58 protein-coding genes and 2 tRNA genes (2 of these 60 cut by a window edge) are annotated in these 57,671 nt (G+C 50.2%); 12 read left to right on the top strand and 48 right to left on the bottom strand.

The window, feature by feature from the left end:
- Both L1285_RS08730 and L1285_RS08725 read left to right on the top strand, forming a co-directional pair.
- Positions 1-85 carry the 3' end of a thioesterase II family protein gene (locus L1285_RS08730; RefSeq protein ID WP_235411977.1) on the top strand. The gene continues 656 nt to the left of window position 1, outside the view, so 85 of the gene's 741 nt are visible here — the last part of the coding sequence; its start codon lies off the left edge, out of view; it ends in the stop codon at positions 83-85.
- A gap of 66 nt (positions 86-151) precedes the next feature.
- Positions 152-1,111, top strand: a complete 960-nt coding sequence (locus tag L1285_RS08725; protein WP_235411975.1) for a zinc transporter ZntB — start codon at positions 152-154, stop codon at positions 1,109-1,111.
- A 35-nt stretch (positions 1,112-1,146) separates the two neighbouring features.
- On the opposite strand, the gene L1285_RS08720 is transcribed toward L1285_RS08725, so the two are convergent.
- Positions 1,147-1,221 (bottom strand) — tRNA-Arg (locus L1285_RS08720).
- A gap of 221 nt (positions 1,222-1,442) precedes the next feature.
- On the opposite strand from L1285_RS08720, the gene L1285_RS08715 reads away from it, so the two are divergent.
- On the top strand, positions 1,443-1,625 hold the full coding sequence (locus L1285_RS08715; protein ID WP_046003648.1) for a helix-turn-helix domain-containing protein: 183 nt from the start codon (positions 1,443-1,445) through the stop codon (positions 1,623-1,625).
- An 86-nt stretch (positions 1,626-1,711) separates the two neighbouring features.
- On the opposite strand, the gene L1285_RS08710 is transcribed toward L1285_RS08715, so the two are convergent.
- From L1285_RS08710 to trmJ, 16 genes are all read right to left on the bottom strand, one after another.
- Entirely contained in the window at positions 1,712-2,500 is a 789-nt protein-coding gene (locus L1285_RS08710; RefSeq protein ID WP_235411973.1) for a phosphotransferase, read from the bottom strand.
- Positions 2,487-3,107, bottom strand: coding sequence for a nicotinamide riboside transporter PnuC (gene pnuC / locus L1285_RS08705; protein ID WP_235412204.1), 621 nt, complete (start codon positions 3,105-3,107; stop codon positions 2,487-2,489). Before pnuC ends, L1285_RS08710 begins: the two co-directional genes overlap by 14 nt.
- Entirely contained in the window at positions 3,107-3,361 is a 255-nt protein-coding gene (locus L1285_RS08700) for a hypothetical protein (RefSeq protein ID WP_046003650.1), read from the bottom strand. The genes pnuC and L1285_RS08700 overlap by 1 nt, the downstream gene beginning before the upstream one ends.
- A 29-nt stretch (positions 3,362-3,390) precedes the next feature.
- A complete protein-coding gene (locus tag L1285_RS08695) occupies positions 3,391-3,927 on the bottom strand; it encodes a nuclear transport factor 2 family protein (protein ID WP_235411971.1) in 537 nt (178 codons plus the stop codon).
- Positions 3,928-4,024: 97 nt separating this feature from the next.
- Positions 4,025-5,401, bottom strand: coding sequence for a Gfo/Idh/MocA family protein (locus tag L1285_RS08690; RefSeq protein WP_235411969.1), 1,377 nt, complete (start codon positions 5,399-5,401; stop codon positions 4,025-4,027).
- 191 nt (positions 5,402-5,592) lie between these two features.
- Positions 5,593-6,666: a phosphotransferase enzyme family protein gene (locus L1285_RS08685; protein WP_235412203.1), complete on the bottom strand. Its 1,074-nt coding sequence runs from the start codon at positions 6,664-6,666 to the stop codon at positions 5,593-5,595.
- A gap of 43 nt (positions 6,667-6,709) precedes the next feature.
- A complete protein-coding gene (locus L1285_RS08680; protein WP_235411968.1) occupies positions 6,710-7,594 on the bottom strand; it encodes a nucleotidyltransferase family protein in 885 nt (294 codons plus the stop codon).
- A gap of 239 nt (positions 7,595-7,833) precedes the next feature.
- Complete coding sequence (locus L1285_RS08675; RefSeq protein ID WP_235411966.1) at positions 7,834-9,270, bottom strand: NAD-dependent succinate-semialdehyde dehydrogenase; 1,437 nt, start codon at positions 9,268-9,270, stop codon at positions 7,834-7,836.
- 60 nt (positions 9,271-9,330) lie between these two features.
- Positions 9,331-9,669, bottom strand: coding sequence for an ISC system 2Fe-2S type ferredoxin (gene fdx, locus L1285_RS08670; RefSeq protein WP_010384025.1), 339 nt, complete (start codon positions 9,667-9,669; stop codon positions 9,331-9,333).
- Position 9,670: 1 nt separating this feature from the next.
- The gene (gene hscA, locus L1285_RS08665) at positions 9,671-11,533 is read right to left on the bottom strand and encodes a Fe-S protein assembly chaperone HscA (protein WP_235411964.1); all 1,863 of its coding nucleotides are present in this window, start codon (positions 11,531-11,533) and stop codon (positions 9,671-9,673) included.
- A gap of 60 nt (positions 11,534-11,593) precedes the next feature.
- Complete coding sequence (hscB, locus tag L1285_RS08660) at positions 11,594-12,118, bottom strand: co-chaperone HscB (RefSeq protein WP_046003655.1); 525 nt, start codon at positions 12,116-12,118, stop codon at positions 11,594-11,596.
- 63 nt (positions 12,119-12,181) lie between these two features.
- The gene (iscA, locus tag L1285_RS08655) at positions 12,182-12,505 is read right to left on the bottom strand and encodes an iron-sulfur cluster assembly protein IscA (RefSeq protein WP_046003656.1); all 324 of its coding nucleotides are present in this window, start codon (positions 12,503-12,505) and stop codon (positions 12,182-12,184) included.
- 9 nt (positions 12,506-12,514) lie between these two features.
- Entirely contained in the window at positions 12,515-12,898 is a 384-nt protein-coding gene (gene iscU, locus L1285_RS08650) for a Fe-S cluster assembly scaffold IscU (RefSeq protein ID WP_010384017.1), read from the bottom strand.
- Positions 12,899-12,951: 53 nt separating this feature from the next.
- On the bottom strand, positions 12,952-14,166 hold the full coding sequence (locus L1285_RS08645; RefSeq protein WP_125779489.1) for an IscS subfamily cysteine desulfurase: 1,215 nt from the start codon (positions 14,164-14,166) through the stop codon (positions 12,952-12,954).
- A 23-nt stretch (positions 14,167-14,189) separates the two neighbouring features.
- On the bottom strand, positions 14,190-14,681 hold the full coding sequence (gene iscR / locus L1285_RS08640; protein WP_010384014.1) for a Fe-S cluster assembly transcriptional regulator IscR: 492 nt from the start codon (positions 14,679-14,681) through the stop codon (positions 14,190-14,192).
- A gap of 267 nt (positions 14,682-14,948) precedes the next feature.
- Positions 14,949-15,671 carry a tRNA (cytosine(32)/uridine(32)-2'-O)-methyltransferase TrmJ gene (gene trmJ / locus L1285_RS08635; protein ID WP_010384012.1) on the bottom strand — a complete coding sequence of 241 codons (723 nt, stop codon included), beginning with the start codon at positions 15,669-15,671 and terminating at the stop codon, positions 14,949-14,951.
- 282 nt (positions 15,672-15,953) lie between these two features.
- On the opposite strand from trmJ, the gene suhB reads away from it, so the two are divergent.
- Positions 15,954-16,757 carry an inositol-1-monophosphatase gene (gene suhB, locus L1285_RS08630; RefSeq protein ID WP_130246414.1) on the top strand — a complete coding sequence of 268 codons (804 nt, stop codon included), beginning with the start codon at positions 15,954-15,956 and terminating at the stop codon, positions 16,755-16,757.
- A gap of 231 nt (positions 16,758-16,988) precedes the next feature.
- On the opposite strand, the gene L1285_RS08625 is transcribed toward suhB, so the two are convergent.
- From L1285_RS08625 to L1285_RS08610, 4 genes are all read right to left on the bottom strand, one after another.
- Positions 16,989-18,164, bottom strand: coding sequence for a mandelate racemase/muconate lactonizing enzyme family protein (locus tag L1285_RS08625; protein WP_046003660.1), 1,176 nt, complete (start codon positions 18,162-18,164; stop codon positions 16,989-16,991).
- An 8-nt stretch (positions 18,165-18,172) separates the two neighbouring features.
- Positions 18,173-18,940, bottom strand: coding sequence for a class II aldolase/adducin family protein (locus L1285_RS08620; protein ID WP_235411962.1), 768 nt, complete (start codon positions 18,938-18,940; stop codon positions 18,173-18,175).
- Between the two features lie 159 nt (positions 18,941-19,099).
- Entirely contained in the window at positions 19,100-19,423 is a 324-nt protein-coding gene (locus L1285_RS08615) for a c-type cytochrome (protein WP_054015968.1), read from the bottom strand.
- 101 nt (positions 19,424-19,524) lie between these two features.
- Positions 19,525-20,067: a DUF2058 domain-containing protein gene (locus tag L1285_RS08610; protein WP_046003663.1), complete on the bottom strand. Its 543-nt coding sequence runs from the start codon at positions 20,065-20,067 to the stop codon at positions 19,525-19,527.
- A 217-nt stretch (positions 20,068-20,284) separates the two neighbouring features.
- On the opposite strand from L1285_RS08610, the gene L1285_RS08605 reads away from it, so the two are divergent.
- Positions 20,285-21,445 carry an MFS transporter gene (locus tag L1285_RS08605; RefSeq protein ID WP_235411961.1) on the top strand — a complete coding sequence of 387 codons (1,161 nt, stop codon included), beginning with the start codon at positions 20,285-20,287 and terminating at the stop codon, positions 21,443-21,445.
- Positions 21,446-21,454: 9 nt separating this feature from the next.
- Here the strand turns inward: L1285_RS08605 and L1285_RS08600 are convergent, their stop codons facing one another.
- Together L1285_RS08600 and L1285_RS08595 are read right to left on the bottom strand one after the other, a co-directional pair.
- The gene (locus L1285_RS08600) at positions 21,455-21,970 is read right to left on the bottom strand and encodes a prolyl-tRNA synthetase associated domain-containing protein (RefSeq protein ID WP_235411959.1); all 516 of its coding nucleotides are present in this window, start codon (positions 21,968-21,970) and stop codon (positions 21,455-21,457) included.
- Positions 21,967-22,359 carry a hypothetical protein gene (locus L1285_RS08595; RefSeq protein ID WP_046003713.1) on the bottom strand — a complete coding sequence of 131 codons (393 nt, stop codon included), beginning with the start codon at positions 22,357-22,359 and terminating at the stop codon, positions 21,967-21,969. The genes L1285_RS08600 and L1285_RS08595 overlap by 4 nt, the downstream gene beginning before the upstream one ends.
- A 128-nt stretch (positions 22,360-22,487) precedes the next feature.
- On the opposite strand from L1285_RS08595, the gene L1285_RS08590 reads away from it, so the two are divergent.
- Positions 22,488-22,563, top strand: a tRNA-Ala gene (locus tag L1285_RS08590).
- Positions 22,564-22,876: 313 nt separating this feature from the next.
- Here the strand turns inward: L1285_RS08590 and L1285_RS08585 are convergent.
- Both L1285_RS08585 and proB read right to left on the bottom strand, forming a co-directional pair.
- Positions 22,877-24,124 carry a glutamate-5-semialdehyde dehydrogenase gene (locus L1285_RS08585; protein ID WP_235411958.1) on the bottom strand — a complete coding sequence of 416 codons (1,248 nt, stop codon included), beginning with the start codon at positions 24,122-24,124 and terminating at the stop codon, positions 22,877-22,879.
- Positions 24,121-25,212, bottom strand: a complete 1,092-nt coding sequence (gene proB, locus L1285_RS08580; RefSeq protein ID WP_235411956.1) for a glutamate 5-kinase — start codon at positions 25,210-25,212, stop codon at positions 24,121-24,123. The genes L1285_RS08585 and proB overlap by 4 nt, the downstream gene beginning before the upstream one ends.
- A gap of 641 nt (positions 25,213-25,853) precedes the next feature.
- Here proB and L1285_RS08575 point away from each other — a divergent pair.
- Positions 25,854-27,710 (top strand): cation:proton antiporter, encoded by a 1,857-nt coding sequence (locus L1285_RS08575; protein WP_235411954.1) that lies wholly within the window; start codon positions 25,854-25,856, stop codon positions 27,708-27,710.
- Positions 27,711-27,722: 12 nt separating this feature from the next.
- On the opposite strand, the gene L1285_RS08570 is transcribed toward L1285_RS08575, so the two are convergent.
- The 11 genes from L1285_RS08570 to L1285_RS08520 form a co-directional block, all read right to left on the bottom strand.
- A complete protein-coding gene (locus tag L1285_RS08570; protein ID WP_442960487.1) occupies positions 27,723-28,337 on the bottom strand; it encodes a tetratricopeptide repeat protein in 615 nt (204 codons plus the stop codon).
- Positions 28,338-28,533: 196 nt separating this feature from the next.
- Positions 28,534-29,850, bottom strand: a complete 1,317-nt coding sequence (locus L1285_RS08565) for an adenylosuccinate synthase (protein WP_046003670.1) — start codon at positions 29,848-29,850, stop codon at positions 28,534-28,536.
- 248 nt (positions 29,851-30,098) lie between these two features.
- Positions 30,099-30,977 carry a protease modulator HflC gene (gene hflC / locus L1285_RS08560; RefSeq protein ID WP_130245270.1) on the bottom strand — a complete coding sequence of 293 codons (879 nt, stop codon included), beginning with the start codon at positions 30,975-30,977 and terminating at the stop codon, positions 30,099-30,101.
- A 5-nt stretch (positions 30,978-30,982) separates the two neighbouring features.
- Positions 30,983-32,146 carry an FtsH protease activity modulator HflK gene (gene hflK / locus L1285_RS08555; RefSeq protein WP_125720986.1) on the bottom strand — a complete coding sequence of 388 codons (1,164 nt, stop codon included), beginning with the start codon at positions 32,144-32,146 and terminating at the stop codon, positions 30,983-30,985.
- A gap of 91 nt (positions 32,147-32,237) precedes the next feature.
- Complete coding sequence (gene hflX / locus L1285_RS08550; protein WP_235411950.1) at positions 32,238-33,527, bottom strand: ribosome rescue GTPase HflX; 1,290 nt, start codon at positions 33,525-33,527, stop codon at positions 32,238-32,240.
- 31 nt (positions 33,528-33,558) lie between these two features.
- Entirely contained in the window at positions 33,559-33,822 is a 264-nt protein-coding gene (gene hfq / locus L1285_RS08545; RefSeq protein WP_125720990.1) for an RNA chaperone Hfq, read from the bottom strand.
- A 77-nt stretch (positions 33,823-33,899) separates the two neighbouring features.
- On the bottom strand, positions 33,900-34,817 hold the full coding sequence (gene miaA / locus L1285_RS08540; protein WP_235411948.1) for a tRNA (adenosine(37)-N6)-dimethylallyltransferase MiaA: 918 nt from the start codon (positions 34,815-34,817) through the stop codon (positions 33,900-33,902).
- Between the two features lie 59 nt (positions 34,818-34,876).
- The gene (mutL, locus tag L1285_RS08535; RefSeq protein WP_235411946.1) at positions 34,877-36,778 is read right to left on the bottom strand and encodes a DNA mismatch repair endonuclease MutL; all 1,902 of its coding nucleotides are present in this window, start codon (positions 36,776-36,778) and stop codon (positions 34,877-34,879) included.
- 3 nt (positions 36,779-36,781) lie between these two features.
- Positions 36,782-38,128 (bottom strand): N-acetylmuramoyl-L-alanine amidase, encoded by a 1,347-nt coding sequence (locus tag L1285_RS08530; protein ID WP_046003676.1) that lies wholly within the window; start codon positions 38,126-38,128, stop codon positions 36,782-36,784.
- Entirely contained in the window at positions 38,121-38,597 is a 477-nt protein-coding gene (gene tsaE / locus L1285_RS08525) for a tRNA (adenosine(37)-N6)-threonylcarbamoyltransferase complex ATPase subunit type 1 TsaE (RefSeq protein ID WP_046003677.1), read from the bottom strand. Before tsaE ends, L1285_RS08530 begins: the two co-directional genes overlap by 8 nt.
- Positions 38,594-40,087, bottom strand: coding sequence for an NAD(P)H-hydrate dehydratase (locus L1285_RS08520; RefSeq protein ID WP_235411944.1), 1,494 nt, complete (start codon positions 40,085-40,087; stop codon positions 38,594-38,596). Before L1285_RS08520 ends, tsaE begins: the two co-directional genes overlap by 4 nt.
- Positions 40,088-40,090: 3 nt before the next feature.
- Between L1285_RS08520 and queG the strand changes: the two genes are divergently transcribed.
- Positions 40,091-41,239 carry a tRNA epoxyqueuosine(34) reductase QueG gene (gene queG, locus L1285_RS08515; protein ID WP_235411942.1) on the top strand — a complete coding sequence of 383 codons (1,149 nt, stop codon included), beginning with the start codon at positions 40,091-40,093 and terminating at the stop codon, positions 41,237-41,239.
- A 55-nt stretch (positions 41,240-41,294) separates the two neighbouring features.
- Here the strand turns inward: queG and L1285_RS08510 are convergent, their stop codons facing one another.
- Positions 41,295-42,434, bottom strand: a complete 1,140-nt coding sequence (locus L1285_RS08510; protein ID WP_235411941.1) for a response regulator — start codon at positions 42,432-42,434, stop codon at positions 41,295-41,297.
- Between the two features lie 111 nt (positions 42,435-42,545).
- Positions 42,546-44,501, bottom strand: coding sequence for a sensor histidine kinase (locus tag L1285_RS08505; protein ID WP_235411939.1), 1,956 nt, complete (start codon positions 44,499-44,501; stop codon positions 42,546-42,548).
- A gap of 195 nt (positions 44,502-44,696) precedes the next feature.
- Between L1285_RS08505 and L1285_RS08500 the strand changes: the two genes are divergently transcribed.
- The 4 genes from L1285_RS08500 (at position 44,697) to L1285_RS08485 (ending at position 46,868) form a co-directional block, all read left to right on the top strand.
- Positions 44,697-45,263, top strand: coding sequence for a glutathione peroxidase (locus L1285_RS08500; protein ID WP_235411937.1), 567 nt, complete (start codon positions 44,697-44,699; stop codon positions 45,261-45,263).
- Between the two features lie 65 nt (positions 45,264-45,328).
- Positions 45,329-45,610, top strand: coding sequence for a peptidylprolyl isomerase (locus L1285_RS08495; RefSeq protein WP_046003683.1), 282 nt, complete (start codon positions 45,329-45,331; stop codon positions 45,608-45,610).
- A 141-nt stretch (positions 45,611-45,751) separates the two neighbouring features.
- Positions 45,752-46,330, top strand: coding sequence for a glutathione S-transferase family protein (locus tag L1285_RS08490; RefSeq protein WP_235411936.1), 579 nt, complete (start codon positions 45,752-45,754; stop codon positions 46,328-46,330).
- A 187-nt stretch (positions 46,331-46,517) separates the two neighbouring features.
- Positions 46,518-46,868, top strand: coding sequence for a DUF2750 domain-containing protein (locus L1285_RS08485; protein WP_046007492.1), 351 nt, complete (start codon positions 46,518-46,520; stop codon positions 46,866-46,868).
- Between the two features lie 165 nt (positions 46,869-47,033).
- On the opposite strand, the gene L1285_RS08480 is transcribed toward L1285_RS08485, so the two are convergent.
- The 10 genes from L1285_RS08480 to ndk all read right to left on the bottom strand — a co-directional run.
- The gene (locus tag L1285_RS08480) at positions 47,034-47,417 is read right to left on the bottom strand and encodes a VOC family protein (RefSeq protein ID WP_046005067.1); all 384 of its coding nucleotides are present in this window, start codon (positions 47,415-47,417) and stop codon (positions 47,034-47,036) included.
- A gap of 126 nt (positions 47,418-47,543) precedes the next feature.
- Positions 47,544-49,016: a ribosome biogenesis GTPase Der gene (gene der / locus L1285_RS08475; RefSeq protein WP_125721006.1), complete on the bottom strand. Its 1,473-nt coding sequence runs from the start codon at positions 49,014-49,016 to the stop codon at positions 47,544-47,546.
- Positions 49,017-49,090: 74 nt separating this feature from the next.
- Positions 49,091-50,266 carry an outer membrane protein assembly factor BamB gene (gene bamB, locus L1285_RS08470; protein WP_235411934.1) on the bottom strand — a complete coding sequence of 392 codons (1,176 nt, stop codon included), beginning with the start codon at positions 50,264-50,266 and terminating at the stop codon, positions 49,091-49,093.
- A gap of 9 nt (positions 50,267-50,275) precedes the next feature.
- Complete coding sequence (locus L1285_RS08465) at positions 50,276-50,893, bottom strand: YfgM family protein (RefSeq protein WP_235411932.1); 618 nt, start codon at positions 50,891-50,893, stop codon at positions 50,276-50,278.
- Between the two features lie 72 nt (positions 50,894-50,965).
- A complete protein-coding gene (hisS, locus tag L1285_RS08460; protein WP_235411930.1) occupies positions 50,966-52,243 on the bottom strand; it encodes a histidine--tRNA ligase in 1,278 nt (425 codons plus the stop codon).
- 133 nt (positions 52,244-52,376) lie between these two features.
- Positions 52,377-53,495 carry a flavodoxin-dependent (E)-4-hydroxy-3-methylbut-2-enyl-diphosphate synthase gene (gene ispG / locus L1285_RS08455; RefSeq protein ID WP_046005072.1) on the bottom strand — a complete coding sequence of 373 codons (1,119 nt, stop codon included), beginning with the start codon at positions 53,493-53,495 and terminating at the stop codon, positions 52,377-52,379.
- A gap of 5 nt (positions 53,496-53,500) precedes the next feature.
- Complete coding sequence (locus L1285_RS08450) at positions 53,501-54,511, bottom strand: RodZ domain-containing protein (RefSeq protein WP_235411928.1); 1,011 nt, start codon at positions 54,509-54,511, stop codon at positions 53,501-53,503.
- Positions 54,508-56,160: a type IV pilus biogenesis/stability protein PilW gene (gene pilW, locus L1285_RS08445; protein WP_235411926.1), complete on the bottom strand. Its 1,653-nt coding sequence runs from the start codon at positions 56,158-56,160 to the stop codon at positions 54,508-54,510. The genes L1285_RS08450 and pilW overlap by 4 nt, the downstream gene beginning before the upstream one ends.
- 135 nt (positions 56,161-56,295) lie before the next feature.
- Entirely contained in the window at positions 56,296-57,426 is a 1,131-nt protein-coding gene (locus tag L1285_RS08440; protein ID WP_010383939.1) for a bifunctional tRNA (adenosine(37)-C2)-methyltransferase TrmG/ribosomal RNA large subunit methyltransferase RlmN, read from the bottom strand.
- A 188-nt stretch (positions 57,427-57,614) separates the two neighbouring features.
- On the bottom strand, positions 57,615-57,671 hold the final stretch of the coding sequence (gene ndk, locus L1285_RS08435; protein WP_010383936.1) for a nucleoside-diphosphate kinase. It continues 375 nt past the right edge of the window; the window shows 57 of its 432 coding nt (coding positions 376-432); the start codon falls outside the window, past its right edge; its stop codon occupies positions 57,615-57,617.

The raw sequence follows: 57,671 nt of genomic DNA, 5'->3' as shown, positions 1-57,671 counted from the left end.
CTTCAATGGCGGGCATTTCTTTATCAACCAATGTCGCGATGAAGTGTTAAAGACGGTCAACCAGGTGCTCAGCAAAATAGTATAATACTGATTGCCAAAACGCCTAAGTTGACCAATGATAAACACACAGGTTTATGTCTAGGTAATTAAAATGGAAGGCTTACTTCATGCGCTCGTGCTCGACGGTCAGGGTGGTGCAACCCAGGTCACAGACTTAACACAGGCACTCAAAGATGAGGCGCCTGTGTGGCTGCACTTTGACTACACCAGCGAAGCAGTTCAACACTTTCTGAGTCAGCTGGAGTTTCTGCAAGAATGGGAGTGGCAGGCCCTGCTTGCAGAAGAAACCCGTCCTCGCGTGACTCGCGCCAATCACGGGTTGTTGCTGTTTTTACGTGGTGTTAACCTCAATCCCAGACAAAACCCCGAAGACATGGTCTCGGTGCGCTGTTTTGTCAGTAAAAACGTGCTGATCACCTGTCGTAAGCGCGTGCTGATCTCTATTGAAGATCTGCGCAACGCGCTGTTGGATGGCAGCTCAGTCACGACCATCAGTGATCTGATCTGTGCTTTGATTGATCGCCTCACCCATCGTATGCAAGACACCCTGTGGCAGGTCGAAGAACAACTGGATGATTTTGAAGAGCAGCTGGACAAAGAAGAGAGCCAGCCCGATTATCATCAGATAACCTTGCTGAGGCGTCAGGTGATCTCCTTAAAGCGCTACATAAAGCCTCAGCGTCAGGCCATCTATGACTTGATTGATACTAAGGTAAGCTGGCTGAACCTTGAACAGCGCCGCTTGCTCGGTGAAGCAAATAACACCCTGAGCCGCTATATCGAGGAGCTTGAGGCCAGCATAGAGCGCGCCCAGGTACTTCAGCAAAGTATTGCTAATCAGCTGAATGAGCAGCTTAACCAGCGCATGTATATTATGTCGGTAGTCGCAGCCCTGTTCTTGCCGCTGGGGTTTTTAACCGGTCTGCTGGGCGTCAACATTGGTGGCATTCCGGGTACAGAAAGCCCTTGGTCATTCAGTATCTTTGTGATTGCCCTGGTGGTATTAACGGTTGCCGTGGCTGTGTTGTTTAAACGAAGAAAATGGATATAACGGGAAACTTTGCCGATGTGGCGCATGACGTAAAATGGCGCTCTCGCTAGGGATCGAACCTAGAACTTGGCCTCCGGAGGGCCACGTGATATCCATTTCACCACGAGAGCAACATCTTAGTGGTGCCAATAATAATCATATCCAGTGGCAAATACCAGTCATTGTTGTCTATATGCTTAATTTATGGTCTAAAACTCGAAAAAAGACTTCACACAGAGCGAAATTCGCGATATTTAACTATGCTTAGAACAATAACAATAATGACGACCTGCAGATACGCGGAAAATTGGTCTTCCCGTATCGGCATGACATCATCTGAGAGGACCGTATTATGACTCTAATGACCACTGAACAAGTTGCTGAATTTTTAGATGTTAAAGTGGAGCGTGTCAGACGACTGGCACGAGAGAACCTGCTGGTTGCCAAACAGCAGGATGACCAGGGTGAACCCATTTTTGATAAAGACGACGTTGAAAAATACAAAGAGCTGGCACAACGTTTGGGAGGTATTTAATAAGGTACTGGCCACTCCCCCCTGTTTCTTCACCTGATTAGCTTAATGCCCGAATAACACTCGGGCCTTAACGCTACATCAAGCAACTAACTCTGCCACAGGGCAAGCATGGCCTGTAAAGGGCCTAAGTACGTGTGCAATTTTCGCTGCTGATACCAGGCAATACACAACCACAGATAAACCTGTACATAACAGCTGAGCTTATTCAGAGCAAACGCCGGGCAAGGCAGCTTTGCCTGACGATAATAACGCTTCAGCATGTGCTCTGCCTCACTGGCTGACAGCGAAAAAGACACGCACAAAGCCGCCAGATCAAAATACCGGTCGTTGTATTGAGCATACTCGAAGTCGATAAACACCGGCCCCTGTAGCGTTACCAGCATATTGTCCTTAACCAGATCGTTGTGACAAAAACAGATATCGGCCTCAAACTGAGCCAGCTGCTGAGCTAACAGTGTGAGCTGTGGTGCGCAGTCCAGTACTCGGCCTGCTTCAAGAAGCGCGCCAGATAAATCGAGTTGACCAATTTGGGGCTGATCAAAGCCATGTAATGTGTGCAGCTGCGCCAGCAGTTGATCGCCCAGAGCGATGGCCTCATCGCTCTCGGTTACAAACTCAAATAACGCCAGCCGGGTCTTTGTATCAAAGCCAACCACAGGCTGCGCGACGCCAAGCTTAGCCAGCTGTGACTGCGCTTGCAGTGCCTGGACCGGTAGCGTGCTACTGTAATGCTTGAGTAAATACCCCTGCTGCGCCTGCTCAAGGTAGTAATTTTTGTTACTTAACCCTTTGTTGAGCGGACACAGCGTGCTAATCGTCAGGTAGGGAAAAGCGTGTTTGATCAACTCCCTCAGCGGCGCATCACAAAGCGGCAAGGGGTTTACCCTCTTTTTGTTGATACACTTCGTACCAGCGCACATAACCCCAGCAGACCATGACGGTATAAAAGCCGAATAAAACCAGCGTCGGGTAATAACCTTTGAGATAGTAGAGGTACATAGAAGCGGCGTCGATCACTATCCAGTACAACCAGTTTTCGAGCACTTTACGGGCTACCAGGTAGGTGGTCACCACGGCAAAGCATGTTGTCAGGCTATCCAGATAGGCCAGTTCAGCATGGGTGTAGTTGTCCATCACGTAACCGATGACCAGCGCCACCACTAAAGTGCTCAGAATGATGATGCTATGTCGAGATAGCGACCAGGAGACAATCGCCAGCGACGTATCTTGAGCGCCGCTGCGCCACATCCACCATCCCACTACCGCCATAAACATGTAGTAAAAGTTCAGTAAGGACTCCATTAGCAATGCACCATTCCAGTACATCACGGTATAGATAAAGGTGCTGGCAAAAGCCGCGGGCCAGCACCAGGAGTTTTCCCGGATCGCCAGCAACAAATACGCTGCGGATAAAATCACGGCCAGGTATTCCCACACCGACATCGCGGTAAACCCGGCCAGGGTTTCAATAAGCCACTGCATCATGACTGGGGCGACAGGTCGCCACTGATGAACTTGCAGACAAACACGATTTTACCGAACTGCTCAAACGAGCGCTTCATTTCTGCCGATAAGGTGCTCATCAACAGATCATACTCACCAAACACTTGAGTAGACATGGTATTGGTCAGTACTTTGAGCTGCGGATGCTGATTGAGGCGCTCAATAAAGTCTTTAATAAAAGGAATATAGTCAGAATGTAATGGATATTTGCTGATCTCAACAGAGAGTTGCATCTCAGTGTCCTCGCCAGAGTAATAAAGGATTAGTTTGCAGTATGATTTAAATTGCGACCACCGTCGGTCAAAGAGCGGGGCCAATAATTGATCCAGTCCTGCTGATAGGTGATCTTGTTATCAGCGTTAAAGTGTAACACGGTTGTGAAGCGCCAGGGCCCCATTTCTCGCCCTTCATACTCAAAGCGAACGTAGGTGCCACGGATCACTGCACGACGTTGTTGCTCATCAAGGATCACTTCATTGAGTGTAAAGGTTTGATCACCGTCCAGGATTTTCACGTTCCCCGCTGACCAGTTAAAAAACTCAGCCAGTGCCTGCTTGTTTTCTACCGCAAAACCATAGTGCATGTCTTCCAGCTGCATGTCGTCGGCGTAAAAAGATAAAAATTGCTCGAAATCCTGCCGTGCCTGATAAGTGCTAATGTAGTCACTGAGCGTTTGCTTGAGCGCACCGGGCGCTTGCGGTGACTGATGGGCCTGTTGTGTTACACCACAGCCTGAAATCGCTGTCGTGATCAGTAACACAAGACACACAGTAAGTTGTGTGATGATTGTTGCGCGCAAATCTACCTCCGGATATGAGTGTCAATCTGAAACAGGCCCTGTATAAGGGCCTGTCGATTGTATCATACCTAACCGGGATGATCTGTGCCGACGATCGCTAGGCGCCGACTATGCCCAGGGGTTTTGCACTTTCCCAGGCTCCGCGGGTAAAGTCCGGGATCGTGACCGGCTCGCTGCGGTTAGCGACCGATAATGCGGATAAGGGCGAGATCACCGACCAGGCCGCGCCATCATACACATCCTGATCTAAAGGCTCGCCGTTGCGTAGACAATAGATCATTCTCCAGAACATTAAGAAGTCCATGCCACCATGCCCGCCGTTACGTTCGGCTTCAGCCCCCATTTTCAACCACAAGGGATGATCATATTTGGCATACCAGGCATTCATGTCCTCATCCCACTCATGAAACGATTTGGTGCCCCCCTGCTCCAACGCAATGCGATTCGGGAACCCGGCAAACACGCCATTGGTGCCCTGGATGAGGTTATGTCGGGAATAAGGACGCGGCGTCGTCGTATCGTGCTGGATCATGATAGAACGCCCTTTGAGCGTTTTTACCAAAGTCGTGTTCATATCCCCGGCCACATATTGCCACTGGTTGCGCTGATGGCCCGGCGCAAACTCACGCGCCGCATAGGCAGCACGGCCCAGAGCCGGCGAACTCATGGAGGTCAGATAATCAAACCTGTCGCCACGATTGATGTTCATATACTGAGAAACCGGGCCTAAACCATGAGTGGGATAGAGATTGCCATTGCGTTTAGTGTGCCATTCAGTGCGCCAGGAGCCGGTTTTATGTTCCAGCTCTTTCATCTGCCAGCGTAGCTCGTGGATATAGGCGGCTTCGCCGTGTAACAGCTCACCAAACAGGCCCTGACGCACCATATTCAGCACCATCAACTCATCACGACCATAGTTGACGTTTTCCATCATCATACAGTTTTTCTGGGTCCGCTCAGCGGTGTCAACCAGCTTCCACATTTCTTCAACCGTCAGGGCCAGTGGCACCTCAACAAAGGCATGTTTACCACTTTCCATGGTATCCACGGCCATGGGCGCATGCCAGCGCCACGGGGTTGAGATGATAACGATGTCAATATCATCCCGGGCAAGCATGTCCCGGTACGCAAATTCAGAACCCTGATACAGCGCAGGCGCTTTCATTCCCCGCTCGGCAAGATAATTGGCTGAGCGCTGTAACACTTCATCATGTGTGTCACACAAAGCAACAATTTCAGCCCCGTCAATGTGGCTCATGCGTTTAACGTGACCATAGCCCCGCTGGCCTACGCCAATAAAACCAACACGCACCACGTCCATTTTAGGTGCTATCAGTCCAATGACTGATTTACCCTGGCGCTCAGGTACCGTTTGCAGCGGATCTGCTTTGCTCTGTGCACATCCAGAGACCACACCTGCGGCGGCAGCAACCCCCGCCGCCTTGAGAAAGTCCCGGCGATTTAAATTTGTCATTATTATTATCCTCGAAGATACTTCCCCTGAACGCTAACGGATTGTACACAGGGTTGCAAAAGCATTGCGACAGGTAGAGATTTAATCGGTACAGGGTGAAATGGGTATACAGCTAAAAACTAAGCTGTACACACTGTGTATTATGTCTATTTCAGGCGAAAAAAAAGCGCCTGGCGGCGCTTTTATACCACTCAGGCGGCATCGATAATATGGCTCAGTTGCGCTTGTTTCGCGACGATATCCTGATACAAAGCAAACTGGTTTTGCGCACGTTGTAAATTGTGCTCTGGATGTTTTGTGGCGAAGTAGTTATCACCATCAAGGTAATCCGTCAAAAAGCGCAGGCCAATCATAAACGGCATCACTTTCGCACCCAGAATAAAGCTCTGTTTTTCGCTGTCCGTCAGACTGGCTGACAGGGGGTGTTTGTACCCTCTCACCAGGGCTGCAAAAATCTCCTCACGTACCCGAACATTTGTCAGGTTGGTTGAATCCTCCGCTTCAGGCGAGCAAAATGTTCTGACCATATCGCCAAAGTCATACAACCAGTAACCCGGCATACAGGTGTCTAAATCGATTACCGCACGCGCTTTATTTGACTCTGAGCAGAACAACATATTATTGATCTTGGTGTCGTTATGACACGCTCGTAGCGGCAACTGTGCCTCTACATCAACAACTTCCTGGGCAAGCGAAAACTGTGCCCGACAAAATGCAATTTCAGCCTGACATAAGGCGGCCCGTCCGAGCGGATCCTGGCCGAGTGTTTCTTCAAACTTTTCAATACGCATCGCCAGATTATGAAAATCGGGGATCACATGGTGTAACTGAGTCGCATCAAAGTCATTTAATGCCGCTGCAAACTGACCAAATGCATTGGCCGCGATTTTAGCTTTGACCTCACTGTCGACAACATCTTCACTATAACTGCCGCCAATGAATTCCAGCGCACGCCAGACTTCATCCTCATGGTGTACCAAATACTCCCCTTTAATAGTGGGAACATGGCGAATGATCGCCAATTCATACTCACCATCACGGGCTTTGCGTGCCAAATGTTGTTCAATTTTTCTGGCATTGGTCACCAGTTGCTCGGGCTCTGGAAAAACACAGGTATTGAGTTTTTGCACAACCAAAGCGCGCTGCTTATTCTTTAGCAACATTGTTGTATTAATATGTCCGTTACCGATTGGACGTAAAGAAACAGATGCGCCTTGCAGACCAAAGTGCTGCGATAAGACCTCTGCTATTGCACGATTTTTCATTGTTACCTCATCGCCACTCTCAATACGGTGGCAGGTGATAGGCTCATCCGTGACGTAGTTCATATAATAATCCTGAGACACTCTTTAATTCTTCTTTATAGGTGATACCAAACCAGCGTTCTGATGCACTATGTACCCTGACCCGAATCAGGCCTTGCTGAATACAACTTTGAATACAATCAGGCAAATAATACTCGCTTTTGACATCGCTGTCATAATTTTCTAGAAACTCAGAGAAGCCGTACTCTAACTGTGTCAGCAAGGTTTGCGTAATGCCCCAGCAGGTCATCGAAGCCAGGGCCGTCTCAGGCAGTGCAACCCGCTTGCCATCAGGCGCGAACCCCGACAGCGTGTCACCGTTTCGATGAATATCGAGATATTCAATAACCTCAAGCAGACTGTCTTTATGAGTTTGGCATATTCCGCGATTTACACCACCTTGCGATGACAAAGTTTGCGCCAGTGGGTAGCCCACAATAGCCATATCCCCCTGATCTGCTGCAGCGAAATGATTGACGAGCTGTTTATAAGCATCTGGCCCGTAATAGTCGTCGGCCGTGATCACAATGGCATCACCCGGTATAAAGGGTTTTGCACATAACAATGCATGACCAGTTCCCCAGGGCTTTTCTCGCGATAGCGCTTTACTGGCAAAGCGCGATGGCAGATTATCAACGGCCTGTTCAACCAACTCGACCTGCAAATCGGCGGGTAAGCGCGGCAGTATCTGTTGCTCTATCAGCGGACGAACCTGACGGTTAATTACCAACACAAGGTGACGTACGCCCACAGCATAGGCATCCTGAATACTCAGTTCCATAATGGTGCAGTTAAAGTCTGGCAATACCGCAATTTGCTTGTTACCGCCAAACCGCTTCCCCAGGCCTGCCGCCAGGATCACCAGAGTGGGTTCTTTCCCTGTGTACATAAACAATGTCCAGCCAGTCAAAAATTAAACGGCTAGTGTACATAGCTTCGTCATAAATTAAAAGCCGTTGTAAAAAGTGAGATAACAGGTACATGTTGATAGCGCACAGCAGCACTGAAAAAATTAAATATAAGATATTGATAAGGTGGTATAAAATGAATTTTAAATGCGGATAAAACCGTGCTCCTATCCGCGTCAGATTCTCAAAAATGAACAGAAAGTTCCATATTACGGAACAATCATTCTAAGAACTTCTGGCACAGGTATTTCGTTTCCAGGAATTCCTGTAGCCCTTCTTTGGCCCCCTCGCGCCCCAGCCCGGATTGTTTTACCCCGCCAAAAGGCGCTACCGGATTTGATATGGCACCTTCGTTGATCCCCACCATGCCATATTCGAGTGCCATTGCAACTCGATGAATTTGCGATACATCCTGAGAATAGAAATAGGCGGCAAGTCCTTCATGGACCGCATTGGCCTGACGTATCACGCCCTGCTCATCATCAAATACAATTATGCTGACAACCGGCGCAAAAATCTCCTGGTGATAAATGTCCATCTTTTCGGTCACATCAAGCAAAATGGTCGGTGCCATAAAGAGACCTGCACCTGCTGCGCCCTGATATACCCGCTGAGCGCCCTGAGCTAGCGCATCTTCAATCAGATGCAGCGCCTTATCTTTGGCTTTGGCGTTGATCAGTGGCCCGATATCGGTATCCGCCTCTAGCCCGTCGCCGACCACCAGTTTGTCAACCGCCTCTATGAGTGCATCGGTGAAGACTTCTTGTATATCCTGATGGACAAAAACCCGATTGGCGGCCACACAGGTTTGCCCGCCATTTCTAAACTTGGCCACCATCAAACCTGCCACGGCCTCTTCGACATCCGCACTGGAAAACACAATAAAGGGCGCATTGCCCCCCAACTCCATTGAGGTCCGTTTTACCGTGTCGGCACCCTGTGCCAGCAGCTTTTTACCTACCAATGTGGAACCGGTGAAAGTCAGCTTACGCACCACCGGGCTTGCCAATAAGGGAGCGACCAGCGCCTCGGCATCATCGGTTACCAGAACCTGAAAAGCACCGTCTTCAAACCCAGCTTCTAACGCTAATTTGGCCAAGGCTATGGCGCTCAAAGGCGTTTCTTCTGATGGCTTAAGAATAAACGGACAACCCGCAGCATAAGCAGGTGCCACTTTGCGCGTGATCATAGCCAGAGGAAAATTCCAGGGCGTGATCCCCAGCACCACGCCGACGGGCTGCTTTATCGTTGTCAGCTGGTGCGAGGGACTGTGCGATGGGATCACTTCGCCATAAGCACGCCTAGCCTCTTCAGCAAACCACTGCACAAACCCCGCCGCATATTTGACTTCGGCCTTCGCTTCACGCAGCGGTTTGCCCTGCTCTTTGGTCATCAACTCTGCCAGTACCGCTTCATTGTCCAGTATGAGCTGATACCAGCGCATCAGCACCTCTGCTCGCTGCAGGGCCGGGCGCTGCTTAAGGGTATCAAAACATGTCTGCGCTGCGTTGAGTGCTTGTGCTGCCGCCTCATTATCGGCAATGGAAACCGTCGCGATGGGCTCCTCGTTGGCCGGGTTATGCACTGTTAATTGCCGCTGAGATTGCCAGGGGCTGCCATTCACCCAGGAGTGGTTTTGTTCGGTGATAAGTGTCATAGCAAACGCTCCTTCCATAACTGAACAGGGCCGCTAAATGCGGCCCTGTAGAGACAAAGATTAATGTTCTTCGTTGACGATATTGAGGTTGTATTTGGGGATTTCCACAACCAGGTCTTCATCGGCAATCACCGCCTGGCAACCCAACCGGGACTCTGCTTCGAGCCCCCAGGCCTTATCCAGCATGTCGTCTTCCAGCTCATCGCTTTCTTCAAGCGAGTCAAACCCTTCACGGATCACCACGTGACAAGTGGTGCAGGCACAGGACTTTTCACAGGCATGGGGAATGCTGATGCCATTTTTCAGCGCCACATCCAGTACGGTTTTGCCTGATTCCGCTTCAATGGCTGCACCTTCCGGGCAAAGTTCTTCATGGGGTAAAAAGATAATCTGTGGCATATTACACCTCGTCTACCGACTGACCTTGCAGTGCGTGTTTAATTGATACATCCATACGGCGTGATGCAAACTCACTGCTTGCCTCATCCACCTGTTCGATTGCCGCTTTGATCGCTTGTGGATCCGTGGCCGTTAATCGTGCGTTATCAAGCGCGACCATCGCATCGCGCAATGCCGTCAACTCTTGCTCATTAAGCAGCTCGCTGTCGGTCGCCAGTGAGGCCTCCAGCGCTTCCAGTACACGCAGCGCTTCAACCTGCTGCTCTTTGAGCATACGTGCCTGCATATCTTCTTTGGCATTACTCATAGAGTCTTTGAGCATCTGTGCAACCTGGTCGTCGCTCAGGCCAAACGACGGCTTAACCTGGATCTCAGCCTGTACTTCAGTGGATTTCTCCATTGCAGACACACTCAGCAAACCGTCCGCGTCCACCTTAAAGGTTACGCGAATATGTGCCGCCCCTGCCGCCATTGGCGGAATGCCTTTAAGACTGAACTTAGCCAAAGAGCGACAGTCATCAACCAGCTCACGCTCGCCCTGCAATACATGCAGTGACATGGCTGTCTGACCATCTTTAAAGGTGGTAAATTCCTGCGCACGGGCAACCGGAATGGTGGTATTACGTGGGATGATCTTCTCAACCAGCCCGCCCATGGTTTCCAGGCCCAAAGACAATGGCAAAACGTCCAGCAGCAGCATATCCGAATCCGGTTTGTTGCCGACCAAAATGTCTGCCTGAATAGCAGCGCCCAGTGCAACGACCCGATCCGGGTCAATCGACGTCAAAGGGGGCTTAGCAAAGAAGGTTTCTACGGCGCTGCGGATCACAGGCATGCGGGTTGAACCACCCACCATCACCACTTCCAGCACTTCTTCCTTTTCAACGCCCGCATCTTTGAGCGCGCGGCGGCACGAACGCAATGTTTTCTTAACCAATTCCTCTGCCAGCTCAGCAAACTGTGCTTGGGTAATGGTCACGGTGAATTCCTGCTCGCGCACAGGCAACTTCACGTTCACCGTTTCATAGCTGGTCAGCGCTTCTTTACACGCCTTAGCTTTGTTGATGAACAGGCGCAGCTCTTTGGCAGTCAGGTCGGTTAATCCGGTTTGCTGCTTAAAAGTATTCACCAATAGCGCATCAAAGTCGTCACCGCCCAGGCTTGAGTCGCCGCCGGTGGCCAGTACTTCAAATACGCCTTGATTCAGGCGCAGGATAGAAATATCAAAGGTACCACCGCCCAGGTCATAAACGGCAATCACGCCTTCCTGACCTGAATCCAGGCCATAAGCCACCGCTGCTGCGGTTGGCTCATTCAGCAAACGCAGTACTTTAAGACCGGCAATTTCAGCGGCATCTTTGGTGCTCTGACGCTGTGCATCATCAAAATAGGCAGGTACAGTGATCACTGCACCCATCACATCCTCACCACCGAAGCTTTCAACTGCGCGCTGATGGAGTGATTTGAGTATTTCAGCCGATGCCTGAACCGGACTGACAGGGCCGGCACAGGTCTGAACCGCCAGGCTGCCCTGATGCTCAACAAAGGTATAAGGCAGCTGACCATAGCTGCTGGCAATTTCTTCGGCCGTTTTACCCAAAAAGCGCTTTACTGAGATCAGAGTATTTTCCGGATCTAATGCGGCTTCTTGCTGCGCCGACTTACCAACGCTTACCTGTTCGCCATGATATCGGACCACAGAAGGCAGCATCGCCTCGCCATTGATGTCGGTCAGGGTTTTGGTTTCGCCACTTTGGACCGTAGCAACCAACGAATTGGTGGTGCCCAGATCGATCCCGATGGCCAGTTTATGTTCATGAGGTGCCGCGCTCTGCCCCGGCTCAGCAATTTGCAATAATGCCATAATGCTCTTTCACTTTGGTGAAGCTGGTTGTCGCTGCACTTTGCAGCCACACCGCATCAATCAGTCGAACAGGCTGTCTTCAATTCGAGACAACTCGTCTTTCAATTTATAAACAAACTTGAGTTTACGAATATGATCCGCCGCGCGATGCAGGTCACTTTCGTCGCTGCTCGCTAAAAGCTCACCCAGGCCGGCGCTATATTGCTGTTCCAGCTGTTTGGCTTGCGCTTCAAATGACTCGATTTCTGCTTCAGGATCGCCACTATGCTGAATGTCTTCCAGCGCTTCACGCAGCTCCATTTGCTGCATTAAAAAAGCCGGATCCTGCAAGGTCTGTTGCTCAGCGCGAATATCCACGCCACGCTCGCTCAGCATGTACTCAGCACGCTTTACCGGGTGCTTCAGCACCGCCAGTGCATCATTGATCTCTGCGGTCTTTTGTACCGCTAACAGTTTTTCGCGTTCGCCAAGGTGGGCAAACTTGTCCGGGTGGACCGCGCGTTGCAGGTCAAGATAACGCTGATTTAAAACACTCAGGTCAACCTGGTAGCTGACAGGTAAATCGAATAATTCAAAATATCGCATACGCATCCAATACAGCAAAGCCCTACCAAGGCAGGGCTTTAGAATTATTAATCACAAGAGAGATTAAACGGTGAAACTTTCGCCGCAACCACACTCGTCCTTCTGATTCGGGTTGTTGAACTTAAACCCTTCATTCAGACCTTCTTTGGTGTAGTCTAGCTCAGTGCCGTCGATATACACTAGGCTCTTGGCATCGACGATGAGTTTGACGCCCTTTTCTTCAAATACCTCATCGCCTTCATCCAGCTCGTCGACAAACTCAAGTACATAGGCAAGACCTGAACAGCCGGTCGTTTTAATGCCGACTCTCAGCCCAATGCCTTTACCGCGGTTGGCCAAAAAAGTCTGTACTCGGCCTGCTGCCGACTCTGTCAGTGTCACTGCCATAGTTATCTCTTACTTCGCCTGTTTACTCTTGTAGTCTGCAATTGCAGCCTGAATTGCGTCTTCTGCCAAAATTGAACAGTGGATCTTTACTGGTGGCAATTCTAGCTCAGCACTGATGTCGGTGTTCTTGATTTCGCCGGCTTCGTCCAGTGTCTTGCCTTTTACCCACTCAGTTACCAGCGATGATGACGCGATAGCGCTACCACAGCCGTACGTTTTGAACTTGGCGTCTTCGATGATGCCTTCGCCAGATACTTTGATCTGTAGCTTCATCACGTCACCACAGGCCGGTGCGCCAACCATACCGGTTGCGACACTCGGATCGTTCTTGTCTAATGAACCAACGTTACGTGGGTTTTCCACGTGGTCTATTACTTTGTTACTGTACGCCATAATTCTTTCCTCACTACCTGCCTATAGTTTTAACTTGCTATACACGGATTTGCTTAATGGTGTGCCCATTCAACTGCATCTAAGTCCACGCCATCTTTGAACATTTCCCAAAGCGGTGACATCTCGCGCAGACGGCCAATCGAGTCTTTGATGAGCTTAACGGTATAATCGATTTCTTCTTCAGTGGTAAAACGACCGATGCTGAAGCGGATAGAGCTGTGTGCCAACTCATCGTTACGGCCCAGTGCGCGCAGTACGTAAGACGGCTCAAGGCTCGCAGAAGTACATGCAGACCCTGATGATACGGCAATGTCTTTCACTGCCATCAGCAGCGACTCACCTTCAACAAAGTTGAAGCTCAGGTTAACAATGCCCGGTACTGACTGCTCAATCGCACCGTTGAAATACACTTCTTCCATATCCATCACGCCGTCCAGCAAACGCTTACGCAGCGCGCTGATATGTGCATGATCTTTTTCGAAATCTTCTTTGGCAACACGAAAAGCTGCACCCATGCCCACGATTTGGTGGGTTGCCAATGTACCTGAACGCATACCACGCTCATGGCCACCACCGTGCATTTGCGCTTCAAGGCGTGCACGCGGCTTACGGCGGACATACAGTGCGCCGATGCCTTTAGGACCATATACTTTGTGGCCAGAGAAAGACATAAAGTCTACTTTCAGCTGTTGCAGGTCGATCTGTACTTTACCGGCGCTTTGCGCGGCATCGACGTGGAACATGATTTTGCGCTCACGACACATCTCACCGATGGTCGCGATATCCTGAATCACACCCAGCTCATTATTAACATGCATAACGCTGATTAGAATGGTGTCTTCGCGGATAGCGGCTTCTAGTTTTTTCAGATCCAGCAGGCCGTTTTCTTCCACTTCCATATAGGTAACGTCGAAGCCCTGACGCTCCAGTTCACGACAGGTGTCCAGCACAGCTTTGTGCTCGGTCTTAACGGTGATCACGTGCTTACCCTTCTTTTGATAGAAGTTAGCCGCACCTTTAATCGCCAGGTTGTTTGATTCCGTCGCCCCTGAGGTGAAGACAATTTCACGCGGATCGGCGTTGATTAAATCAGCGATATCGTTACGCGCCTGGTCAATCAGCTCTTCTGCCTGCCACCCAAAACGGTGTGAACGTGAGGCTGGATTACCAAAATTACCATCCATTGTCAGGCACTGCATCATTTCGTTTGCAACACGCTGATCAACCGGAGTGGTCGCTGCATAATCTAAATATATCGGTAATTTCATTTCTTTCTCCGCTAGACGCCAGTTTACAGCTGGCAACTCACTTGAATATTCTCTAATTGCTTCATTGCACTGTTAACCCCATTATCCTGACGCGTTGCAACAGACTGCACATCGGAATTAGCGACTAACTCGGCGAGGGAAATACTGTTTAAAAATTCTTCAATACGCATACTTAAGTCTGACCACAATGTATGAGTAAGGCAGCGCATACCGCTTTGGCAGCCGCCTCCTTCACCATGACATCGAGTCGCATCTACGGATTCATCGACCGCAGCGATCACATCGCCAACGGAAATAGTATGCGCGTCGCGGCCCAGCAAATAGCCGCCACCCGGTCCACGAACAGAGCTCACTAAGCCGTGTTTACGCAAACGGGCAAATAATTGTTCCAGGTATGACAGAGATATTTCCTGACGTTCGGAAATATCCGCCAGAGGCACGGGTCCAATATTTGCGTGTAGTGCGACGTCCAGCATCGCTGTCACTGCATATCTGCCTTTTGAAGTCAGTTTCATGCGTGCCCCCAGAAAAGTTATCAAGGCGCAAATTGTAATTACCTGACTAAGATAGTCAAGTATTAACCAACAACCAATCGCCCTGTGCTATGCGGATAACACGTAGGTAGGTACTTACCTAGCGTGTTCAATCTGCGCTTATCGAAATACCCGACTAATTTCCTCAAGTATTATGGACATTGTAATTACCTGAGTATTTTAGTCAAGTATTTACGCATGAGATTATTGCAGCGCTTTGGTATATCTCATGCCAAAACGCTAACCCCATCATTTTATTGATTTATTTATTGAGCTTAAAATACCGCGCAGGATATTGAGCTCTTGATCTTCCGGACGAGCTCGGTTAAACAGGCGCTTTAGCTTGGTCATGACCATGCCCGGGTGCTGCTTAATGATAAAACCGGTGTCATTCAGAGTAGACTCAAGGTGCTCATAGAACAGTTCCATTTGCTGAGAAGTAGGATACTGCGCGTCGTCCAGCTCAACAGGTTGTTCCTGACGATCCAGGTAGGTCATACGGGTTTCATAGGCCAGCGTTTGCACCGCCATAGCCAGGTTCAGTGAGCTGTACTCCGGGTTTGCCGGAATACACACGTGGTAATTGCACAATTGCAGCTCTTCGTTGGTAAGACCGCTATTTTCACGACCAAACACCAATGCAACCGGGGTTTGCTCTGCACCATCTACCAGCTTTTGAGCACACTCACGCGGGCCAACCATAGGCCAGGATAAAGTACGAGAACGCGCACTGGTACCTATGGTTAAGGCACAATCTGCAATGGCGTCTTCGAGTTTCTCTACCTGAACCGCATTGCCCAGCACGTCAGTTGCACCGGCCGCCAAAGCGCTGGCATGGCTGTCTACCTCACACGCTGGATCCACCAAGTAGAGTTTCGATAACCCCATGGTTTTCATTGCGCGTGCAACCGAGCCGATATTGCCTGAATGGGAGGTATTTACCAATACAATGCGAATGTCTTCTAATGCCATGTCTTATGCCTCAGGAAAAAATAATGGCGGAGTTTAGCACAAACGCGAATTCGCCAGATAGTAAAATCAGGACCAACCGCAAGTAGATGGCACAACGGCTGCAAAAGCGTAAAAGTGTTCGACATGAGCGGTTCAACAGAACTGCCTGAATTTGAGTCACTTACTCATATTGATTAAAAAAAGCACATTCTTTTTGCTGCTGGGTTATTTACTTTGCAGGAAAAATCGCTAGAATACGCCGGCTCAAAAATTTTAGTTCTTTTACAATTCAAAGGTAATGCTATGCATCCAATGTTAAACATTGCGGTACGCGCTGCGCGTAACGCGGGTAAGGTGATTCTACGTGCTTGTGAAAACATGTCTCAGGTTGAGACCTCACAAAAAGGCTCGAACGATTTCGTTACAAACGTAGACAAAGAAGCGGAACTGGTTATCCGTGACACAATTTTAAAAGCCTACCCGGAGCATGCAATTGTCGGTGAAGAACTTGGCCATACCGATGGCAAGCAAGCCGATTACCTTTGGGTTATCGACCCACTTGATGGCACCACCAACTTCATCAAGGGCATTCCTCACTTTGCTATTTCTATCGCGCTGAAAGTTAAAGGCCGCGTAGAACAGGCCGTTGTATACGATCCAATCCGCGATGAACTATTTACCGCCTCTCGCGGCCAGGGCGCACAATTGAACAGCAAACGTATTCGCGTTACTAAGAGTAACGAGCTGGCGGGCTCTGTATTGGCCACTGGCTTCCCGTTCAAACAAAAGCATCACCTGGACGCTTACACTGAAGCCTTTAAAGCGCTGTTTATCCAGACGACAGATATCCGTCGTGCCGGCTCTGCGGCATTGGATATGGCTTATGTTGCAGCGGGTCGTATCGATGGTTTCTATGAAATTGGTCTTAAGCCGTGGGACACTGCGGCAGGTGAATTGCTGATCAAAGAAGCCGGCGGTATGCTGATGGATTTCGCAGGCGGCGCCAACTACAACAACAGCGGTAACATCGTCTGTGGCGCACCTAAGCTGTGTCAGGCGATTGTAAAAGAAATTCGTCCTGTGCTGACTGAGTCACTGCTTAAGTAAGCCGGATGCAGAATTAAAAAAACCCAAACAACTGTTTGGGTTTTTTTATGTCTGACACAAAACATAATACCAATTTCACTTAATGCCTGTTCAATTTGACGGAGCAAATATGACGCTAACGGCGTTAAAAATTTCTCATTTAGAATAACTAAATAGCAAAATTTTTGCCTAGTTATCGAGCATATTTTCTCGCCTCAAAATAGAACACTTAATTAAGCAAATTGGTATAAGTTACTTGATTTCGACTCGGGCTGAGCGCATAACCACTTCATCATTTAGTTCAATGCCGATGCCTGGTGCTTCAGAGACCTTGAACATGCCTTTTTCCGGCTGTGGATCCTGAAGACACAACTCCCGGTTCCACTTTTTAATCGCATAAGTGTGATGCTCGTGGATCAGGAAGTTAGGAATGGCTGTTTCCAGATGCAAAGAAGCGGCCGTCGCAACCGGGCCACCACACACATGGGCCTGAATGCGGATATCAAAAATATCGGCGTAATCACAGACCTTTTTAGTCTCGGTAAAGCCACCACACAGGCCAATATCCGGCTGCAAAACGTCAATACTCTGATCTTCAAAATAAGGACGCACATCCCAGCGGTTATACAAACGCTCACCACCTGCAATCGGCACTGCTGTTTTGTTGGCCACTTTGGCATGTAAAGAGTGGTTCAGGTAATTGACCGGCTCTTCGTAATACATACAGTCAAACTCTTGTGCAATCTCAGCAATCTGAATCGCAGAAGTGGCACCAGGCAAACTGTGACATTCAAAAATAATGTCCACCTCGTCGCCCACCGCTTCGCGGATCGCCTGCATACGTGCCCGGTATAATTTCATCTCGGCGCGCGAGATCAGCTTGGTGCGGTCGTAATAGGTGTTACCGTCTTTGTCGTACATGATAGGGTCAACTTTAACCGCATCATAGCCTTCTGCCAGCGCTTTGTGAGCTGCCTCAGCATATTCGTGTGGCTGCACCAGTGCCTTAAATTCACTGTCCCAGTCGAACTGAAGCTGTGATGCATAGGTACGCAGCTCGTCATTCACTTTACCACCAAGCAGCTGATACACAGGCAGGTTCAGCGCTTTGCCCTTAATGTCCCACAGTGCTGTATCAATGGCACTCATGGCCGCATACACCACAGGCCCGCCACCTAAGCCCCAGAAACTTTCACGCAGCATGCGGGCCCACAGCATTTCAGTCTGGAACGGGTCGTGGCCGATTAGAAAGGCTTCCGCCATTTCTTTGATCATGGCAGCAGCGGCACTGTGCCCCAGGTCGTAGGCCAGACCGGCTTCGCCTACCCCCGAAATCCCCTCATCGGTATGAATACGAACAAATACCGGGGTCCAGGCGGGCCTGTCCGGACAGTGAATATCAAACACTTCGACGCGATTAACTTTCATTTTGACTCCTATTCGGCAAAGCCAGGATCCAGGCGGTATGCCTTTCTCAACATGGCAGGCCAGGCTAATTGGCCACCGGTGCTACCACTGTGCACCACCTTTGCCTGATTATAAATATTGTCCTGAATGGGCTGCGGCACCTCTTTTGCTGCGCGGCCGGTCGCCTGAATGGCTACCTGGATCTCGCAGGCACGTTGCAGATCATAAAAACGCATAAAGGCATCACCGACTGTGGGTCCAACAGTTAAACCACCGTGATTGACCAGCAACATATGATTGGTGGTGCCAAGGTCATTTTGCAGGCGGGCTTTTTCCGCTTCGTTCACCGCCAGACCTTCATATTCATGGTAAGACAGTGAGGGCAATGAAAACATGCTGTGCTGGCTCAGCGGTAGTAACCCGCCTTCCAGGCTCGCAACGGCAATGGTTTCTTTGGTATGCAGATGGATCACACAATGCGCATCTTCACGTACTTCATGGATAGCACTGTGGATAGTGAAGCCGGCCGGATTTATTTCAAAAGGAGTGTCGTCCAGAATATTGCCTTGCAGGTCCACCTTCACCAGATTTGAGGCGGTGACCTCATCAAAACTCAGTCCAAAGGCATTCACCAGATAATGATCGGTGCCAGGCAGGCGTGCAGACATATGCGTATAGATCAGGTCACCCCAGCGAAAGTGCTCTACCAGGCGGTAACACGCCGCCAGATCAACACGCAGTCGCCACTCTTGCTCACTGACTTTGTCTTTTACGTTGAGTTTCGGCAATTCAAACATGGCCCTTCCTTTTATTATAAAGCCCAATTTATTTTGGATGTATAGAAGTCTAAAACACTCACCACCGGGATGCAATAACTCTATCCGGGAGAAAGCACAATAGTAGATGTGGATCAAAAAACCACCGACAAGCGGTGGCTTTTTTATTTACTGTCAGTGTTACTGAACTTTTGACAGGTAATCAGCAATAGCTTCCAGCTCTGCGTCAGACACATTTGCCGTCATTGCTTTCATCGCAGCCGACATACCATTGCTGCGTGCACCTGATTTAATGTCTTTCATCTGCGCGAACAAGTACTCTTTATTTTGCCCAGCCAATTTAGGATACACAGGCATAATAGGGGCTTTACCTTCTGCGCCATGACAGGTCTGGCACATTTTTGCGGTATAAAGCGCTTTACCATCGGCTGCACTGGCAGTACCAGCAGATAGGGCTGCAACGGCCAACGTACTGGCCAACATCAGTTGTTTCATCTTGCTCATATCTTTTCTCTTCTTATATAACGGATCAATTCAAGTGTAGTCTATGCCGCACTGTTATCCATACTCTCATGACGGGGAGCTTACAGGTACAGCTACTGTGCCTACCAGATCAGATCATCCGGGACTTCGAAGTCCGCATACGGATCATCTTCGTCTTTGTCTTTCTGATCATCTTCAACATGAAAGACAATGTACTTTTCATCGACTTCAGCGATCTTACGTGCCGGCTCGTCTTGTAAGACATAAAACTGACCTTCGAGTACACAAATCGCCAGTCTGCCTTTGGCTAATGCCTGCTGGGTTTGTGCATTCACATCCAGCTCTTTAATTTTACTTTCATAAGTAAAGTTAAAGGTCACATTACCACGGATCTCATCCTGGTTGTGGTGCTCCAGAATTTGCTTCACTCTGGCAACCTGCTCACGCTCTTTGAGCTCGGCCTGCTTTGCCTTGTTCAGCTCTTCCGCTTTTTGCTGCTGAGCCTGCTTAGTTTGCTCAATGTGTTTTTGCAGATCGCTGACGTCGCTGGTCGCGCCTTTTTTCTTCTTTTTCTTTTGCGCTTTGCGCTTTTCGCTCTTTGCTACTTTGGCTTTGTGCTCGGTGGTCAGGCCCGCTTTCAAAAGTTGATCTTGTAGAGATCCCATAATGCCACTCCATAAATCTAGACTGACGCTATTTTAACGCAGTGGACGAATTTGACCACAGCTGGTGAACATTCCGGGTGAAAAATTTTGCACCTCAAAAATCTAGCAGAGTCGGCACTAAAAAATATGATTTAACGCAAGTTTTCTGTGATTTGCTTCGCAATTGTGTGATTCGACAGGCATAATTTGGACGCGATTTGGTCATTATGGATAGATTATGTCTCTGCCGCACTTGCTGTTGTGCTCTGTTGCCATTTTTTGTGTGTTGTACGCTCCTCAACCCTTGTTGTCGTTATTTGCAGAGTCTTATCAGGTCGCCCCGGCAAAAGCTGGCATGCTGATGTCTTTGACCATGCTGCCACTGGCTATTGCGCCTATTTGCTACGGGTTGTTATTTACGAAACGTAACCCTTTGCGGATCATCAAAGCCAGCATGCTGATGCTGGCACTGTGCTGTATCGGTTTCGCATTCAGCGGGGATTTCCAATGGATGATGGCGATACGCTTTGTGCAAGGCTTGTTACTCCCGGCCGCCCTCACCGCCATGACCGGCTATCTTGGCCGAACCTATAAACACAGTCAGCTGAAGCGTTCAATGAGCTGGTACATTGGCAGTACCATTGCCGGTGGCTACCTCGGCCGCACATTAGCAGCCAACTTTGCGGTGTGGTTTGACTGGCAGAGCTTTTACCTGCTCAATGCCATCACCCTGATAATACTGGCTTTGTGGATAAAGCCCCAGCGAGCTCAGGTCGTCAGCAGTGCGGCCAATCACCCTTTGGCATATCTCAAACCACTCAGGCAGGCCGATTTATTGGGTCTCTATGGGGCTGTTTTTTGTATGTTTTTTTGCTTTGCCGCACTTCTAAATTACCTGCCCTTTATCCTCAGTAACGACTACAAGATTAGCGATCCTCGCCTGATCGGCTGGGTCTACACAGGTTATCTGGTTGGTGCCTGTCTGTCTTTGTCTACACCCTTGCTGAGTAAGCTGCGAGCCAGCATGTGGCAGATCCTCAGTGGCTTATTTGCGCTGTATTGCCTGACGATTACGGGCATGTTGTGGCATAGCTTCTGGCTGTTTCTGGTGTTATTCACCCTGTTTTGTGCCTGCATGTTTATGATCCATGCCAGTGCCGCGCCGCTGGCAAACCAGCTAAGCAAGGCCGAAGCCACCGTGACCAATGGCGCGTATGTGTCATTTTATTACTGCGGCGGCGCGCTGGGTTCCTATCTGCCCGGTCTCATCTATCAGCGCTGGGGACTGAGTTATTTTTTGCTCTCGCTGCTGCTCGTTTGCAGTGCCGGTTTACTGCTGGTGTGGCGAAATCATTCCCGGGCACGACCCGACAAAACGGCGCTGTCACCTAAGTTTTAGTCACCGACTTTAGCTTGTCACTGTACGCTCTGGTAGTGTCAGCCACACCGGCTGATGACCCGTGTGCTGCCAAAAACGTTGCAAGTCAGATAAAGATAACACCCAGGTTTTGTCATTTTCAAAGGGGTGGCACTGCCACAAAGTGGCCTCGCACAACGCCTCATCAAGCCATAGCTGCACCTGCTGCTGCGGGTCGTTAACCGTTGCCAGTGCCGACACACAGCCGGGTTTTATCCCCAGATAGTGTTGCAAGCGGTTATCAGACGCAAATCCCAACCGGGATAGCCTTTGTTGTTTAGACAATGCCTTGAGGTCCAGCTGTTTATCTGCGGTTGTGATCAGTAAAAAATGTTGCCTTCCGTAATTGTCTCGCAAAAACAGGTTTTTCAGCCGCGTGCCCTCACGCGCCAGCGCCAGCCTGTCGGCATCCTGGCAGGTTGCCAGCGGCGGGTGCTGATAACTCTGGTAGGTAATACCGAGTGAACTGAGCAGCTCTGCCAGTTGCGCTACGGAGACTGTATTCATTGGCAGATCCCCCGCAGCTGCACACTGCGGTCGCGCCAGAATACCCGCTCTATCTTGTAGCCAGACTCGCAATAACGCGCCTCTTTGAGTGCCTTTTTGAGCCTGACAACGGCTTCATCTTCCAGCTTGAGTTTTAGCTCGGGCGAGTCCTCCACTCTTTGCTGATCTGCAAAACGCTTCAGCTCGCGTCGCGATACTGGTTTACTGGTATCCAAATTCATTTGTGGGGTGGCTTTAACGGTAACAACAAACGCAAACTCATCCTGCCCTTTGCCATTCACGCGTTGATGTAGTTGCTGACTTTCGACTGCCAGAACTGGGACCTCGGGCTTGCTACTACAAGCACTGAGCAACAGGGCGCCACCAATCAGTAGACTCGCACGTATCATAAAATTCTCTGTATTTTTTGCCCAGTGTAACAAAGCAAAGCGGCTGTTTGGCAAGTTTTTTATGACCAGGACTTGACGCTCGGTAGAAAAATGTTTTAAATTCTCAGCGTCAAATCGACGCCGGAAGTGGGGCTATAGCTCAGCTGGGAGAGCGCCTGCCTTGCACGCAGGAGGTCAGCAGTTCGATCCTGCTTAGCTCCACCACTTTCCGCCTTTCCTTGCTCATTAATCCCAAACTCAAAAATCACACAAACAGGCAGTCTGTCAGGCGATATTTCAGGGCACATCCTTGTACCCAATAATACCAATTTGCTTAATTAAGTGTTCCATTTTGAGGCGAGAAAATATCGTCGATAACACCGCTCACGCGTCCTGCTATCGCTGAGGTACCTACGTCCATGTAGGCAAGGCAAAAATTTTGCTATTTAGTTGTTCTAAATAAGAAATTTTTAACACAGTTAGCGTCATATTTGCTCCTTCAAATTGAACAGGTATTAAGTGAAATTGGTATTAGATATTAATCTCTTATCTGACCTTCTCCATTGACCAGATATTTCTCTGTTGTCAGCGACTCCAGTCCCATCGGACCATAAGCATGCAGCTTGGTCGTTGCAATGCCAATCTCAGCGCCTAAGCCCAGCTGACCACCATCACTGAAACGTGACGAGGCATTCACCATAACAACAGAGGCATCAACACTGCGCTGGAACAGTTCAGCGGTTTGCATATCCTGCGTGCAGATCACTTCGGTATGATGACTGCCAAAGCGATCTATGTGTGCCACTGCCGCACTGAAGTCCGCCACCTGTTTCACTGCAATCTCCAGGCTCAGGTACTCTTCGCCAAACGCATCGTCAGCCAGCACTGTGGCATCATCGAAGTATCCGGCACTCGCCTGATCAGCATTGATCTTAACGCCACGCTGCTGCAGGGCTTGTGCGGCTTGTGGTAAAAACTGCTCAGCGATGTCCTGATGGACAATCAAACCTTCGAGTGCATTACAGACGCCGGTGCGCTGGGTTTTACCATTGAGCAGCAGTTGCAGCGCCTTGTCGAGATCGGCGTCTTTATCGACATACAGGTGACACACCCCTTTAAAGTGCTGGATCACCGGCACTGTACTATTTTGGGTCACAAATTGGATCAGCCCTTCACCACCACGTGGAATGATCAGATCTATGTAATCTTTTTGCTGCATCAGCTCCATCATCAGGCTGCGATCCGGGTCTGGGATCACGCTGATCAGTGCCGTCGGCAGGCTGTGGGTTTCCAGCACGCCGTGCAGTACTTTGGCGATGGCCAGCGAGCTTTGCAGTGCTTCTTTACCACCTCGCAGGATCACGCCATTACCCGATTTAAAACACAAAGCACCGGCATCTGCTGTCACATTCGGGCGGGCTTCGTAAATCATACACACCACGCCCAGTGGCACACGCATTTTTCTGATTTCAATGCCGTTAGGTCGCGTGCTCAAATCCCTGGTTGTGCCAACCGGATCGGGTAATTCGATAATAGTTTCAATGCCCTGCGCCATGTCTTCAATGCGCTCCGGCGTGAGCGTCAGACGGTCGACCATCGCAGCAGGCAACTGGTTCTCGCGTGCAGCCTCCAAATCTTGCTGATTGGCATGGATAATTTCATCCATACTGGCTCTGAGTGCACCCGCCATGCCGCGCAATACCGCATCTTTTTGTGGTGTTGATAACAACGCCAGAGTTTTTGCCGCCTGCGCTGCATTATGTGCAATTTCTGTAATTAAGCTCATGATTTTCTTTCCTCAAATACTGCAATATCATTTTGTGAGATGACCGGGCCTATGCTGTCCTGAACTTTGTCAGTGACTATATCTTTGTCCTGTTGGGCAATGAAGTTAAGCAAACAGCTGCTGTAATTACTGTTTGCCTTGGCCAGCTTCTGACCGTCTTCGTTTCTCACCAGCACGGTTTCGCCCGCCGAAAAGTCGCCATTGACTGCGACTATGTCATCACAGCTCAGTTCATCAAACTCGTTTGCTTCAACAATCAGCTCACCTTGTTCCGATGCGGTGTGCGTCATCCAGTGCACAGCCTCTTGCATCGGCGTGTCGTAAGGCAGAAAACGCGTTCCCGGGTTCGCCCCATTGAGCAGCTCAGAGAAAGTATCTTCATTAAAGCCATTCACTATGTACGTCACAATGCCATGGGATGTGGCCTTTTCCGCTGCCTGTAGCTTGGTTCTCATACCACCCGTACCGACACTACTGGTTGGCCCGCCAGTCATGGCATAAATTTCCGGGGTTAGTTCACCCACAGTGTCCAGCAATCTGGCATCCGGATTTTTATTGGGATCTTTATCGTACAGGCCGTTCACGTCAGAGCAGATGATCAGGCAATCTGCATCCGCCGCTGCTGCCACCATGGCAGATAAGTTGTCGTTATCACCGACCTTCAAATCGTCCGTCGTCACCGCATCATTCTCGTTGATAATAGGCAGGATCCCTTGCTCCAGTAAAGTGAACAATGTTTCACGAATACTGTTATAGCGATCGCGGTCACGTAAATCGCCGTGCGTCAGCAACAACTGGGCCGACGGAAAGTCAAAAAAGCGCTCCCAGAGTGATATCATTTCTGTCTGCCCAGCCGCCGCCATGGCCTTTTTCACTGCCACTGAGCTTTTGTCTTTATTTTTGAACAGGTGTGACCCGGCAGCCACAGCGCCGGATGACACCAGCAGCACCTCTTTGCCTTTGGCGCGACACTGCACAATAAACTGTGCAATGTTAAGCAGGTAACGTGAGCGGCAACCGTCCTGCTCTGGTGCGATTAACGCACTGCCGATTTTGATTACGATGCGTTGAGATGTTTCAATTGACATGTTTTTTCCGTTTTACCTTATACCCTCATGCGCGCAGTATCCAGGTTGATACTACAACGCTTCTTTGTCAGCATACGCGACCACAAAAGATAAGATAACAACGGCTTCGAAATACCCACTCACACGAATACAGCATACATTTCGAAACGGCAAACAGACAGACCCCTGACATGCACGCACTGAACTATTCAGTACTAACAAGCAACTGTGGCTGCGAAAACTAAGAAAGATTGATTGTGACCTGAGAGACATGCTCTGCTGGTCGAGCCGTTTTTTGCAGGTTCACCATGGTTTGGTGCGGCAAAAAAGGCCTGATCGCAATGAATAATTGCGCACATGAGTAGATTGATGATGGGCGCAAAGCCCGCTCGAATAAACGCTATATACCTTAGCGCGGATCCGGTTTAAATTGCAACCCATTCGGATGTAAATGCTTTATGGCCGCCATAAATCTGAGTGATAGTACTTGTGTATCAGAGCTCTACCACAAGATCGTTCGGCTGTTTACCGTACAATTTGTTGGCCGAGAAATAATCCCCAGAATAACACTCATGGCCACGCTAACACTTTATTTGTGGTTTGACTGTGCTATAACCAAGCAAACACTATAATTAAATTTACCCCAACCTGCGGGAGCAGCTATGTCAGCTATTTATATTGCCGGGATTGCGTTATTTTCTGTTTTAGCCCAATGGCTTGCCTGGGTCTGCCGGGTTCCAGCCATTTTGTTTTTACTGCTAACCGGCTTGTTACTGGGCCCCGTTTCTGGTCAGTTACAGCCAGATCAACTGCTCGGCGATTTACTTTTTCCTGTGGTTTCGCTGTCCGTTGCCATTATCTTGTTCGAGGGGGCGTTAACACTGCACTTTCATGAGCTGAAAGGCATAGGAAAAGTCGTGCGCAACTTGTGCTCAATCGGCATGCTGACCACCTTTGCAATCCTCACTGCCAGCGCTATCTGGCTGCTGGAGCTGGACTGGCGGGTAGCTGCGGTGCTGGGGGCAGTATTGGTGGTCACAGGGCCAACTGTGATAGCCCCGATGCTCAATGCCATGCGACCGGAAAAAGACATTGATCGGATCCTGCGCTGGGAAGGCATAGTTATCGACCCCATAGGCGCCTTGTTCGCGGTTTTGGTGTTCGAGGCAGTCAACCAGGTAGGAGAAGCCGCCGTGTTCAGCCATACGATGCTGGCGCTGTTTTCAACGCTGGGTGTAGGGACCTCTGTGGGGATTGTGGCAGGCTGGCTGACCACCACCATCATCCGCCGGGAGTGGCTACCGTACGAGCTGCACAAGTTTGGTATTCTTGCGCTGGTGCTGTTCAGCTTTACCCTGGCGAACCACCTGAGCCACGAATCCGGGCTGCTGGCCGTCACCATTTTTGGGATCTGGCTGGCCAATCAGGACGATTTAGAAATTGACTCAGTACTGGAGTTTAAAGAAGATTTATCGATGATCCTGATCTCCAGTTTATTTATTCTGCTCGCTGCACGCCTGCAACTGGAAGATCTGATGCTGCTTGACGGTGACGTGTTCATTTTCCTGGCCATTGTGTTATTTGTCGCCCGGCCCCTGAGTATCGCGGTCTCTACCTTTGGCAGCGATCTGCCACTGCGCTCGCGGCTACTGCTTGCCTGGATTGCACCGCGGGGTATCGTTGCGGCGGCCGTCGGCTCTGTATTCGCGCTGAGTATGATGCAGTCGGGTTACCCCGATGCCAACAAAATGGTGCCGCTGATCTTTACCGTGATCATAGTGACTGTGATCTTACAAAGCCTCACTGCAACCCCGCTGGCCCGTTTACTAAAAGTGCGTCAGCCTGCTCCCAATACGTTATTATTGATTGGTGCCAACCACGTCTCCCGCGCGGTAGCTCGGGGTTTGAAAGAGCAAAACGTCGATGTTTACCTGTCTGATCCGGCATGGGAAAACTGTAAGATGGCACGCATGGATGGTCTACCCTGCTACTATGGCAACCCGCAGTCTGAACATGCCGAGCGTTACCTGCCACTGACCAGTCTTAAATCAGTGATGGCACTGTCGCCCAACCGTCACCACAACGCACTGGGTGTGCAGTATTTTTCGCACCTGCTGGGGGAGCAGAACGTCTTCTCACTGAAGTCTTCAACAAACCATGCCAAAGCCAATAAAGACAGCGCCACATTCCTGTCTCGCCAGTTGCTGTTTGGTGATGAAGGCAATTATGCCAAGCTAAGTAGCATGATGGCCAAAGGGGGCAAAGTCAGTGCGACCCGGCTATCAGAAGAGTTTACCTGGGCGCAATATCAGCAAGTGAATAAAGAAGCGATACCGCTATTTATCATAGGAGAAGCAGGCAAAAACGACGATGGCCTGCCAGTACGCCCCTTTACCACGCAGATGAAACATGCCCCCGGCAGCGGAGAGCGGGTATTGGCATTACAACCGCCTAAATTGTCGGTGCTCAAAGACCCAGCGCAAAAAGAAGCGCCTATCGGAGAAAAACTGGGCGACTAAGGCGCTTTAGCTTTACATCGGTAGCCGGGCACGTTTTACCACGCTGTCCGGCATTTTCTGCGCCAACAACGCCAGCGCCGTTTCAATGCGCTTATGCAGCTTTTTGTCTGCCACCGCAGCGTGGAACAGCCAGCGATAGGCGTCTTCGTAGTCTCTTGGGCTGCCATATCCCTTATTGAACAAATCGACCAGCCGCAGCTGAGCTTTTAAATTTCCCAGCACCGAGGCCTCTCGCAAGTAGGTGATGGCCATCCGCTTGTCCATTTGCACCAGCTTGCCGAGATCATAATAGCGGCCAAGCTGTTCCAGCGCCGCTGCCAGGCCCTGCTCAGCCGCCTTGCGCATATAATACAGGCCTAGTTCAACATTACGGTCAACGCAGACCGCGTAGGCCAGCATATCGCCATACAGGAACTGGTACGACGGCAGCGCCATTATTTCGGCGCGAGCTTCGATATCCTGAACCAACTGACACTCGTCGTCTTTCACGCGTTTCAGGTGTGCGTTGCGACTGATCAGCTCCAGCAGCTCCGCCTGGCTATAAAGAGGAACGGCTTCAATCGGCTCATCGCCTTTAGAATGAGGGCTGATAAATAAGCAAGCGCTTACAATCAGCGCAGATATCATACTTAGATGCTTGTTCATATTCGATACGTACCAATGACACACTGACATTAAGTATACAATAAATGTGCCACTGAGAAGGATTGTATTGGAGAAACTAGGCTGAGCCTAAGCAAGTGAAGGCAAGCATAATGCACGCATAATGCACGCATAATGCAGACATAAAAAAAGCTGCCGTAGCAGCTTTTTTTACACTTAATTATTCGCCGAATGGGTTGCGAACAATCATAGTCTCAACACGGTCAGGACCCGTTGAGATGATGTCGATTGGTACACCTGTCAGCTCTTCAAGACGCTTGATGTAGTTGATAGCCGCTTCTGGCAGGGCTTCAACAGTCGTTGCACCAAAGGTGTTTTCAGACCAGCCTGGCATTTCTTCGTAAACTGGCGTCACTTTCTCGTAGCCTTCCGCTGCCAGTGGCGTCACGTTCGTAACTGTGCCATCTTCCAGCTGGTAACCAGTACAGATCTTGATGGTTTCAAGACCATCCAGTACATCCAGCTTAGTCAGGCAGAAACCTGAGATACTGTTGATCTGGATTGCACGGCGCATTGCTACCGCATCAAACCAACCTGTACGACGCAGACGACCCGTCGTTGCACCGAACTCGTGACCTTTCTCACCTAAGTGCTTACCAACCGGATCTTGCTTGTCCAGACCATCGTAAAGCTCTGTCGGGAACGGACCTGAACCCACACGCGTGGTGTACGCTTTAACAATACCCAGTACATAGTCCAGGTGTAATGGACCAAAGCCCGCACCTGTTGCCACACCACCGGCAGTGGTGTTAGAAGAAGTTACATATGGGTATGTACCGTGGTCGATATCAAGCAAAGTACCCTGAGCGCCTTCAAATAGGATATTGTCGCCATTCAGACGCGTTTGATCCAGCAGCTCAGTAACGTCAACGACCATAGACTTCAGGATTTGTGCAATTTCCATCGCTTCATCGTAGGTCTTCTGGAAATCAACCGCGTCTACTTTGTAGTAGTTAACCAGGGTGAAGTTATGGTACTCAAGCACCTCTTTCAGCTTAGCTGCAAACTGCTCTGGGTTGAACAGGTCGCCAACACGCAGACCACGACGTGCTACTTTGTCTTCGTAAGCAGGGCCGATACCACGACCGGTTGTACCGATTGCTTTATTACCACGAGCCAGTTCACGTGCCTGATCCAAAGCAACATGGTAAGGCAGGATCAACGGACATGCTTCACTGATAAGCAAGCGCTCACGAACTGGTACGCCACGCTCTTCCAGCATACGCACTTCTTTCATTAGTGCGTCTGGCGCCAATACCACACCGTTACCGATAATGCATTTTACGTTGTCACGTAGAATGCCCGACGGGATCAGGTGCAGAACGGTTTTTTCACCGTTGATCACCAGTGTGTGGCCCGCGTTATGTCCGCCCTGATAGCGAACAACCAAAGAAGCTTTATCTGTCAGCAGGTCTACAACCTTGCCTTTACCTTCGTCACCCCACTGGGTGCCCAATACAACGACGTTTTTACCCATTGCAAAATCACTTAGAAAAAATTAGGCGCAGATTTTATCAGAAAAGCACGTTCAAAACACCCCATTACGGCTATTTTTTCCGCACTCGCTGGGATCCTAATGAAATTAAGAGAGTTTCTTTAACTCGTCTGATCAGGTGATATTGCCCGCCGGCGTTTCTGAACAGGGTTAAAAAGCAAAAAACCCCGCTGCTGCGGGGTTTTCAATTCGGACATTGGTCGCGCCGTTACAATAAAAACAGCGCCAACTTATTCGCCTTTTTTGTTCTTCATATAATCGAAGAACTCGCTATCCGGTGATAATACCATCACGTCGCCTTTGCTGGTGAAAGTATTTTTGTATGCTTCCAGCGAGCGAACAAAGCCGAAGAACTCCGGATCCTTGTTGTACGCATCAGCATAAATTTTTGCTGCCAGTGCATCGCCCTGACCGCGCACAGCACGGGCATTACGCTCCGCATCTGCCAGCATAACGGTAACCCTACGGTCAACTTCAGCGCGAATGATCTCCGCCTTTTCCTGACCTTCTGAGCGGTGCTCTTTGGCCACTGCGGTACGCTCAGCACGCATCCGCTGGAAAATTGAGTTACTGACTTCGTTTGGCAGGTTGATTTGCTTAACCCGCACATCCAGCACCTCAATACCTAGCTCCTGAGCACTCTCAGAGGCTTGTACCAGCGCTTCTTCCATCAGCTCGCTACGTTCACCCGAAACAATCTCTTTAATGGTACGCGAACCAAAGTTGGTTCTCAGACCATTGTTCACTTTCTGCTTAAGCAGGGTTTCAGCGTATTGCTTATCACCTCTGGCACGCAGATAGTAAGCCGAGAAATCGTTAACACGCCACTTCACGAATGAATCGACGATCAAGTCTTTTTTCTCACTGGTAACGAAACGATCAGGTGCGCCATCCAGCGTCTGAATACGTGCATCAATGCGACGTACCTGACTGAAAAATGGTACTTTCAGATGCAGACCTGGTTCGTATACCACGGCATTGTCCTGGCTGTCTTTTTGTACTTTACTGAACAGTAAAACAATGGCGCGTTGACCTTCTGTGACAACAAACACCGACGAAAAAGCCAAAAATGCGGCAATGATCAATCCTACGACAGTCATGTTTTTCATGTCAGTTACCTCCCACCATTGTTAAAACGGTCACGTGAAAAACGATCATCACTGCTGTTCACTGTGCTGTTGCGTGACTGACCCAGTGACTGACGCAGCTGATTGATGTCGTTCTGGCTTGGCAGGGTAACCTGCGTGCCCGACTTACTTTGCTGCATAATCTTATCCAATGGCAGATACATCATGTTGTTGCCACCTTTTACGTCAACCAGCACTTTAGAGCTGTTACCCAACACTTGCTCCATGGTTTCGATGTACAAACGTTCACGGGTAACCTGCTTGGCAGCCTGATACTCTGGCAATAGCTTTTCAAAACGCTCAACCTCACCCTGCGCTTCCAGAGTGATACGCTCTCGGTACGCTTCTGCTTCTTGCGTCATACGCGTTACCTGACCACGGGCACGCGGCTCGATTTCTCTTGCGTACGCCTCCGCTTCACGAATGAAACGCTCTTCATCCTCTTGTGCTGCAATGGCGTCGTCAAATGCATCTTTTACTTCTGCAGGCGGACGTGAGTCTTTAAAGTTCACATCGGTGACGATAATACCCAGGTTGTATGGCTCGATGATCTTGGTCAGTTCATCCCAGGTACGCTGACGTACCAATTCACGGCCCGTGGTTAATACCTGGTCCATGCGAGAGTGACCCACAACATAGCGCAGTGCACTGTCCAGTGCCTGCTGTAAGCTGTGATCGGCATCGGTTACGCTGAAGCGATACAAGGTCGGGTCAACCACCCGATACTGAACCTCGAACTCAACGCTCACCACATTCTCGTCTTCAGTCAGCATAAAACCTGATGCCGACAGAGAACGAACCGCTTCAATATCAATGGGGATAACGCGTTCAATAAAAGTCATTTTCCAGCGCAGACCCGGCTCGGCGATACGGTTAAATTCACCGAATTGCAGCACAATGCCACGCTCGGCTTCTTTCACTGTGTAAATACCGCTTAACGCCCAAACAACAAAAGCAATTAACAGCACAAACACCATACCGGCACCGCCGATACCGCCGCCTTTGCCTGGCTTACCGCCAAACATGCCGCCAAACTTGTTGTTGAATTTGCGGAATACTTCGTCTAAGTCAGGTGGCCCCTGATCACGACCGCCACGGTTCTTCCACGGGTCGTTATCATTGCCATTATTACCCGGTTCGTTCCAGGCCATAGCTATACTCCATTGTTATAAAATGAATTAATCTAAATCTAACAAAAAACACAGAGATCTAATAGAGAAATACGTGCAATAAGCGGCTTTTTCAATCTTCCACCACAAATTGCGCTATTTCCTGACCCTGCTCTTTCTTTAATCTTTCCCAATCTGCCTGCGGTAATCTGACGTCCAACAGCCAATTTCCAGCCTCGTCATAGGACTCGCCATTTACCGCATTAAGATTAAACAACGCGCCACGCAGCTTACCAAATGCAGGCGGTACCAACAGCTTGCTGGCGAAAATCTTCTTCGCCAAAAGCTCTGAAATTGCCTGTTCAAGCAACTCAATGCCTTCACCCGTATGTGCCGATAACCAGACGCGCACAGGCACGCCCTGATCGTCTCTGTCTATTTTAGGGTTGATCTCGTCAACCAGATCAATTTTGTTGTAAACCAACAGCTGAGGGATCTGATCCGCCTCAATTTCTTTGAGGACCGATTGTACCTCTTCTATGTTCTCTTTTCTTCTCTGATCTGCCACATCGACCACATGCAGCTGTAAGTCTGCTTCCCGGGTTTCGGTCAAAGTCGCTTTAAAAGCGGCTACCAAATCATGGGGTAAATGGCGGATAAAGCCAACCGTATCGGCAAAGATGACCGGGCCAACATCGGTAATTTCCAGCTTACGCAGCGTAGGATCCAAAGTCGCAAAAAGCTGATCCGCCGCATACACATCAGCATTGGTGACGTGATTAAACAAGGTTGATTTGCCCGCATTGGTATAACCAACCAAAGACACTGTCGGAATTTCATTACGGCTACGGGCACGACGCCCTTGCTCTCGCACTGTTGCCACTTTTTCGAGTCGCTTACGGATGCTTTTTATCCGCTCCCGGAGCAGCCGTCGGTCAGTTTCCAGCTGGGTTTCACCCGGTCCACGCAAGCCTATCCCGCCTTTTTGTCTTTCAAGGTGGGTCCAGCCGCGGATCAGGCGAGTTGAAATATGCCGTAACTGCGCCAGCTCAACCTGCAACTTACCTTCGTGGGTGCGGGCACGCTGAGCAAAAATATCTAAAATTAAGGTCGTTCTATCTAATACCCGACAACGGCAGACACGCTCTAAGTTGCGCTCTTGAGAGGGACTGAGTTGATGATTAAAGATGATGACATCTGCATTGTGAGTTCTGACAATCTCAGCGATTTCTTCTGCTTTCCCCGTCCCGACAAATAATTTCGGGTGAGGGGCCTGACGGCTGCCTTGCACAACCGTCAAACAACTAACACCAGCAGAAGACACTAGCATTTCCAGCTCACGAAGATCTTCTCGATCTCCTTCATTTGGAAACTCTATATGTACTAAGACTGCCTGTTCGCCGGCTTCATAACGGTCAAACAAGCATTACGCTCCTACTATCGATTAAAAACGATTAAAAGTTACCATCTTCGCCATTTTCTGCGCTGTCATTGCCCTGAGTATTTTGGAAGTTTACAGCACGAGCAGGCACAACAGTCGAGATGGCGTGTTTATAAACCATTTGATTTACAGTGTTTTCAAGCAAGATCACGAACTGGTCGAAAGACTGGATCTTACCTTGTAATTTGATACCGTTAACTAAAAAGATGGAAACGGGAATGCGCTCACGACGTAAGACATTCAAAAATGGGTCTTGTAACGATTGGCCTTTTGCCATGTTCTTATCCTTCGTTCTAGGTGTTATTATGTTGAGATAGTTGAGGTAATCAAAATAAAAAAATTCCCCAACCTCTATTAGCTTAGCGAACTTAATACACGTTGCAAGTTTTCTTGCTCGTCGGTTTCAAGCCAGGTGACATCTGGCCAACTACGTAACCAGGTTAATTGGCGCTTCGCTAACTGCCTGGTTGCTGCGATCCCCTTGAAGAGCATTTCTTCATAATCGCACTCACCAGCCAAATGCTCCCACATCTGCCGATATCCCACACAACGAATGGAAGGCAAATCCGGATGCAAATCATTTCGCTGATATAAGGCCAAAACTTCGTTTTTAAAGCCCTGATCCAGCATTATTTTAAATCTTTTTTCTATCCTCTCATGCAGTATCTTACGATCCTGCGGGGCAATTGCAAACTGATGAAACTGATAAGGCAACGGCGCTTGTTGGGCTTTTTGCAATTCAGTCATGGTTTTACCCGTCAGACGATAGACTTCCAGTGCTCTGTTGATGCGCTGTGAATCGTTTTCACTGATTTTACTCGCCGCTTGCGGGTCAATCGCCATCAGCTGGGCATGCAGTGCTGGCCAGCCCAGCGCTTTCGCTTCTTGTTCCAGCGTTTCACGTACCTTTGGGCACGCCTCTGGCAAAGGCGATAAGCCCTCTATCAGGCCTTTAAAGTACATCATAGTGCCGCCAACCAGCACTGGGACTTTGCCCTGGCGGTGTAAACGGTCAATACAGTCAATGGCATCTCGGCGAAAGTCTGCAACAGAATAGCTTTCGGCCGGATCCAGTATGTCTATCAGGTGATGTGGGGCCAATGCCTGCTCAGCAGCATCAGGCTTGGCCGTTCCTATATCCATACCTTTATAAACCAGTGCGGAGTCCACACTGATGATCTCACTGTTTAACTGTTGACAGAGCTCAATGGCCAACGCGGTTTTACCGGCGGCGGTTGGCCCCATCAAGGTAATAACGGGTTTTGCTTGCACACTGTTTCTCTACTGCTGTTGGTGCTGTAACGCATCTAGGGTTACAGCAGGACAAGAACTCATGATTCTTGCTGGGACAAGCTTAATAACTTGCTTTGATCTATTGTAACCGCTTTTGCTTCGATTTGAGCACAGCTTCTGGCATTTTTTATGATTTTTTCTACCACCGCAGCAAAGTGTTGCGAATTAAAATATCCCTCAGGCGTAGTGACTTGTAACCAGTTTAACCAGGCTGCCAGGCTTGCTTCCTGTGCCAAGCAAGCGCTGAGCACTTTATCCAGGCACTGCGGTACATCCAGGCTATACAAACTCAGTGGTAGCTTTTTCACCATCACATATCGCTCATGGGCCACGATGGTAAAGCCCAGTAATGTCAGCCAGGATTCCTGCTGCACGACTGAGGCTATTTCATCAGCGCTCAAGTTAACCCGCACCGGCAACAACAGTGCTTTGCCCTGCAAAGTACCATCCTGCTCAATCTGTGCCAGCCAGGTTTCAACCAGGCCATCCCGGCAATGTCCTAACCTGAGCTCTCCTGCCTGAGTAAACAGCACAGCCCCGTGTGCAAGCAGCAAAAACTGCGTGACTTCTGCCTGCTGCGGCTGCGCCTGATGCTCAAGCGCTGTACTTACCTGCGGTATATCCGCCGGCTGCGCCATGCCCTGATATAGCTCGTTGACATTAACCTGCCGCGACTTAGCAGAGCCTGAACTGTTGCTGCTTTTGCCACCACTGCGATAACTGGAACTTGACCCATTCGCGCCAAACGCAGGCGCACAAACTGGGGTATAGGCGCTGTCCTGCACCGTATCATACTCACTTTGCAGTGGTGAACGATATGCCTGATGCTGACGCGCATCCTGTAGTGTGAACTGCTCAGCTACAGGCTCTGTCATTGGCGCTGCAATTGGCCCTGCCTGAGCGCTGCTGTGCGCGACGTCACTGGTGCCTGAGTCGGATAAAGGCAACTCAGGTCGCTCACTGAGAACCACTTGTTTAACTGCCTGCACTATGAAGTCATGGATCAGCCGCGCCTGATGAAAACGCACCTCATGCTTGGCAGGATGCACATTGACATCAACCTGTGTCGGGTCGAGCTCGAGGTAGATGACAAACCCCGGCGTATCAACCGCACCAGCGGTTTCTTCAAATGCCTGGCGAATCGCATGCAGGATTAATTTGTCTCGCATCATTCGCCCGTTCACATAAGTGTACTGAGTCTGATTGCTGCACCCTACCGGCAACACCCAGCCATACAACTTCAGGCCATCATGGCCTGATTCAACAAAACTGGCTTGTTGTGAGAACACTTTACCGGCCACCTGTGCCACCCGCTCCACACTGTATGGATCGGGTCGGGCGCGAAACTGTCTGATCACTTTTTGGTTATGAGTGAGCGTCAGGGCCAGGTCAAAACGGCTCAGCGCAATACGTTTGATCAACTCATCAATATGACTGAACTCGGTTTTCTCGGTGCGTAAAAACTTGCGCCTCGCCGGGGTGTTAAAGAAGAGGTCTTTAACTTCTATGGTGGTGCCATCGGGGTGTGCGGTTGGTTGGATCTGAACCGTCATATCACGCCCTTCGGCAAACGCCTGCCAGGCGGTTTCCTGCTCGGCAGGCTTAGAGCTTAATGTCAGTCTGGATACAGAACTGATCGACGCCAGCGCCTCACCGCGAAAACCCAGCGATGAAATACATTCCAGGTCGTCCAGAGTTTTCAGCTTACTGGTTGCATGGCGGGACAGCGCCAGGGTCAGCTCATCTTTAACGATGCCCGCACCATTGTCCCTGATCCGGATCAGCTTATGACCACCCCGCTCTATGTCTATCTGAATGCGTGTTGCCCCGGCATCAATGCTGTTTTCAACCAGCTCTTTCACCACGGAAGCGGGCCGCTCGACCACTTCTCCCGCAGCTATTTGGTTGGCCAGTCTGGCTGGTAAAATTTCAATGCTCACAGTCTAGGCCTTAGGAATAGTCAGCACCTGACCAATATACAAAGTGTTTTTGGTCAAGCGGTTGGCCTTTTTCAGCGCCGACACTGTGGTGCCATAGCGCGCGGCCAGGACACTCAAAGACTCGCCACGCTGCACTTTATGACGCACCGGTTTGTTGTTTTTCAGGCTCGCAAACAAGGTATTATCTGGCGGATTTTGCTGATAGTAACGCTTGATTGACTTAAAAATGGCGTTCGCCAGACGCTGCTGGTGATAACTGGTTTTAAGCTGCTTTTCTTCCTGTGGGTTAGAAATAAACCCGGTTTCGACCAAAATAGACGGGATATCCGGTGACTTCAGCACCCCAAAGTTGGCCGCCTGAGGGCGCTTTTTATGCAACTTAGTGACTTTTTTCAGCTCACTCACCACTTCTTCGGCCACTGTAAAGCCGGTTTTCATTGAGTGGTCCATCGACATATCCAGCAAGGCTTTGGCCAGATATTTTTCGTTCGCCGTGTCTTTGATTACGTCCGCCGCACCACCCAGTAACTGAGAGTGCTTTTCTTTGTCTTCCAGCCATTTACCGACTTCGGAGTTGGCCCGGCGTAATGACAAGATCCAAACCGAGGCACCGCGGGGTTCCGGGCGCGAAAAAGCATCGGCGTGAATAGACACAAAGAAATCAGCCTGACGCTCTCTGGCTCGCGCGGTACGGGTGTTAAGCTTGATGTAGTAATCACCGGTGCGGGTCAGGCGTGCCTGCATGCCCGGCTCTTTATCTATTAAGCGCGCCAGTCGTTTAGCAATAGGCAGTGTGATGTTCTTTTCATAGGTCCCGGAGGGCCCGATTGAACCAGGGTCTTCCCCACCGTGGCCGGCATCGATGGCAATGATAATGTCTCTGTCTTTTACCAGCTCACGCTTTTTGCTTTGTTTGGACTTACTGGCATAGAGGCTTTTTTGCTGCCCGTACAGGTCGACCACCAGGCGGTCTTTGTATGGTCCGGTTGGTGCGAGCGCGAAAATCACCGGTTTAGCGGTGCGGCTCAGCTCCATCACCACCCGGGTGCTGTTACGGCTTTTGGCCTGACTGTAACGCAGTTTTTCGACGATTTTATGTTCTTTAGGCAAGCTCGGGAGCTGCTTGAGCTTGCTGGTATTTTCCAGGTCGATCACCAGTCGCAGCGGGTTTTTCAGCATAAAGTAGCTGTATTCAGGTTTTTCTGACAGGTCAAACACCACGCGTGTGCTTTCTGGTGAAGGCCAGACACGCACACCGTTGATTTTGTTTTTTGCCTGCGCTGCGCTGGCGAGCAATAACGCGCTCAGCGCAAACAGGGTAAAGCTAATTTTTATTATCGCACTACGCATATCGACTTATAGCTTGAGCAAGCTGCCTTCCTCGTTCTGTGTGTGGCCTTAATACGGCGCGGCGCCCTTCGCCATGATAAGCCAGGTCAATGTCCATATCTGCCGTTGGGATCACGCCTGCGCCCTTTTCTGGCCATTCGACAATACAAACGGCATGCGGCGCAAAATAATCCCGGATCCCCATAAACTCTAGCTCTTCCGGGTCACCCAGGCGATACAAATCAAAATGATAAATACAGACCTCACCCAGCTCATAAGGTTCAACTAAGGTATAGGTCGGACTTTTAACATTCCCCTGATGACCCAGCCCCTGAACGATTCCGCGTGTCAGCGTCGTTTTTCCGGCGCCCAAATCACCATGCAAATAAAATACCGCACCTGAATCAATTAACTTAGCCAGTTGGCTACCCAGGGCAATCGTTGCGGCTTCGTCAGCCAGATCAATTTCTAATGTCGTATCGACACTCATCCGATAGTACCTCTAATATGGACAAATAAATCACTTGCCAGCAACCCATGTGCGCCGTCATGTGCCGCTTTTTCGGCCGCAAGACCATGAATATACACCGCTAACATAGCCGCATCAAATTTACTCAAGCCCTGCGCAAGCAAAGCGGCAATTATACCAGATAATACATCGCCCATCCCAGCGCTGGCCATGGCTGCACACCCCGAGCGATTGATATTTAAGCGCTGCGCTTGCTGAATCAAAGTACCGGGCCCTTTGAGCACCACACATGCCTGATAGTATTGCGCAAGCGCATTGCTCATACCGAAGCGGTTGCTGGTTTCAGGGTTTGAGTCAATACCCACGCACAGGCGCTTTGCTTCTCCCCAATGCGGGGTCAAAACGGCATTTTGCCACTGCCCGGGTTGTCCTGCCAGTAAATTTAGTCCATCAGCGTCGACAACAACTTGATGCTCGCACGCACGCACTGCGTCGAATAATGCATGCGCCCATTCTGACTGGCCCAACCCCGGACCAATCACCAGGGTGTCGGCCTTATCCAGCAGCGGTTGCAGCGCATCGGCGTTGGCAACACCGTGCACCATCAGCTCATAGCGCCCCTGCAATACCATAGCCTGATTATCCGGGTGCGTTGCCACACTGACCAGCCCTGCGCCGGCCCGTAAACAGGCTTCGCCAGCCAGGCGTATTGCCCCAGCCATCCCCGGCCCGCCGCCAATTAACAGCACATGGCCACAGCGGTTTTTATAGGCATCCGCAGCACGCACGGGGCGCTTTGCCAGTAAAGACTTTCCTGAAAAATAGTGACAGGAAGCAGATACCAGCTGCGCAAACTCCTGCCCAACGCCCAGTTCGGCCAGATATACGGCCCCGGCATGCTGTTTGGCAGAGCCGCTGAGTAGTCCCTGCTTTAACGCAATAAAGGTCATAGTGACATCAGCAACAAAGGCATCCCGCACCACTTCACTGGTCGAGCCATTCACACCACTGGGGATATCCACGGCAAGCCGGTGTGCCGAACACGATGCAAGCTGGCGAAACACCTCAGCAACCTTATCTGGCAACTGACCACGAAAGCCGCTGCCAAATACCGCATCGACAATTAAAGCCGGTGTGCTTTGCATCTGCACAGCGTCTGACATGACTCTCCCACCGTCGCGATAGGCCTGATAAGCCTGCTGGGCATCCCCTTGCAACTGACTCGGGTCGAACAAAGCGAGCACTTCGACGACCATGCCTGCCTGATGGCACAAGCGCGCCAGCACATAACCATCGCCGCCGTTATTCCCCTTTCCGGTCAGGATCAAAATAGGGCCGCTGAGCGACAAACGACTGACATAATCAAACAAAGCTGCGCCAGCGCGCTGCATCAGCGTACTTAAGGTCGACCCGGCGAGGCGCGCGGCCTCGGCTTCATTCGCTTGTACCGCTTGGGCCGTATAGGCAACTTGTGGTAAATTAGTCAGGTATTTTGCTTGTGATATAGACATGCCGTGACAACCACTACTCATTCTTCTGTTGATATTAACTATACTGAACTTGCGCAAAAAATTAAGCTTTGGGGCAAAGAACTTGGCTTTGCCGAGGTTGGCATTACCGACATAGACCTGAGCGAACACGAAGCGCAATTGCAGCGCTGGCTCGATAATGGCTATCACGGCGAGATGGAATACATGGCGGCACATGGTATGAAGCGTGCCCGTCCAGCAGAGCTGGTGCCCGGTACACAACGGGTGATCTCAGTCAAAATGAACTATCTGCCACCCGATGCCAGTTTCGCCCGGGCGCTCAAAAGCAAGCAAACCGCCTATATCAGCCGCTATGCACTGGGGCGCGACTATCACAAAGTGATCCGCAACCGTTTAAAGAAGCTCGGTCAGCGCATCGAGCAGGAAGTTGGCCAGTTTGGTTTTCGCCCCTTCGTTGACTCGGCACCCGTGCTGGAGCGCCAGCTCGCCGAAAAAGCCGGGTTAGGCTGGCGCGGTAAAAACAGTCTGCTGATCCACAAACAAGCCGGCTCCTGGTTTTTTCTGGGTGAGCTGTTTGTCGATCTGCCCCTGCCGGTGGATAACCCCCCCCAGGAAGAAGGCTGTGGCAAGTGTAACGCCTGTATGACTTTGTGTCCGACGGGGGCGATTGTGGAACCCTATGTGGTTGATGCCCGAAAATGCATTTCTTATCTGACCATCGAATTACAGGGGCCGATCCCCGAACAGTATCGCCCGTTGCTTGGCAATCGAGTCTATGGTTGCGACGATTGCCAGCTGGTGTGCCCCTGGAATCGCTATGGTCAGCTTACCGACGAGCAGGATTTCCACCCCCGCAAGCAGCTCAAAGATCAAGAGCTGCTGAGCTTATTTCAGTGGGACGAAGAAACCTTTTTAAAACATACCGAAGGCAGCCCCATTAGGCGCATTGGCCACGAGCGCTGGCTGCGTAATCTGGCCGTTGGCTTGGGCAATGCGCAGCCCGATGCGCAGATCATCGAAGCGCTGGAGGCCCGCCTTGCATCTGCATCTGAGCTGGTCAGGGAGCACATTAATTGGGCACTGACGCAACAGCGTAGCAAACAGGCTCAGCAGCAACGCAAACAGGCCCGGCTGATCCGAATCATAGAAAAAGGCCTGCCACGGGATGCCTGAACGCGCTCAGGCATTCCCCTTGCCAGCACCTTGATGGTGCTAACATAGCATTATATCAGGATGGCTTTTCCGCGCTGCTCAGCAGCGACAGGTCACTTTCAATTTCACTAAAGGCCTCACGAACCTGCATGATGGCCTCTTCCCGGGCAATGGAACTTTGGATCGCTTCATCTATGTGCTGATAAATAAATACTTCCTGATCTTCATCCAACCCCATCGTGGGGATCCGCTGCTCAAACACCTCCTGAAGATTACGAAAAATCGACTCATTCTGGCTGCGGTTATTATTAAGCAAGGAGAGTAATCCGGTAAACTTACTGTGGATCATGGTAATAGCTTCATTCAGTTCTGCTTGCTGACAGACAAGTTGTTTGCGCGTCAAAATAGCCAATAATTGTTGCTCGGTCACGCTGGCAATAAAGCAGATATGATCTCTGAGCCGGCCATGCTTGTCGGCATCTTCTGAGGGCATATTCAAAATCAGCACACTCACCAGGTTGTAATTGACCAAAATGCGACTGGTAAACTCATGCAAGCGGCCTTTGGCGCGTAGAATTTCAAACAGTTCCAGTACAATGGGAGAGCATAATCCAGCGGTGGCAAAGTGGTGGCGTTGCTCGTCCACCCGAAACTCAATATTGCAGCTTAACCCTAAGTTACTGAGGCACTGGATCAAGGCCTTGGCCAGCGCCTGAATGTCATCAATCACACCTATTTGCTCGATGTAATTAACGATAAAGCCCATTTCACTGCTGGTCGCCATGGCATTAAACGCCGTGGAGGTTGCATCTTCTACCTGCTGCTCCAGGATATCGCGCTCCAGCAACATTTGCCCTAAATTGAGTAGTTTCGATTTCAGTTCATTATGACCGAAGGGCTTAACGATATAATCCTCGGCGCCCACCGCATAACCTTCCATGCGCTCTTCAACCGAGCCCCGCGCCGACACAAACATCACTATGATGTCCTGAGTTGCCAGGTTTGACTTGATTTTTTTACACACCTCATAGCCATTCATTTTTGGCATGCTGACATCCAGCAACACAACCTGAGGTGCAAACTCCTCAATAACATCCAGACATTGTTGCCCACTGGTCACCGTCAACAGGTCAAAGTCCAGGTCTTCGAGGATCTCTTCAATGATTTCGAGGTTGAAAGGTTCATCATCCACCGCCAGGATTCGCTGCAATGCCATAACACAGTTCCTTTTCCGTTGCCAAAGCGTCGTCATCTGCCTGCCTGCACTATCTCTGAGAGGCCAGCAATGACACCTTCTTCTAGTTATAGACAGTGATCTCCAATGGCGCTAGTGCTCGGCCTGAATTGGGAGTTCAATATGAATGCAGGCGCCCTGATCAGAGTTATTATCAGCATAAATACAGCCTTTGTGCAGCAGCACAAATTCCTTGCATATAGCCAGGCCCAGTCCGGTGCCACCGGCACCACTGTTGGTTTTGCTGCTCTGGGCAAACTTATCAAATATGTGCTCCAGTTCATCCTCTGGTATGCCAACCCCTTTGTCGCACACCAGGATATGCACATACCCGGCTTTGGGTGTCACTGTTATGGTCACTTCACTGTGTTCGGGACTGAATTTCAGGGCATTGCCCAGTAAGTTCCTGATCACCTGAGTGAGCTGTTCGGCATCGCAAAACAACATAATGGTGTCGTCCTGCGCTTCCAGTTCAATGTGGATATGGCGCGCCATCGCCAGACCCGACACATCTTCTTTGGCGGTATGAATTAGGGTCAGCAAGTTATGCGACGAAGGATTAAACGGAAAGCGACCGGCATCCAGCTTAGATAAGTCGAGCAGATTGTTAAGCAGCAACAGCAATCGCTCGCCGCTGGTTTCAATGCGTGACAGGTACTTCTCCAGCTTGTTCACCGGGATCTCGCCGCATGCCAGCTTGTCTAAACCAAAACGGGCAAAGCTAAGTATGGAGTGCATCGGGGTTCTGAGTTCATGGGACATATTGGCCAGGAATTCGGATTTACTGATGTTGGCAGCCTCAGCGGCTTCTTTGGCTGACTGAAGCTGTGCCGTACGCGCCTGTACTTCGACTTCCAATACCTCTTTGGCTTCTTCCAGCAGCTGTTGTTTGCGCTTCAGCTGCGCCACATTCTTAAAAATAGCAGCCAGCGCAATTTCTCCATGATGATCGATTTCAATAAAAGTGCCCATCAGGGGAATGCTGGGCCCATCTTCCTGCGGCAGCACCAGTTCACAGTTAAAGTGGCGCAGGATCCCACCATTATTAATCGCTTCTTTGAGTGCCGCGACCGATGAGGGCTCAAACAAATCAAATATCGAATGCTGCTGTAATTGATCACTGGGCAGGCGCAGCAAGGTTGTACAGCCATCATTGGCTTCAATCACATAGCCATCCAGATTAAATAACATGATGGGATCCGGAGTATGCTTGTAAATCACGCGCAGCAAGCTGTCTCTTTCAATCAGTGCATCCACCGTCTCCTGCAATCTTTCAACCAGTTCCTGGTTATTGCGGCGCAGTAGCTCACTTTGCCACAACTTATGTAATGATTGCAGCAGCGCTCCTTCGTCTATGGGCTTAGTCAGCACATCTTCTACGCCCTGACGGATCGCTTCCATCATATCGACCTGATCTTGGCGAGATGTCATTAGTAGACAGCGCGCGTCACTATGGATCTGACGGACTTTTTTAAACACATCCAGCCCACTGCCCTGCTCCAGATTAAAATCGCAGATCAGCAAATCAACTTCGTGGCTACTCGCTTGCTGTATTGCCTCTGAAAGGCACCGAGCGGTCACCACGGTGAGTTGCGCGCCCCGTAAACTGGCCGTTAATCGGTCAAGTCGCTCTTCGCGGTGATCGACCAGGAGAATTTTTGGCAGCTTCAGGCGGCCATGATCGTCGGTTTCGAGCACCCGATCCAGTAATCCGGTAATTTCTTTATTGCCAAAGAAGGGGTAGATCACAATGGCATTGCACAACATTCTATTCAGGCGGCTGAACGCATCAACGTGCTCTGAATTTTCGGGTTTCGGGGCAAGTAAAATCAGGCGGTCGTGATCTTTAAGCGCAGACAAAGCATCAAAGGCGCTGTCGGGCAGGCCATGGGCAATGGCAACCACATGGTAACTAGAGAAGTCTCTAACCTTATGCAACATCTGAAAATGTAAATGTACCACCTCACAACCGAGCAGCTCAAACAAGACTTTCAGTCGCATGGCCAGCACACTGCTGCTATCTATTATCAGTACCTTGTTGTTTTCCATAACGAAACCCTATTGTGGTAAGGCGACTTACCATAGTTGTTTAGCTGACAGATAGCATTCAGTTTAGTCAATAATCGCCACTTGCATACTTCGCTTAGTTGAATCGGCCTGTGCAGCGGTTACACTGTGAACTGAGACAGTGCGTTTCTCGTATAGTCAGGCATTGCATTTAAAATTCGTATCAGGGAGCCCCTTATGATTAAACCACTTTTGATGTCCATGGCATTGCTTGCCGGTAGCGGCGTGCACGCCAGCGAGACGCCGGACTTCGCTAAAAGTACAGCGTGTGATGACTTCACAGGCTATGAGTTCAGAAAACTGAGATCCAAAGAGACTGTGGATCTGTGCGCCTTCAAGGGTAAGCCCTTACTGGTAGTCAACACAGCCAGTAACTGTGGTTTTACCGGTCAGTTTGACGGCCTGGAAAAACTCCATAAAGCATATGCCGACAAAGGGCTAGTTGTACTCGGATTTCCGTCAGACGATTTCTTTCAGGAAGAGAATGACGAGAAAGACACCGCCGAGGTCTGTTTTATTAACTATGGCGTGACCTTTACCATGATGGCAACCGGCGCAGTGCGTGGCAGCGATGCCAACCCGGTGTTTCAGCACCTGGGCGAACAAAGTGGGGCCCCAATGTGGAACTTCTATAAGTACCTGATCTCGGCCGACCGTAAAACAATCCAACAGTTCAACAGCCGCACTAAGCCGATGTCGGAACCTATGATTGCCGCCATCGAAAAAGAACTTGATCTTAAATAATGCGCTTTAAATCTAAGTATATTAGAATAATGTATGAGCATTAATTAACCACCCATGGAGAGATAATGACACTAGCCAGCGCAAGACACATATTAGTCGATAACGAAGCCCAATGCCTTGAACTTAAGCAACGTATTGCAGCCGGTGAAGACTTTGCCGACATCGCCAAACAATATTCCAGCTGCCCGTCGGGTCAGGACGGTGGCGATCTGGGCGAATTTGGCCCCGGAATGATGGTGCCTGAATTCGATAAGGTGGTTTTTTCGGCGCCGCTTAATGAAGTACAGGGGCCGGTGCAAACCCAGTTTGGTTATCACCTGCTTGAAGTGACCAGCCGGGTCGATTAAGCAACTCACGCCCATTTGCTACTGGCAGCTTGCTGCTGGTAGCGCTGTTCGATATTTCTGAAGTCTGTCCTGCCCTGTTTTTACCCGTCTTAAAGTAGTGCTATAGTCATTACGCATCTAACCACAACTAAGGATTGAGTGATGATCTTATACGGCTCGGACACTTCTCCGTACGTCAGGCGCATCCGCATTTACTGCCTTCGCCATGACATTACCCTGGACTATCGCAAACTGGATATCTTCAGTGAACAAGGCAGAGCGATTCTGAACCAGCATAACCCGGCACAAAAACTGCCGTTTCTGCTGGCCGACGATCAGGCAATACTGGACTCCAATGTCATTGCCCGCTATTTGCAACAAAAATTCTCTTTACCTCACCTCAACTGGGCACAGGAAAACCTCCTCACTATCATCAATGCCTGCAACGATTCACTGGTTGAGTTATTACTGTGCCAGCGTTCACAGTTTAATACGGATGACGATAAGCTGTTTTTTAATCTGCAACGAGGGCGGATAGCCGAAACCCTGGGTGTATTAGATCAAAGCTGTCATGAAAATGTATTTTTAAACTGCGAGTATACTCAGATCAGTTTATACTGCCTGCTGGATTGGATCCGCTTCAGAAGCCTGTTCGACCTAACACCGTACACCGCGCTGGAGCAGTTTTATGACCAATGGCAGCCTCTTGACGAGGCACGTCTTACAGATCCCAGAGCATAATACCAATTTGCTTAATTAAGTGTTCTATTTTGAGGCGAGAAAATGGGTCGATAACAAGGCAAAAATTTTGATGTTTAGTCGCTCTAAATGAGAAATTTTTAACGCTGTTAGCGTCGTATTTACTCCTTCAAATTGAACAGGTATTAAGTGAAGTTGGTATCAGCTCTGACAACTATGGAAATACACCATGAGTGACATCGAATTAGAATCGGAAGTAGTCAATTTTGTCGTAACCGCAAAAGAGCAGGAGCAGGTTTGGGCGCTGGGCTCAGACGATGGCGGCCTGGTTGTGGTTGACTCAAATCAGTTTGAAGAGTCAGACGTATTGCTACTTTGGGATAACGAAGACAACGCGAAGGCACAGTGCCGCGACGAGTGGGCAGATTTCAAGCCGATCGCCATCTCTTTGAATGAGCTGCTCGACGAGTGGATTGAAGACTTGCGCGACGACAACGCATTACTGGGCCTGAACTGGAATGATGAAAACGTCTGTACCGAGATTGAACCAGTCGGTCTGGCTCGTGCCCTGTCAGAATAATACCAATTTGCTTAATTAAGTGTTCTATTTTGAGGCGAGAAAATAGGGTCGATAACCAGGCAAAAATTTCGCTATTTAGTTGTTCTAAATGAGAAATTTTTAACACAGTTAGCGTCATATTTGCTCCGTCAAATTGAACAGGTATTAAGTGAAATTGGTATAAGTTTATTCCACGCTTATCAGCGCCACTAAGGTGCCTTCTATTGAGCGCACATATGCCTGTGTGTGCTCGCCTTTTTGTGCAGGAGGCGATAAAGGCTCGGCACCGGCTGCCACCGCTTTGTCGTAACTCTTTGCCACATTTTCACACCCTAATGTCAGTTCAAACCCCAGCGCCGGCTGCTTAGGCTGACTGCGGATATAGCTTTGCTTAAACTGCGCCTGCGCCACCGGGTGCGTGGCAAAAGCGAGTAACACCTGCCCGGTATCCAGCTCCCCATAGTCTCCGTCCTCGCTAAGACCACAGGCACTGAGCCCGAAGGCCTGATAATAAAAGTCCAGTACCTCTTCGACACTGTCGACATAGATCACGGTTTTCAGAAACTGCATGGCTAATTTTCAGGCTAAATAAATATAAATAAAGCATATTTTTCGTTCAGCGTAAACCGATTTAGGCTTAGGATGAAAATTAGCTGAGCAATAAAAAGAGCGCCACTGGCGCCCTTTATCTAGTCGTTATGACTTGTTTTTTTGCTCTTTGGTAAATGCCCGTAACTTTCGCTTCTGCGACAGGGTCATTTTATTGGTACGACCGGCGTATGGGTTATCCCCTTCACGGAATTCGATCTTAATCGGCGTCCCCATGATGTTAAGCGCTTTGCGATAATAGTTCATCAGGTAGCGCTTGTAGCTGTCAGGCAAGTCATGCACCTGGTTACCATGGATCACGATACGCGGTGGATTGTATCCGCCGGCATGCGCATATTTGAGTTTAACCCGGCGACCACGTACCAACGGTGGCTGGTGATCGGCCTGCGCCATGTCCATGATCCGTCTGAGCATAGCGGTGCTTACCCGCTTGGTTGCCGACTCATAGGCTTCTTCAACCGACTCAAACAAGTGGCCCACGCCCGTGCCATGCAATGCCGAAATAAAGTGCAGGCGCGCAAAGTCGATAAAGCCCAGGCGACGATCCAGTTCAGACTTGATGCGCTCTTTGACGTAGTCATCCAGACCATCCCACTTATTCACGGCGATCACTAAAGAGCGGCCCGCATTCAGGGCAAAGCCCAGCAGGCTGAGATCCTGATCTGAGATACCGTCACGGGCATCGATCACCAGCAGGATCACGTTGGCATCTTCAATCGCCTGAAGGGTTTTAATAACGGAGAATTTTTCGACCACATCGCTGACTTTCTTACGCTTACGCACACCTGCGGTATCGATCAACACGTAGTCACGCTCATTGCGGGTCATCGGAATATAGATAGAGTCACGCGTTGTGCCCGGCATATCGTACACAATCACCCGCTCTTCACCCAAAATACGGTTAGTCAGTGTTGACTTACCAACGTTAGGGCGACCTATGATGGCCAGCTTAATGGGCTTGTCTTCAAACCCGGTTTTACCGTCTTCCGGGGCTTCTTCCCCTTCCAGGTAAAGCTCGGTCAGCAGTTCATCGTCCTGCTCAATGTCGTCTTCTTCCCCTGCCAGCTCAGCGATCACCGGGCCCAGTGTGGCTTCAAGTAGCTGGGTGACACCGCGACCGTGGGCCGCTGCGATGTGATAGACCTCGCCCAATGCTAACTGATAAAACTCGGCACAGTTAGAGTCCGCGTCAATGCCATCGGTTTTGTTGGCAACGACAAAGCTCTTCTTTTGTTGCTTACGCAAATGCTGGGCAATAGCCTGATCGGCCGCCGTCATGCCTGCGCGGGCATCAACCAAAAATAAAACGACGTCGGCTTCTTCGATGGCCAGCAATGATTGCTCGGCCATTTCCGTTTCGATGCCTTCTTCACTGCCATCAATACCGCCGGTATCGACCACGATAAACTCATAGCCATCGTAATTCGCCTGGCCATATTTACGGTCACGTGTAAGGCCCGGAAAGTCCGCCACCAACGCATCACGCGTGCGGGTCAGACGGTTAAATAAAGTGGATTTACCCACATTGGGTCGCCCGACGAGAGCGATCACAGGAAGCATAGACTACCTCTTTTAAAAACAACAAAAGGCTTCGCACCGCGAAGCCTTACTTCAATTCATTCAGCGTATGGCGGTTACGGAATTTTTACCGCACTGACTTCACCATCTCGGGTGTACAGGATCAGCGTCTCGTCAACCACGATAGGCTCAACGAAAAAGCCTGAGCTATCAAACTCTTCACGCGAAACCAGCTGTCCGGTTTGCTTATCCAGCCAGTGCAGGTTACCTTCCTGATCGCCCACAACCAGATAGTTGCCAGCCACCGCAGGTGTGGTCAGATACCAACCACGCAACGCAGACTGGCTCCAGCGTTCAATGCCAGACTCTCTATCTAGAGCATAGAGCACGCCTTCGCTGTCTACCAAATAAATGGTATTCAGCTCGACACTGAGGTCGCGGTAACTGCTATATTCTCGGTCCCACAGTACATTACCATTGCGCACGTCCAGAGCAGCCAGTTTACCATTATAGGCAATGGTATACACGGTACTGCCGACAACAACTGGTTTGGTATCCACATCAACCAGGCGCTCAAATTCAGAAGCGCCTTTCGCCAGGGCAATATCTGCGCTCCAGGCCATAAAGCCATTCTCGGCTATCAAAACAGACAACTTGCCGCTTTCTTCACCAACCAGTACGCCACCATTTGCTGACGTAGGTGAACTCAGGCCACGTAATGTCAGTGCCGGTACTTCCTGCTCAAACTGCCAGCGTTCTTCACCGGTATCCGGGTGCAATGCTAGCAATTTGCCAGAGCCCAGGTTGATATACACTAAGCCATCTCCGGCAGCCGGTGTTGAAAGCGCTTCGCCAGGCACAGACTTACGCCAAACGATCTCCCCGGTGTCACGGTCCAGTGCAATCACTTCACCGTGCTCAGAGCCGATATACAGCTTGCCATAGGCCTGCAAAATGCCGCCCGACAGCTTTGCTGTGTCATCGTCTTCCCAAGGCCAGAACGCCGGGTTCTCGCGTGTGTCGACTTCCCACAACGTGTCACCACTGCTGACATCCAGCGCAGCAACCAAGCCATTGCGCTCAGCCACATAGACCGTACTCTGGTAAAAGGTGGGCGTCAGACGAGAGAAGTAGTGCTCAACACCATCACCGATAGATTCCTGCCAGACCACGTCTGTTTCAAACTGGTTTACAATTTCAGGTAGTACCAGCTCTTCTTCATCATCACTTGAAGAGCACCCCAGCAATGACGCCATACATAGCGCCAAAGAGGCCATAGTCAACTTCTTCATGGCTACTCCTTACAGTGCTGTTGTGCCGGCCAGGTCGTCCAGTTTAATCTGTAGCAGTGGGTTATTGTCGCTGCCACCGGCGGTCACTGCCTTTTGGTATGCATCACGCGCAGCGCCTTTTTTGCCTTGCGCCAGCAGAATATCACCTTTGACTTCAGCAACCTGAGCAACGAAGCTTTCTGGCATTGGGTTGCCCAAAGTGGCCAGTGCTGCCGAGTAATCTTCGCGCGCTGCCTGTACACGAGCCAGACGCAGATAGGCCGTCGCTTTTAGCTCAGGCGTTTTGACTGAATCGGCCGCAAAGGTGAGCTTTTCTTGAGCCACATCCAGCTTGCCTTGCTCAACCGCTTCTTTTGCCGCAACAAAGGCAGCCAGAACGGCGTAGCTAGACTCGCCATTGTTTGCTAAAAAGTCATCGCTTTTGGTCAGAACGTCACCACTATCAACCAGCTGGTTATAGGCTTCAGAACTTGCCTCTGCGGTATCGATTTGATTCTGGTTATACGCTTTCCAACCATACAGGCCACCCAGGCCCAGCACCGCGCCGATGATCAAGGATGTTCCATTTTCGCGGAAAAATCGTTTTATTGCTTCGGCTTGTTGTTCTTCTGTTGAATAAATTTCCATTCTGACCTCTTAATTAATAGCGTAAAGCCAGTCTTTTCAGATATCTGGCCTGACTTTACTGCGCCGCAGCGCTTAATCCACTAACGCCGACAGCAAGCTTTTTGCCTCTGCCAGTGTCAGGGTAACTTGTTCTTTATGTTCGCGGAGATACTTAACAGTCACCTTACCTTCGGCCAATTCATCTTCGCCAAAAATCAGGGCAACCACAGCATCGCTCTTATCCGCACGTTTCAGTTGTTTTTTGAAGTTGCCACCACCGGCATTGACCAGTACGCGCAAGCCAGGGATTTCACTGCGTAGTTGTTGCGCAATCACCGGCGCCTGAATGCCAGCCTGCTCACCCATAGCAGCAACAAATACATCCGCACTGCGGCGTAAAGCTCCCAAGCGCTCCATTTCTTTGAGCATCAGTACCAGACGCTCCATGCCCATAGCAAAGCCCACAGCCGGCGTTGCCTTACCGCCGAGCTGCTCGACCATGCCATCATAACGGCCACCGGCACACACAGTGCCCTGCGCGCCTAAACTATCTGTCACCCATTCGAATACAGTGCGGTTATAATAATCCAGGCCGCGTACCAGTTTTTCATTAACCTGGTATTCGACGCCCGCTGCCTCTAAACGTTCACATAAATTTGCAAAATGTTGACGCGACTCGTCGTCCAAGTACTCAGACAGTTTTGGTGCATCCACCAAAATAGCTTGTACGTCGGGGTTTTTGCTGTCCAATACGCGCAGCGGGTTGCTGTACATACGACGCTTTGAATCTTCGTCCAGGTGCGCTTCGTGTTGCTCCAAAAAGGCAATCAAGGCATCACGATAAGTAGCGCGCGCTTCGTTTGAGCCCAGAGAGTTAAGTTCCAGACGCACAAATTCGCTGATCCCAAACTGCTGCCACAGGCGCGCCGTCATCAGGATCACTTCGGCATCCATGTCGGCACTGGCTACGCCAAAGGTTTCCACACCAAACTGGTGGAACTGGCGATAACGGCCCTTTTGCGGACGCTCATGACGGAACATCGGACCCATGTACCACAAACGTTGTTCCTGATTGTACAGTAAGCCATGCTGGTTACCGGCTCGTGCACACACGGCGGTCCCTTCAGGACGCAAGGTCAGGAGATCGCCATTGCGATCTTCGAAGGTATACATTTCTTTTTCAACGACGTCGGTGACTTCACCAATCGAGCGCTTAAACAGCTCGGTGGACTCCACGATAGGAAAGCGGATCTCCTGATATCCAAAAGATGCCACTGTGTCACGTAAGATAGATTCTACCTTCTGCCAGATTTGCGTATCACCCGGCAGACAATCGTTCATACCTCGAATTGCCTGAATTTGTTTTGCCACTGAAATTCCTAGTAATCTAATTTTTTACACGAAATGGGTGGCTATGCCCGATGGCTTAGCCATTCCTGATAAACCCGCTATTATACCCAGCTCGGCTAAAACGTAAACGCTTAGTTTGCCGGGCCTGCGTTACTTACTCGACTATCTTGACGTCGATTTTGGGTTCGTTTTGTTGTTTTTCAACATAGCTGCGTACCTGCTCTTCGAGCTGCTCGACAATATGGTCGTTATCAATACGCAGTTTCTGGCGCTCGCCATTGATGTATAAGCCCGAGCGACGGTTTGCACCGGCCAGACCCAAATCGCTCACCAAGGCTTCACCTGGGCCATTGACCACACAGCCAATGACAGACACGGAAATCGGCGCTGTGATGTCTTCAAGGCGCTCTTCCAGCTGGTTCATGGTATTGACCACGTCAAACTCCTGGCGAGAACAGCTTGGGCAGGCGATAAAGTTAATACCGCGCGAGCGAATGCGCAGCGACTTTAAAATATCAAAGCCCACTTTGACTTCCTGAACCGGATCAGCCGCTAAAGATACACGCAGCGTATCACCAATCCCCTCGGCCAACAGCATGCCCAGGCCCACAGCCGATTTTACCGAACCGGCACGCATTCCACCGGCTTCGGTGATCCCTAAATGCAGTGGCTGATCGATCTCTTTGGCCAGCAGGCGATAGGCACCAACGGCTAGGAAAACGTCCGACGCTTTGACTGACACTTTAAACTGGTCGAAGTCGAGTCGCTGTAAGATCTCAACATGACGCATCGCTGACTCAAGCAAGGCTTCTGGCGTCGGTTCGCCATATTTTTCCTGCAGATCACGCTCCAACGAGCCACCATTAACCCCGATGCGGATTGGAATGTTCTTATCACGTGCTGCATCGACGACCGCACGAATACGCTCTTCATTGCCGATGTTGCCTGGGTTGATGCGCAAGCAATCCACACCATATTCCGCTACTTTCAGGGCGATACGATAATCAAAATGGATGTCGGCGACCAGTGGTATCTCGGACTGCTCTTTGATGCTCTTAAACGCTTCTGCGGCTTCCATGGTTGGCACAGAGACCCGCACTATGTCAGCACCCGCATCGGCAATCGCCCGGATCTGCGCGACGGTCGCATCTACGTCCAGGGTATTGGTGTTGGTCATCGACTGCACGGCGATCGGTGCTCCGTCCCCGATGGGCACATTCCCCACATTGATGCGCGTGGATTTTCTACGTTTGATCGGTGATTCTGAAAACATGACGATTACTCTGCTAACGGTAAATTAAATTTGGCTAAACGATTGCGCGGCAGGCTGGAAATGTCCACGGCTGCGCCATCCAGTGTGATGCTCACGGCCTGGTGTTTGCCCAGTACGACGGAAAACGGGGCCTGTCCACTGACGGTCATGGTGTACCCCGCTTTTTTAACGCCAAACGCCACCCGCTCCTGACTGGCATCGAAGATCTCAACCCAGCTGTCTTCTTTGAACACCATCACAATGGTGCTCTGGGCGAACTCGGACTGTGTATCATCAGATACAGCCTCTGCTGCCGGCGTGACCTGCACATCACTGGTGTTACCGCGCTGTGTAGTCGGGTTTTGCGCACGTTCTGGCAAGGCCTCGGGTTGTGCTTCTGGCGTCTGAACTACCGTGCTCGGCAGCGCTTCCACGCTTAGTTCAGCGGTCTCAGGCGCGCTTTGTGGCGCATTGTCTGGACCGGATGTATCTGCACCTGACGTATCAGACACCGCTACTGAATGCTCGGCATCTAAGGTGCTGGGTGCCGGGCGCTGCACATTATCGGTTGTTACGCTGGCCTGCGGAATATCCAGCGCGTCACCTGGGGTGATCTCACTTTGGCTACTGCTATTTTGCCAGAACCAAATCGCAGAACTGCCTATCACCACAATTAACACCGCATAACTAACCCACATCAGGCGATTATCGTGCGCTTCTTTTTCCGTGCGGCGTGAAAAGCTTTTCATTTTACCTTTTTGCTCTGGTACAACCGGCGACTGGTAGAGTTTCAGAGTTTGTTGTGCATCCAGCCCGAGCAAACCACAGTAGCTCTTTATATAGCCACGTACAAAAGTCTCAGGACCGAGCTTATGGTAATCGTCCTGCTCCAGTTTGTTGATCTGAGTTTCACTGAGCTTTAGCCGTGCGGAGATTTCCTCAAAGCTGACGCCCTGCTCATGTCTGGCCTTGGCCAGTGTTTGTCCGAGCGACAGTAAGTCGCTGCTGTTTTCTGTGTCTATTTCTGCTTCGTTCATAAAATATAGTTATCTGGATCCACGATTAAGAGATGCCGTCCTGGTTGTAAGACGATATCCGGGGTCAATTTGTTCCACCGCATCAGGTCGTCAATCTGAAGATCATATTCCATTGCAATGTCGAACAGCGACTGACCTTCACCTATGGTGTGCACTATCTTAGGATTATTTAAATACACCACCTGACCAATCGACAGCTGGTCTGACTCGCGTAAATTATTCCATGCCATCAGCTTGTCTAACTTGAGGTTATACTTCACTGAGACGCTAAACAGGTTTTCCCCCAGGCGAACGGTGTGCTGAGGGACACTGGGTAACACAATATCGCGGTTCAACAAGCCGCCAGAGGCTCGGCTTTGAGCTGGCTCTGAGGTGCTTTGTTCAGGCAGTTGCGCAAGCCAGCTGTCTGTTCGGGGTCCCTCGTCGCGGGCGCGCGAGGTGGGCGCCGAAAATGCGATATCAGTCGGATCGGGCTCATAAAAGACAACCTGGCCTTGGGTGTGCGGGGCAACCGGCTTAATCGTCTGTGCCGCCTTATCGGGTGCTGTTACCGGGGCCGCTACTGTATCCACGCTGGGTGAATGCCCGGTGAATTGCTGTGCCCGCAAAGAGCGAGTTTGTACAGGTTTGGCTGCGGGCTCTGGAGTCACAGGCACTGGGGTCACAGGCTCCGGCTTAGACGCCTGGTCACGAACAATGGCGGGTTCCACCTTACGGCGCACTTTGATCTTAGGCTCAGCCACCAAATGCGTGGGTGATTTATGAGTGATTTTAGTCAACTGGGCCTGACGATATTGCTCTTTCAGGCGTTCAAACTCGCTGTCTTTCAGGCGCTGCTGGATCACCAGGGCTGCCTGGGGCGAGTCCGGATAAGTTTGCAACAGCAAAGTGGCTGTTTCTTCAGCTTGTTGCAGATGGCCTTTGCGCAGCTCCAGTAAATGAGACAGTAATAAGCCACGCGCCGACACAAAACCACGATCGCCATAGACCTTGAGTATTTCCTCTGAGCGATGCAGCTCACTCTTTGCATAGTGCAACCCAGCCATAAGCAGTAGGGTCGACTGACGCTGGCCGTTATGCTTTTCAGCACTGCTCAAATAATCCAGCGCCAGCTCGAAGTTATCCTGGCGCAGTGCACACAGGGCTAAATTTTCATAGCTCTGTGCCACACGAATATAGCTGGGGATCTCAATGGCTTTAAACAGCTGCTCCGTCGCTTCATCATATTTGCCGATGCGACATAAAAAGGTGCCGTAGTTATTGAGCGTGTTTGGGTCTTTCGGCGCCAGTCCCAGTGCTTTTTGATATGCCTGCTCAGCACGGGCATTCTCGCCTACCTGCTCGTAGTAATAAGCCAGAGAATAGTGGGCTTCGGGGAGTTTCGGCGCTAATGTCAATGCGCGCTCTAGGTTATACTTGGCCTGGGTGTTGTTGCCGTTAGCCAGGTATTGCAAGGCCAGCGAGATACGGGTTTTAGCAGCGTCTTCGCGACTTGCCTTGCTTTGCACGACGGGCTTATCGCTGTTGGCATAGCGGGTTTCGGTCACACAACCACTAAGCATCACGCCCATTATCATCAGCAACCCGGATCGGGCAGCCACAGTGCGCTTTGATACCTCAAAGGAGAAACTTTTTACCAATGAAAACATAGCTAAACTAAACACTTTAGTTAAAAGCGCGCACTGACAGGTGACAGTCGGCGCAAGGCCGCAGGCATAGCTCACCAGAGCGCTGTTGATCTATGCCCATATATTACCCGAATGCGTTCGAGTTTCACCCTTTTTTTAGCCAACCTTAACCGCTATCGCGTTGTCTTCAAGCTGCTTTTTCTTCGCCAGACGCTTGGTTCTGTCGACCACGTCTCCTACCAGCTGACCACAGGCGGCATCAATATCATCACCACGGGTACGGCGCACGATACAGGTTAACCCGGCTGCCTGAAGTACTTTAGAGAAACGGTCGATACGACTGTTGCTCGAACGCCCATACTCATTGCCCGGGAACGGGTTGAACGGGATCAGGTTGATTTTAGACGGCGTGCCCTTTAATACCTGAACCAGCTCATGAGCATGATCGGTGCTGTCGTTCACGCCCTGCAACATCACATATTCAATGGTGACGTCTTTATTGGCCTTTGAGCCATCGATATAACGACGACAGGCCGCCAGGAACTCTTCAATCGGGTACTTTTTATTGATAGGCACCAGCTCATCACGCAGCGGATTGTTTGGCGCATGTAAGGAAATCGCCAGTGCTACGTCAATTTTTTCTTTCAGAATATCCAATGCTGGTACTACACCTGAAGTACTCAGGGTCACTCGACGCTTAGACAGACCGAATGCCCAGTCGTCCATCATCAGTTCCATTGCAGGCACCACGTTGTTGATGTTGAGCAGCGGCTCACCCATCCCCATCATCACCACATTGGTGATCGGACGCTTGGTGCTGTCGCCATCATGCAAGCCAATGTCTTTGGCTACGCGCCACACCTGGCCGATGATCTCACTGACTTTCAGGTTACGGTTAAAACCCTGTTGCGCCGTTGAACAGAAGGTACATTCCAGCGCACAACCCACCTGAGAAGACACACACAAAGTGGCGCGGTCTTTTTCGGGGATCCACACGGTTTCCACTTCCTGTCCGCCATCCAGTACCAGGGCGTACTTGATAGTGCCATCGCTGGCCTGCTGGCGTACTGAGATTTCCGGTGCACGGATCTCACACTCCGCCTGCAACTTAGCGCGCAGCTTTTTATTGATGTTGCTCATATCATCGAAGTTATCAATGCCGAAGTGGTAAATCCATTTCATGACCTGATCGGCGCGAAACGGTTTCTCACCGTATGATGCAAACAACTCGCGCATCCCCTCGCGATTTAAATCAAGTAAGTTAATTTTTTTCTCAGTCGTAGTCATGAAACAACCCCAGATCAGATGACGGCCAGTGCAAATTTAATAAAACGCTGAATTGTACAAAATTTAATCAACGCTTTCAAATCTGAATACTTTGCTAAGCCTGCTGTCTGTCGCATTCAGGCTTAGCAAAGTGCATCAGGGACGAAAAAAGGGCGCTAAGGCCCTTCTTTGATGTCACCGTGCTCGAATTAACGAGTACGTGCGCACAGCTCTTCTTCAGTGAAGAAGTAAGCGATTTCACGTGC

The sequence above is a fragment of the Pseudoalteromonas sp. DL2-H2.2 genome, from assembly GCF_021532535.1.
Classification (GTDB): domain Bacteria; phylum Pseudomonadota; class Gammaproteobacteria; order Enterobacterales; family Alteromonadaceae; genus Pseudoalteromonas; species Pseudoalteromonas rubra_A.
This window is presented reverse-complemented; position numbering and strand designations above follow the sequence as displayed.

Excerpts from the sequence above, each read along its gene's own strand:
- iscU (WP_010384017.1), bottom strand. The coding sequence starts at position 12,898 with ATGGCGTACAGTAACAAAGTAATAGACCACGTGGAAAACCCACGTAAC.
- L1285_RS08480 (WP_046005067.1), bottom strand. The coding sequence starts at position 47,417 with ATGCAGTTTCTGAAAACCGTGATCTATGTCGACAGTGTCGAAGAGGTA.
- L1285_RS08685 (WP_235412203.1), bottom strand. The coding sequence starts at position 6,666 with ATGAAAAATCGTGCAATAGCAGAGGTCTTATCGCAGCACTTTGGTCTG.
- L1285_RS08725 (WP_235411975.1), top strand. The coding sequence starts at position 152 with ATGGAAGGCTTACTTCATGCGCTCGTGCTCGACGGTCAGGGTGGTGCA.
- L1285_RS08620 (WP_235411962.1), bottom strand. The coding sequence starts at position 18,940 with ATGTTTGAATTGCCGAAACTCAACGTAAAAGACAAAGTCAGTGAGCAA.
- tsaE (WP_046003677.1), bottom strand. The coding sequence starts at position 38,597 with ATGAGTGTCGATACGACATTAGAAATTGATCTGGCTGACGAAGCCGCA.
- L1285_RS08440 (WP_010383939.1), bottom strand. The coding sequence starts at position 57,426 with ATGACTACGACTGAGAAAAAAATTAACTTACTTGATTTAAATCGCGAG.
- hscB (WP_046003655.1), bottom strand. The coding sequence starts at position 12,118 with ATGCGATATTTTGAATTATTCGATTTACCTGTCAGCTACCAGGTTGAC.
- L1285_RS08510 (WP_235411941.1), bottom strand. The coding sequence starts at position 42,434 with ATGGCATTGCAGCGAATCCTGGCGGTGGATGATGAACCTTTCAACCTC.
- L1285_RS08575 (WP_235411954.1), top strand. The coding sequence starts at position 25,854 with ATGTCAGCTATTTATATTGCCGGGATTGCGTTATTTTCTGTTTTAGCC.
- L1285_RS08675 (WP_235411966.1), bottom strand. The coding sequence starts at position 9,270 with ATGACACTTATCACCGAACAAAACCACTCCTGGGTGAATGGCAGCCCC.
- L1285_RS08565 (WP_046003670.1), bottom strand. The coding sequence starts at position 29,850 with ATGGGTAAAAACGTCGTTGTATTGGGCACCCAGTGGGGTGACGAAGGT.
- L1285_RS08680 (WP_235411968.1), bottom strand. The coding sequence starts at position 7,594 with ATGTACACAGGGAAAGAACCCACTCTGGTGATCCTGGCGGCAGGCCTG.
- L1285_RS08595 (WP_046003713.1), bottom strand. The coding sequence starts at position 22,359 with ATGATACGTGCGAGTCTACTGATTGGTGGCGCCCTGTTGCTCAGTGCT.
- L1285_RS08615 (WP_054015968.1), bottom strand. The coding sequence starts at position 19,423 with ATGAGCAAGATGAAACAACTGATGTTGGCCAGTACGTTGGCCGTTGCA.
- L1285_RS08690 (WP_235411969.1), bottom strand. The coding sequence starts at position 5,401 with ATGACAAATTTAAATCGCCGGGACTTTCTCAAGGCGGCGGGGGTTGCT.
- hflK (WP_125720986.1), bottom strand. The coding sequence starts at position 32,146 with ATGGCCTGGAACGAACCGGGTAATAATGGCAATGATAACGACCCGTGG.
- L1285_RS08490 (WP_235411936.1), top strand. The coding sequence starts at position 45,752 with ATGATCTTATACGGCTCGGACACTTCTCCGTACGTCAGGCGCATCCGC.
- L1285_RS08700 (WP_046003650.1), bottom strand. The coding sequence starts at position 3,361 with ATGCAACTCTCTGTTGAGATCAGCAAATATCCATTACATTCTGACTAT.
- L1285_RS08625 (WP_046003660.1), bottom strand. The coding sequence starts at position 18,164 with ATGAAAGTTAATCGCGTCGAAGTGTTTGATATTCACTGTCCGGACAGG.
- proB (WP_235411956.1), bottom strand. The coding sequence starts at position 25,212 with ATGTCAATTGAAACATCTCAACGCATCGTAATCAAAATCGGCAGTGCG.
- L1285_RS08610 (WP_046003663.1), bottom strand. The coding sequence starts at position 20,067 with ATGGGATCTCTACAAGATCAACTTTTGAAAGCGGGCCTGACCACCGAG.
- L1285_RS08450 (WP_235411928.1), bottom strand. The coding sequence starts at position 54,511 with ATGAACGAAGCAGAAATAGACACAGAAAACAGCAGCGACTTACTGTCG.
- suhB (WP_130246414.1), top strand. The coding sequence starts at position 15,954 with ATGCATCCAATGTTAAACATTGCGGTACGCGCTGCGCGTAACGCGGGT.
- L1285_RS08600 (WP_235411959.1), bottom strand. The coding sequence starts at position 21,970 with ATGAATACAGTCTCCGTAGCGCAACTGGCAGAGCTGCTCAGTTCACTC.
- L1285_RS08585 (WP_235411958.1), bottom strand. The coding sequence starts at position 24,124 with ATGAGCTTAATTACAGAAATTGCACATAATGCAGCGCAGGCGGCAAAA.
- L1285_RS08495 (WP_046003683.1), top strand. The coding sequence starts at position 45,329 with ATGACACTAGCCAGCGCAAGACACATATTAGTCGATAACGAAGCCCAA.
- L1285_RS08530 (WP_046003676.1), bottom strand. The coding sequence starts at position 38,128 with ATGCGTAGTGCGATAATAAAAATTAGCTTTACCCTGTTTGCGCTGAGC.
- bamB (WP_235411934.1), bottom strand. The coding sequence starts at position 50,266 with ATGAAGAAGTTGACTATGGCCTCTTTGGCGCTATGTATGGCGTCATTG.
- L1285_RS08505 (WP_235411939.1), bottom strand. The coding sequence starts at position 44,501 with ATGGAAAACAACAAGGTACTGATAATAGATAGCAGCAGTGTGCTGGCC.
- hfq (WP_125720990.1), bottom strand. The coding sequence starts at position 33,822 with ATGGCAAAAGGCCAATCGTTACAAGACCCATTTTTGAATGTCTTACGT.
- L1285_RS08465 (WP_235411932.1), bottom strand. The coding sequence starts at position 50,893 with ATGGAAATTTATTCAACAGAAGAACAACAAGCCGAAGCAATAAAACGA.
- ispG (WP_046005072.1), bottom strand. The coding sequence starts at position 53,495 with ATGTTTTCAGAATCACCGATCAAACGTAGAAAATCCACGCGCATCAAT.
- L1285_RS08520 (WP_235411944.1), bottom strand. The coding sequence starts at position 40,087 with ATGTCTATATCACAAGCAAAATACCTGACTAATTTACCACAAGTTGCC.
- hscA (WP_235411964.1), bottom strand. The coding sequence starts at position 11,533 with ATGGCATTATTGCAAATTGCTGAGCCGGGGCAGAGCGCGGCACCTCAT.
- iscR (WP_010384014.1), bottom strand. The coding sequence starts at position 14,681 with ATGAAACTGACTTCAAAAGGCAGATATGCAGTGACAGCGATGCTGGAC.
- der (WP_125721006.1), bottom strand. The coding sequence starts at position 49,016 with ATGCTTCCTGTGATCGCTCTCGTCGGGCGACCCAATGTGGGTAAATCC.
- trmJ (WP_010384012.1), bottom strand. The coding sequence starts at position 15,671 with ATGGCATTAGAAGACATTCGCATTGTATTGGTAAATACCTCCCATTCA.
- L1285_RS08500 (WP_235411937.1), top strand. The coding sequence starts at position 44,697 with ATGATTAAACCACTTTTGATGTCCATGGCATTGCTTGCCGGTAGCGGC.
- L1285_RS08485 (WP_046007492.1), top strand. The coding sequence starts at position 46,518 with ATGAGTGACATCGAATTAGAATCGGAAGTAGTCAATTTTGTCGTAACC.
- fdx (WP_010384025.1), bottom strand. The coding sequence starts at position 9,669 with ATGCCACAGATTATCTTTTTACCCCATGAAGAACTTTGCCCGGAAGGT.
- L1285_RS08715 (WP_046003648.1), top strand. The coding sequence starts at position 1,443 with ATGACTCTAATGACCACTGAACAAGTTGCTGAATTTTTAGATGTTAAA.
- pilW (WP_235411926.1), bottom strand. The coding sequence starts at position 56,160 with ATGTTTTCATTGGTAAAAAGTTTCTCCTTTGAGGTATCAAAGCGCACT.
- iscA (WP_046003656.1), bottom strand. The coding sequence starts at position 12,505 with ATGGCAGTGACACTGACAGAGTCGGCAGCAGGCCGAGTACAGACTTTT.
- hflC (WP_130245270.1), bottom strand. The coding sequence starts at position 30,977 with ATGAAAAACATGACTGTCGTAGGATTGATCATTGCCGCATTTTTGGCT.
- pnuC (WP_235412204.1), bottom strand. The coding sequence starts at position 3,107 with ATGCAGTGGCTTATTGAAACCCTGGCCGGGTTTACCGCGATGTCGGTG.
- L1285_RS08570 (WP_442960487.1), bottom strand. The coding sequence starts at position 28,337 with ATGATATCTGCGCTGATTGTAAGCGCTTGCTTATTTATCAGCCCTCAT.
- L1285_RS08645 (WP_125779489.1), bottom strand. The coding sequence starts at position 14,166 with ATGAAATTACCGATATATTTAGATTATGCAGCGACCACTCCGGTTGAT.
- L1285_RS08605 (WP_235411961.1), top strand. The coding sequence starts at position 20,285 with ATGTCTCTGCCGCACTTGCTGTTGTGCTCTGTTGCCATTTTTTGTGTG.